This window comes from Aeromonas sp. TS_SC_11, assembly GCF_057318915.1.
The window spans coordinates 3398574-3456244 of sequence record NZ_CM170470.1; the positions used below are offsets into that span (position 1 = coordinate 3398574).

Sequence of the window (57671 nt, forward strand, 5' to 3'; positions counted from 1 at the left end):
CGACCTATACAGACACGCATCTCAAGGCTAGTTGCCAGCACCCGGATCCGCGGCGCCCAAGCGACACCTGTCCGCCATTTAATTTAACGGGTAAGCTTGGCGTGTTTCTCTTGCGAATGGGGTCGTGGCTCAGGTTTGCAAGAGGCTCTGTCTTGGGGCTGCGTAAATGGTCAAGCATGGGTGCTGACCTTTTCAGCATGAAAGCAGCCAGTATGACGTCGTCACTATGTAAACAAGCAGCATGAGAACAAGGAGTGATCATGAAGGAGCTAGCCTCCCCGTTGGAGCCCGAGTTGGTGCGTATCGCCGCCTTTTCTGATGGGCTGCAAGGGGGCAACCCTGCCGGTGTCTGGATTGGCGCCAGCTTGCCCGGCGCACACGAGATGCAGCATATTGCCGCCGAAGTGGGATTTTCGGAAACCGCTTTCGCCGCACCCATGTCAACGCCCTTGCCCCAAGGCGCACAGGCAGTTGAGCCAACCGCCGAGCTGCGGGAATGGCGGGTACGGTACTTTTCTCCCGAGGCTGAGGTGCCATTCTGTGGCCATGCCACCATAGCCCTCGGCGTGGCATTGGCGCGGCGCTTTGGGGAAGGGGAGTATGGACTGCACCTCAATCAGGCGGTGATCAAGGTATCGGGCTGGCTGGATGGGGAAGGGCACTGGCAGGCCGCCCTGCAATCGCCGCCTACTCACAGCAAACCGGCCACGGCCGAACTGGTGGCCGCCGCATTGGATCTCTTCGGTTACACGCCCGCGGATCTGGATCCCCGTATTCCCCCCGCGCTCATTCATGGCGGCGCCGATCATCTGGTGCTGGCCCTGAACAGCCGTGCCGCCCTTGCGGCCATGGAGTATGAGCTGGAGCAGGGGCGCACTTTGATGCGAAGGGAAGGGCTGGTGACCATACTGTTGGCCCATGCCGCCCGTGAGCAGCTGTTTCACACCCGTAATCCCTTTGCTTATGGCGGCGTCTACGAAGATCCAGCCACCGGCGCGGCGACGGCTGCCTTTGCCGGTTATCTGCGCGATATCCATTGGCCCCATGGCGGCATCATAGATCTCTTTCAGGGAGAGGATATGGGCATGGCGTCACACCTGCACGCCGAGATCCCGGCCGAACCCGGCAGTTCAATCAGGGTCTTCGGCCGTGCCCGCTTGATATGACCGACACGCAATGAAACATCCGCCAGCTGGCGGATTTTTCATTATGGGGGCGGATGTCAGCTTATTGAGCAAGGGGAACTGCTTGTGCATTTCCCTCTGACGGGCAGCCATCTTCTGCTTGTTGGTGAAGAGGCGTGAGCCAGTGCAGCAGTTGACGAGTCACCTGGGGGCTGCCGAGCAGGGCCATATGGCTGGTGCGATAGGCAATCCAGCAGTGGGATAGCGCAAATGCCAGCTGGTGGCGGGCTTCCTTGTGCTGCCCAAGGGCACTGCGCAGGGGGACCAGGCCATCGCCAATCAATCTATCTGCCAACAGATTGCGTTTGGCTGCCGTCGTGGCGGCTATTGCAAAGCAGGCGACGCCTGCCGGCAGGGGCAGAGGCGGGCGCGGATCCGTTGACGCCGTATCGCGGGTAGGGTCTTGGTCGTCGAGCAGGGTGCCGTGGCGCAGATCCTTGATACCCGCACTGCGCAGCCGTGCCAGTCTGACAAACGGCTCGGTGTAGGCGGTGGCAGGCAGCAGTTGTTCCAGCCAGTGACCTGCGTGTTCCAGGGGGGCCCCATGATGGGGGGTCCCCAGAAACACCAGATTTCTCAGGACGTTTGGCCAGCTCGCCTCGCTCTGACTGGCATAGTGACAGGCGCTGCGGATCACCAGCCCGCCCATGCTGTAGGCCAGCACGCTTATCTCGCTGATGTGGCTGGGCCAGTGAGTCACCAGCTGCGCCAGCTGGCTCGCCAGTTCCCGCCCGTTTTGCGAAATCGGCAGCCCTGAGTTGTAGCGCAGATAGACGGGCACATAACCCAGGGTGCTGGCCAGTATCTCCCCATGGTTGAGCGTCTGCTCTTTGTCCTTCCCCTTGGTTTGGGTTTGCCACTGCAGATCATTCATGCACAGGCCATGCACCATCAGCAGCACCCGGCTTTGACCAGCAAGTTCAGGGGGCATGGCGTGCCAGTTCAGGGGCGCCCCCTGATAGCGCAGTGTCATGGGAGTGGCGAGGGCATTGTGGCTGGCGACCAGCTTGTCTCCCATCACGCCGTTGAGGGTCGCGAGCAGGGAGGCGCGTTTGGGGGTTTCGGGGATGGCTTCCTGAGCGAGCGGCACCGGCACGCGGGCGAGCACGGCATTGATGCCACTGCCGAGCTGGTCGGCCGCCCTGTGGATCCCCCGGTAGACAAAACCTGTGATGCCCCGGGTTTCCCCCTCCCCCTTGCCCTTTATGCCCATGCCACTCAATACCGCCTGGTGGACAGCCTCCGTGATCTGTATGGCGGCGGGCAGGGCTTGTGTGAGCAATCTGGCCAGCTCGCGGATGTCCGACACATGCCAGGATGAAACCGGCTGCTTTTCTGTCGACTGGTTCATGGGGTGCCCTCGGGAATAGGGTGTCAGCAAGGCATGCATCCCCACAGAGGCACGCGTCTGGCCAACACAGACACATCCAGCTTGCCGTGTTTGCCTCGGGTTTGCCAGTTACTCTGTGGTCGCCTCTGGTCGACCAGGCCTGTCTTGCTGCCCAAGCCGGTGTGCAATACGGCGCCACTACCTATTGCTCATGACCATTGCTCATGCGCGAGACCGATCACGGTAATGGACGGTGAAATCACCTCTAATTATTCATATGACACCGTAACAAGGAGCCGTGATGTCACTGTTTGATGAGGGCCGGGTACAGGATCTTTGTGCCCGCTTGCTGGACAAGCAAAACGAGAGGGGGTGTTCGTTCGATAGCAAGCATGGCCAGCGGGTACGGCACAGCAATGACGCGGAAATAAAAAAACCGCCAGATAACAATCAGGCGGTTTTTTTATCGTGCCGACCCTTATTTCAGGGCTTTTTTCAGCTTCTTGATCTTGCCTTCGTGCTTGGCAATTTTCTCGAGGCGAGCGGCGATTTTCTTCTTGATATCTTTCTTGCTGGCTTTGGCCATCTGTGTTGCTCCTTTTGCAGTGGTGACACCCTAGGTGTCTGTGAGTCTGTCCGTTGACGTCCCAGAGTGCCACAAGGTTGCCGTCTGGGCCAAGCTATTGGCGAAGAAAAGCACAAATGTCGGCGATTGATTTGGCGCAAGCGGCACTTGCCTGCCAGTGTATTGCTGTCGAGGAGGGCCTATTTTCAAAGCGGTTTCTGGCACGTTCCCATGCTACCTGGCGTGCAAACTGGCAGCGAATCCAGTGATCCAAGGTGATCGTCATGGCCGATTTTTGATCCAAATGCCTGCTGCCGGAGCCCTTTTCCCCACTTTTCCTGCTCTGGTATGGGGGCGCACGCTGACAATGGATGGAATTGTGACCATATTTTCCTTGGGCAAGGGCTAAATAATTGATCCAGCGCAAACTTGCCCCCTATTTATTACTTTGGTGGCATAGGACTCAGGCAACCGTTGGGTTCAAATAGCATTATCAGGAACGGGGAGATAACTCCGTCACGAAAGGGACACCCATTTCACTGGATGAAGGACACACGATGAGTCTGCTTGAACAAACCATCTGGACTGTATTGGGATACGGGGCCATGCCCTTTATCTTCCTGAGCGGGTTTGTGGCAGTGGCAGTGACCTGCTGCTTGCTGCTCAATGCCTTCGGGGTCAAGTCCGCCGAGAAGTGATCCGCTTCTTTCGTTCATACCGCCAAATGCCAGTCTTCGGACTGGCATTTGTTTCTCAAGGGTTTCCCTTTACCAAGCGGCTCAGCCCGCCATCAGGCAAGGTTGTACGAATGCCATGGGCCGGTTGCTGTTTTTTAACGCTTTTTCGGCAGTGAACCGCGGAATATCGGCCAAATGCATGGCCAAGGTGGTCGAACCTGGCGTGGATTTTGATTACACTGGCGCGCAGTTTTTCCACTCTGGATTGATCCGGTCCGGATTGACCACTTCAAGGTATCCAAGATTTTCTATGGCTCTCAAGGCAACCGTATTCAAGGCTCAACTCAGCCTGTCCGACATGGACCGCCACCAGTATCAGGACGTCTCCCTGACACTGGCCCGTCACCCTTCCGAGACCGATGAGCGCATGATGATCCGGTTGGCGGCCTTCGCCTGGCATGCCGCCGAGCGTCTGGAGTTCACCAAGGGTCTCTCTGCCGATGACGAGCCCGAGCTGTGGCGCAAGAACTATTCCGATGAGATTGAGCTCTGGATTGAGCTGGGTCAGCCGGACGAGCGTCGCCTGAAAAAAGCATGCAACCGCTCCCGTCACGTCGTGCTCTATCTCTACGGTGGCCGTGGCACCAGCGTCTGGTGGAAGCAGAATCAGGGCAAGCTCAGCCAGCACGACAACCTCACAGTGATCGAGCTCTCCGACACCCAGACACTGCCGCTCACCGCCATGGTGGCGCGCACCATGCACCTCACCTGCACCATCTCCGACGGTCAGCTCTGGGTCAGCAACGGCGACTTGGAAGTGACGCTGGACCCCATCATGCTGATGGGGCCACCCGCCCGCGAATTGTAAACGGACCCGCTCATGTTCAGTGCGCTGCTCAATATTGTCATACCGGTGTTTGCCGTGGTGGGGCTCGGTGCCCTCTATGGTCGGTTGCGACCGGGCGGGGCCCTGGGTTACGTCAATCGGGCCAATATAGAGTTGTTCACACCGGCGCTGGTGTTTTCGGCGCTGGTCAAATATCCGCTGGCCTTGATGGCCCATCTGCCACTGATCGCGGCAGGGGTACTGGTGATCCTGTTGCCCGGACTCTTGCTCTCCCTGCTCAGGTTAAAGGAGATCAGCAGACCGGCACTGATCCTGCCCGCCATGTTTCGAAACACAGGCAACCTCGGTATCCCCTTGATGGTGCTGGCCTTTGGCGAGCAGCAGCTCGGCGCCATCATCATATTGTTCGTGCTCTCCAACCTGCTCCACTTCTCGGTGGGCATGTTTATCCTCTCGGCCAATACTTCCCGCTGGCTCTGGCTGAAAAGCCCCGTGCTGTGGGCCGCCTTCGCCGGTTTGCTGGTGGCCAACTTGCAGATACCGTTGCCGGAATACCTGGTGACAAGCGCGACTCTGCTAGGCCAGATCTCGGTGCCGCTGATGCTGTTTGCCTTAGGTGTTCGGCTGATGGAGGGGGAGCTGGGCCACCTAGGCTTGGCACTCAAATGCAACCTGCTTTACCTGCTGGCTGGCGGCTTGTCATTCGGGTTGGTGGTCTGGTTGTTGCCGCTACAGGCGGAGTGGTTACCCTTGCTGATGCTGTCGGTGGCGCTGCCCCCGGCGGTATTAAATTACATGCTCTGTGAGCAATACCAGTGCCAGCCTGAAAAAGTGGCCAGCATAGTACTTGGCGGCAATGCGCTCTCGGTGGTGGTGATCCCCCTGGCAGTCTGGCTGGCGCTGCATCTGAACAGTTGAACTCCTGTCGTTAACATGGCCCGCAGTATCTACCACCTCTGTCATTCGGGCAGAGGCGAGCTGCCATGCTTGCCGGATCGCAACTGAGAGTAGAGTCCGAATCCTGCCAGCACCCCCGTCAATGCCAGCAAGAGCCAGATGGCGGTGGCGGGACGGGTCCCCGCATCCCCCAGCATAAAACCGATCAGCAGGTTGCCAAAGAGCGCCATGCAGCCACCCGCACTGGCATAGAAGCCGTAGTAGCTGGCGAGCTGGTCAGGGGGCGCGTAGCGGGGCAACTGGGCGGCAAAGAGCGGGAAGCAGAGAATGGAGCCCAAGGAAAGCAGGGCCACCTGCGCCAATACCCCCACCGTCGGCCAGGGGGCCAGCAGAGGCAGGGCCAGATAGCTCAGCCCCATCAGTCCGATACCCAGCCCCATGGCCAGCGGCACACCAAGGTGGCGTTCCACCAGGCGTGAGGCCGGCAGTTGGAGCAGGACGCCGATCACCGCCGAGAGGGTGAAGACGCCGCCGAGCAGGTGAGTGGCGTCCGGCAGGCTCTGGATATGGGCGGGCAGGGCAAGATAGAGCTGATGGAACAGGATCTGATAGCTGCCCGCCAGCAGAGTGAACCGCATAAAGGGGCGCTGGCGCAGGATGTCCCGCCATTGGCTCAGAATGGCGCCGTGCGGGGTCTGGTTATTCACTGGGCGCTTGGGCAGCACCCGATACTGCAGCATCCCCAACAGAGCAAACAGGCTCGCCGCCAAGAGCCCGGTCAGGGCATAGCTCTGCTGGGTCAAGGTCAGGCCGACCAGGGGGCCGAGCAGCATGCCCGCCTGGCTGGCGAGATTGTGCAGGGCGAAGGCGCGCTGGCGCTGGCTCGGGGTGCTGCATTCGCTGGCCAGATAGGCCTGGGCGCAGGGGGTGAAGAGGGCCCCGGCAAAGCCGGTGAGGGCGGCCGCCAGCAGCAGTATGGACAGGGACTCGGCCCAGCCCAGCAGCACGAAGCCTAATGACCGCACCAGGCACCCCCAGACGATGGCGGTGTGATAGCCGATACGATCCCCCAGAGTCCCCCCCAGCAGAAACAGACCCTGCTGGCTGAATACCCGCATCCCCATGACCAGACCACAGGCCCAGCCAGCGAGGCCAAGCCCGCTGCCCATGTGCTGGGCCAGGAAGGGCATCATCATGTAGAAGCCGAGATTGAACGCCAGGCCATTGATGATGAGCAGGCGGGCGGCCGGGCTCATGCCCTGCCAGTCCCGCCAGTAGGAGGCGCGGCTCATGCGTTGTTCACCCGGGCGCCGGTTGCGGGCAGTTGCCAGCATGCCGCAGGCGGTATCATGGTCGATCGTGTCATGATTGCCTGCGCAGGGTACGAAGGAAGGGGATGCCGCTCTGATCGTGGCTTATCTGCACCGGCACCTGATAGAGCCGCTCAATCAAGGCCGCATCAAGCACCCGGGCCGGTGGGCCGAAGGCTTGCAAGTCGCCATCTGCCAGCACGATCAGCTGATCGGCAAACTGGGCCGCCAGGTTGAGATCGTGCAGCACTACCAGGGTGATCCACTGCTGCTCCCGGGTCTGCTGGCACAGGTGCTCCATCAGTTGCATCTGGTGGTGAAGGTCGAGGGCGCTGACCGGCTCGTCCAGCATCATGATGCGGGGATCCCGCAGCAGTACCTGGGCAAACAGCACCATCTGCCGCTGGCCGCCGCTTAGGGAGTAAAGGGGGCGATCCGCCAGATGGGCGATGCCAAGGGCCTGCAGGGCGCGGCCGGCCGCCAGTATGTCTTCGTCCGCCAGGCGCATGGAGAGGCTGTCGAGGCGCCCCAGTACCACCACCTCGATGACGCTCAAGTCCAGCTCCAGCTGGATGTTCTGGGGCATGTAACCAAATTGCTGGCGCCATTTGGCGACCATCATCTGGCGGGCGCTCTGGCCCCCCAGGCGGATGTCGCCGCCGGCTGGGGTCAGTTCCCCAAAGAGAGCGCGCATCAGGGAAGTCTTGCCGGTCCCGTTCGGACCGATGATCACATGGACCTGACCCGGGTGCAGAGTCAGGCTCAGATCCCGCAGTAGGGTCTGCTGTCCAAGGGAGAGGGATAGTCGGGATATTTCAAGCACGTTTACGCCCCTTGCCGAGGATCAGCCAGATGAAGAAGGGCACGCCAATCAGGGCGGTGACGATGCCGATGGGAAAGAGGGAGCCGGGTACGATGGATTTGGAGAGCACCGAGGCTGCCGACAGCATGCAGGCGCCGCACAGGGCCGATAGCGGGATCAGGAAGCGCTGATCTTCCCCCACCAGCATGCGGGCTATGTGGGGGGCCACCAGGCCGACGAAGCCGATGACGCCGACAAAGCTGGTGGCGGTGGCGGTGAGCAGGGCGACCAGGATCAGGGTCTTCATGCGCAGTCTGTCCACGTTGACCCCCAGGCTCCGTGCCCTGGCCTCCCCGAGGCGCAGGCTGGTGAGGGCCCAGGCATCCCGGTAGATGAGCAGGGTGCAGATCAGGGTAACGGCGGCAGTGATGATCAGGGCATCCCAGGTGGTGCGCATCAAGCTGCCAAACAGCCAGAACATGATTTGCTGGTTGAGCTCGGGGGAGGAGAGAAACTGCAGCAGGGAGAGCAGGGACTGGAACAGGAACAGCAGGGCTATGCCCGCCAGGATCAGGGTCTGGCTGCTGATGTTGCGTATCATGGCGAGGCCAAACAAGAGGCTGGCGGCAAACATGCACAGGATGAAGGCCCCGGCCGGAATGGCAATCAGGGGAGGGAGCCCGAGACCGCCGGTATAGAGCGCCAGTGCGGCGCCAAGCCCGGCTGCTGCCGCTAGCCCTAACGTGTAGGGGCTGGCCAGGGGGTTGTCCAGCAGGGTCTGCATCTGGACGCCGCCAAGCCCGAGCGAGGCGCCGACCACCAGGGCCATCAGGGCGATGGGCAGGCGCATATCAAAGACGATGGTGCGGGTCATGGAGTCCGCCTGGGCGGGAGAGAGCAGGGCATCGACCACCTCGCCAAGGGGCAGCAAGGAAGGGCCGGTGGCGATGTCGAGCACCAGCGTGATGCACAGCACCAGAGCGAGCAGCGCCAGCCAGTGCCAGCGACGGCGTTCTCGTTGCCGCTGACGGGTGAGGGTCTGCTGCAAGGCAGCCAAATCATTCATGATAACCATCCTGAGCGGGCGCTCTCAAGGAGCGCCCGCAAGGGTTAAAGAGGGATGACGAAGAGGAACTTCCCGACTCGGGTCGGGAAAGTCCGGCCCGTCAGGTTCAACCTGCCATTACTTGATACCCAGCATAAAGGTGCCCTGCGGGCGAATGGGCAGATAGGCGTGGTAGAAGCCCTGATAGGTGGCCAGGGGGTCGAGATCCTCGAACAAGTCGGGGTAGAACGCCTTGGCCATGAACTCGATGAGGGCGGTGTCCATGATGCTGCGGGTGGCGCCGTGATAGACCGCATAGAGGCGACCCTGCTGCACCGCAGGCAGATCGCGCCAGCCCGGGCGGGCGGCAAACCCCTGCAGGCGGGCATGCACCGTCTGGGCCGAAATATCCTGACCGACCTGCATGGCCTGCTCGCTGCTCACGCTCTCATAGCCCGCCATCAGAATGACCTCCGGCTTGCTCGCCAGCAGTTGCTCCGGGTGGATGGGGCCCCAGCGTTCTACGAAGGGGGCCGCGACGTTATCACCGCCCGCCAGCAGGGCCATGGCGCCCCACATGTCCTTGCCATAGGTGTAGCTGTACTCGGCCGGTCCTTTGTCCCCGAGCTCGATGTAGACGCGGGGCGGCTGGCGTTTCGCCTGAGCGATGCGCGACCGGATGGTCTCAATCTTGGCCATGTATTCGTCGGCCATCTTGCGGGCGCGGGCCTCCTGGCCGGTCACCTTGCCAAGCAGCAGGGTGCTTGCCATGTGGCGTGAAAGGGTCTGGGCGTTGTAGTCGACCACCACCACTGGGATGCCCGCCTGCTCGAGGCGCGGCAGATCAGGGGCCAGGGCCTCATATTGCCACTGGGCCAGGATCACCACATCAGGCCTGACGGCCAGGGTCTTCTCGATGGAAAAGCTCTGATCCTGAACGTTGCCAAGGTCGGGCACCTGGGCCAGTTGCGGCAGGCTGGCGACATAGAGGGACCAGATGGCGGGACGGGACTTGACGAACCAGCCACGGGAGATGCCCACCAGGCGATCGGCACCACCTTCTCCGGCCACGGCCAGGTAATCCTCGGGATAGAAACCAAGTACGATACGTTTGGCAGGCAGCGTCAATGAGACTTTGCGGCCCATCACATCTTCCACTTCAACGGGGGCGGTTGCTTGTACCATCCAGCTCATGAGCGTGAGCTGGCCAAGCAGAAGCAGCTTTGCCATGGGGTGACGAAACATCTTTGATAACCTCGGAGGGGGTGAACACCACAAAAAGAAGTGAGAACTATTGCTATTCACAATTCAAAAAGCAATGAGCTTTTGCATGGTCGGTCCTCTTTTTATGAGGGCTGTGTCCGCCAGGATAAAATACTGTTTCAATAGGCTCTCTTCTTCTCTGGTTAGATCATATCGTCAGCCATTTTCAGCTGGTTCGAACCAGCCCTTTTCCCGTTTTGGCGAGTGTTGATAAGGACGCAGCATGGTGGATCTTCCGTTCTGCAATCAAAGGAGGAGGGCATAGGTGTGGGTCGAGGAGGGGGGTATAAATCTTTTTGTCATTAATAGAGCGATGTTTTGCCTCGGCAAGCAGCCTATATATCAGATGCGGTCATGAGTCTCTGCATAGCCGTGTTTTTGTCATGGTTGTTGCTATTTCCTGCCAGATTTCCCTGTTCGCTCCCGGGTGATTTCTGGCGCGCTGGTATGAAAGCCGTGATGGCACCCTGTCTTCAAGCTGCTGTTTTTGCTTCTTATGTCAGCTTGTGTCGCCATGTTCTACGCCGCAACGAGATATTGACGGCAGCAAATGCCACACCTTGCGCGATGGCAGTCAGATGATCCGATTATCCTTTTTCTCCCATTATTTCCCGTCACCAGTTCGCAACAATTTTCTGTAATTGTTAGCCAGCTCGCGGCGGTGGTGCGGCCAAACGGGCAGAGTAGGCGCGATATTTGGCCAAGGGCCTATATCCGTTGTTTTTATACGTGCAATAAGGTGCTGCGGCCCGCATAACGCGGGGCGCCAATAACATATCTGCTAATAAGAAAAGGAACATTGGCTATGTCAGGAAGACACTCTCTGGTGGCGCTCGCGGTCGGGCTGGCGCTGTCAGGACAGGTACAGGCACAACTGCTGATCAGCGAATATCTGGAAGGATCCAGTAACAACAAGGCGGTGGAGCTGAGCAATCTGGGCGCGACGCCCGTCGACCTCTCTGAATACCGGCTGGCGCTCTATGCCAACGGCAAACCTCTCACCGATGCCCCCACCAACAGCCTGGCGCTGCAAGGCACCCTGGCCCCGGGCGCCAGCCTGGTGCTGGCCAATCCTTCCGCCAACGCCGAGATCCTGGCCAAGGCCAATCAGACCAGCGGCAACCTGGTGTTCAACGGTGACGATGCCCTGGTGCTCTATCGCGGCAGCGAGATAGTGGACAGCTTCGGCCAGGTGGGGGTGGATCCGGGCACGGCCTGGGTGTCCGGCAGCGTCTCGACCCTGGACATGACACTGCGCCGCAAAGCCACTGTCAATCAGGGCCGGACTGATGCTGCTGGCCCCTTCAATCCGGCGCTTGAATACGTGGCTGCCCCTAAGGATGACGCCAGTGGCCTGGGTTGCAGTGGCGATGGCCCCTGCGATGGCACTCTGCCCCCGGCTTTCGTCTGCCCGGTTGATCAGCTGATACCCGTGCCCGCCATTCAGGGCTCCGGCAGCAGCAGCCCTTTGGTGCCGGTCGGCAAGTTTGAATCCGAGCAGGCCCATGCCACCCGTGGTGTCGTCACCCAGGTGGTGAATGGCCTCTACAAGGGCTTCTTCATTCAGGATCCGCAAGGGGACGGGGATCCGGCCAGCTCTGACGGTCTCTTCGTCTACAGCACCCAGGCCAACAGCGCCATAGTGCCGGGGGCCGAGGTGTGCGTCTCGGGCAAGGTGAAGGAGTACTTCAACCAGACCCAGATCAATGCCGATGAACTGGTGGTGACCCAGCCCATGGTGGCCTTGCCCCCTGCGGTGGATCTGGTGCCGGTGGCGGGTGAGACCTTGAACCAGCTGCTGGAGCGCCACGAGGGGATGCAGGTGCGGCTGGTACCCGAGTCCAGCCTGGTGGTGACCCGCAACTTCAGTTTCGATTACGACGGCAAGCGCAACAACCTGGTGCTCTCTTATGGCGCCCCCCTCATCAAGTCGACCCAGAAGTTTGCCGCCCAAAGCGAGGAGGCGAGCCAGTGGGCCCTGCGCAACCAGCAAAACCAGCTGGTGGTGGAGACGGACGCCAAGGCGCCGGATGGGGTGCTGCCCTGGTATCCCGCCTTCAATGCCGAAGATGGCTACCTGCGCATTGGCGACAAACTCAACGGGCTGGAGGGGGCGCTGGGTTACTCCTACAACCTGTTCCGGCTGGTGGCGAGCAACCGCATCGACAGCAGTGACATAGACCACAGCGGCTGGGACAGGGTAGAGACCCCTGAGCTGGCCGAGGCGGGGGATCTGCGGGTAGCCAGCTTCAACGTGCTCAACTTCTTCACCACAGTGGTGGGCGGGGATGCCAACCCCACCGGCAGCAACCGTGGCGCCCTGACAGTGGCGGAGTTCGAGAAGCAGCGTACCAAAATCGTCAGCGCCATCACCCGCCTCAATGCCGATGTGGTGGGGCTGATGGAGATAGAGAACAACGGCTACGGCGACAACTCCGCCATCGCCAATCTGGTCGAGGCCCTCAACGCCGCCCAGCCGGATGAAGCGGATCACTACCGCTGGATTGCCTCGCCCGATGGCCAGCCCATAGGTACCGACGCCATTACGGTGGGCCTCATCTACCGGCCCGCCAGCGTGACGCCGCAAGGTGCCGCCAGCCTCATAGTGCTGCCGGTGCAGCAGGCCGAGGCGGTGGACGCCAGCGGCAAGCCGGTTGCCATCAACCAGGGCATGCGCGAGTCGCTGCTGCAGCGGTTCAGCTCGCCCAAGGGGGATGCGCCCCTGACGCTGGTGGTCAATCACCTCAAGTCCAAGGGCTCCGCCTGCTTTGAGGATTACCCCGACTATGCCAGCGCCGATCCGCTGGATGGCCAGGGTCACTGCAACGCGCTTCGGGTCTCCGCCGCCAAGGTGCTGGGGGAGCGTCTCAAGGACATGAGCGGGGATCTGCTGCTCATCGGCGACCTGAACGCCTATGGCATGGAGGACCCCATCCGGGTGCTGACCAGCTATGATCCGGCCGCGCAGCCGCGCCAGATCATGAGCGCCTCCTTCACCACACTGGCGGGCCAGCCTTTCGAGGAGAGCGGCAGTGCCCTTGGCAAGGGATATGGTTTTGTGAACCTCAATACCCGCTTCCATGGCACCGACACCTACTCCTACAGCTACGAGGGGGAGCTTGGCAATCTGGATCACGCCCTGGCCAACCCCAGCCTGGCGGCCAAGGTGATCGGCATCGAGGATTGGCACATCAACTCCGCCGAGAGCAACTTCTTTGAGTACGGCAGCAAGTACACGGGTCAGCTGGCCAAATCGGACGGCCCCTTCAGCGCCTCGGATCACGATCCCGTGCTGGTGGCGATCCAGTATCCGCTGCCGCCTGCCGGGGTGATCAGTCTGGACAGCGCGGCCGCCAGCGTGGAGGAGGGCAGCACCCTGAGCCTCACCGTCAGCCGCCGCGATGGCAGCCATGGCGAGGCCAGCGTCAGCTACCGCATCGCCTTTGGCAGCGCCGATGCCAATGATGTGGCGCCACTGACCGGCACCCTCAACTGGGCGGCCGGCCAGAGCGACAGCCAGACCATCACTATTCCGGTGAAGAGCGACACCCTGCGCGAGGGGGATGAGACCTTCACCCTGGAGCTGTTCGATGCGAGCGGCGCTGCGCTGGGTGAGCAGCGCCAGACCCTGGTGACCATCAAGGACAAGCTGGCGCCGTCCACCATTGCGCTGGCCCGCGCCAGCATGACGGTGAACGAGGGGCAGTGGTTTGCCGAGATCCCCGTGATACGCAGCGGCGATCTGAGCAAGCCGGCCCGTGCCCAGTTGGGCCTTGAGGGGATCACGGCGCGCTGGGGACTGGATTTCCTGCCCTGGTTCAGTCAGTCGGTGAGCTGGGCCGCCGGTGAGGGGGGCAGCAAGTCCATCAAGGTGCTGATCCTGGATGACTGGTTTGTCGAGTCCACCGAGCAGTTCAAGGTGAGTCTGCGTCAGCTGCAGGGGGGCAAACCGGGCGCAGTGCAGGAGACCCTGGTTGATATCAAGGACAACGACAAGTCCTGGTGGCCGTTTGGCCGTCACTGATAGGTGTCATGAACATGCGTGATACAAGGGGCCTGCGGGCCCCTTTTTGCTGGCCTTTTGACTGGCAATAATGTGTGCAAGACGATCCTTGCCGGCAGTTGCCACCCTCTGAATTCAGGCTGCTGGCGAGTCCAATGCCTTGCTGGTGAGCAGCGCAGGGGCGTGCGCAATAAAAAGGCCCATCGCTATGATGGGCCTTCGTTTGGCGCAGGAGCCTGACGGGTAAGGATCAGCCTTGAGTGCTGTCGATCACCAGCTTGCCATCCTTGACCGGTATGGTGGCGCCGGGGGCCTTGTCCATGCGAATGACTCCTTCCTGACCGGCGAGGCGGTAGGTGACATCATAACCCAGGGTACGGGTGCTGCTCTCCTGCACCGTCTTGCAGCGCTGCTGCGTGGTGGTGTAGGTATCACCTGCCTGCATATTGCCCTGCACCTGATTGCCTGCGTAACCACCGGCCACGGCCCCCGCGGCTGTGGCTACCTTCTTGCCACTGCCACCGCCAAACTGGTTGCCAAGCACGCCTCCGAGCGCGGCGCCAACCACTGTACCCAGGATCTTGTTCTCATCCTGCACGGGTTTGCGGTGGGTCACAGTGACGTTGTGGCACTCCTGACGGGGTGTCTTGATGGTCTCGGTCACCGGCTTGCTGGCCAGTACCTCGGCAAACTGGGGCTTGGATGAAAACAGGGATCCGCTGGCTGCGGCCGACAATGCCAGCGCAGAGGCCACACCGATCCCGACACCTGCCAACATGGATTTGTTCATTTTGCGTTCTCCTGAAATGCATCACCTGATGCGGCTGTTGCTTGCCGCGATCTTGGCACAACCCGGGGGATGAACAAGGCGCGCACCGCTCAGGCACGACAGCCTCTGACTGCACCGAAAAGTCCCTCGTCAAAAAGGTGTCTGGCTTTGGCGACAAAGGCCGTGGAGGTCTGGCTGGGACGTGGGCATGTTGCTTTGGGTCGGGTGGCGAAGTTGCATTTTGCGATTCATATGGGCTCTTTGTGCTCATTTTGCGTCAAGCCATCGCCGCTTGTGTCTCTGGCTGTAGGGGGATTGGCTGCGTTTGCCCCCTGAGACGGGTCCGGGCATCTTGCATGCTGGCAGCAACTGCTTGATAAATCGCTGTGATAAAGCGCTCCCATTGCCGATAAGAGATCACGGCAAGCATTATGCTTGGTCTTTTGGCAAGAGAGTGAAAGGACGGTGATGAAGTGACACCGTCGTCATCGCGTAGCGAATGAAAGAGACAATCGGCAAGGGGGACTTATGTCGATGTTGCCAAGATGGATACAGCCGGCCGTACAGGCCCGGATTATCACCCAGCAGCAGGCTCAATTGCTGTTGGCATCCCTTTATCAACCCCTCTCCGAAGTGGCGCAGGAGCTGCCCGCCGACATAGTCGACATCAGCCTCAAGCTCTACTGTTTTCGCCAACAGGGCAGGGTGCGCCATTGATGCACGAGTGAGAGGGCGTTTCTCCGAGCCGCTGAAGCCTGGCCGCATAGAGCGCGCCAAGCACTGTGGGACGGGCGCGCTCTGGTGAGGTCCGCCTCAGATCAACATCACTTGCACCACCAGCATCAGGGCGCCAAAGCCCAGCACGAAGCCCACCATGGGCAACACGAACTTGACCCACTGGTTGAACTGGATGCCGAGCATCTGCAAGGTGACCAGCACCAGCCCGGTGGGGGCCAGGAACAGCATGGCGTATTGCCCCCAGTTGTAGGCCGACACCACGATATAGCGGGGGATCATCACTGTATCCGCCAGCGGCGCCATGATGGGCATGGAGAGCACGGCGAGCCCGGAGGAAGAGGGCACCACCAGCCCCAGCAGGGTGAACACCAGCATCTGGGCCACTGCAAACACGGCGCCGTGCATGCCGGAGACCAGATCGGAGGCGTAAGCCAGTATGGTGTCCGAGATCATCCCCTGATCCAGCACCAGATTGACCCCGCGCGCCAGCCCGATGATCAGCGACACCGCCACCAGTTCGGAGGCGCCCTGGGTGAAGGACTCGACCGCCTCTTTTTCCTTCAGTCCCGAGATAAACATGATGATGATGGCGACGGCGAGGAAGGAGGCCGCCATCTGCGGGAACCACCAGCCGGCCATGGAGACGCCCCACACCATGAGCGGAAAGGCGAGGATGAACAGGGTCAGAATGATCTTGCGGCGCAGGGTGAAGGGGACCCCTTCATCCAGTGCGTCCTCTTTGAGGAAGCGGGCGCGGAAGCTGTATCTGTCCTCATAGGTGTAGGAGAAGGCCGGGTTGGCCTTGATCTTCTTGCAGTACCAGTGGAGATAGCCAATGACCACCAGGGTGCCCACCAGACAGCCGACGGCGCGAAAGATCAGCCCCTCGGTGAAGGGAATGCCGGCTGCGTTGGAGGCGATCACCACAGAGAAGGGGTTGATGGTGGAGAAAGTGGTGCCCATGGAGGCGGCGAGGAAGATGGCACCCACGCAGACGATGGCGTCATAGCCGAGCGCCAGAAATATGGGCACCAGTATGGGGTAGAAGGCGACTGCCTCTTCCTCCAGCCCGCAGGTGGTGCCCCCCAGCGCCATGACGACGCAAACCAGCGCCACGAACATGAATTCGTTGCCCCGGGTCTTGCGCGACAGCGCCACCAGCCCGGCGCTGAAGGCGCCGGTCTTGTTGATGACGCCGATGAGCCCGCCCAGCACCAGGATGAAGACGATGATGTCAGCCCCCTCTATGGTGCCCTTGACCATGCTGACCGCCACGTCGGCGAGTCCCTTGGGGGCCTGCGCCAGCCGCTCATAGGTGCCGGGAATGGCGATGGGCTTGCGGATGGTGCCGCTGGTGAACTGTACCACCCCGATATTGATATTGAGTTTTTCAAGCTCGCTCTGGGTGGCGGGCACCCGGCTTATTTCCCCCTGCGGGCTATTGATCATCAGGGTGTGGTTGGCCGGGTTATAGGAGAGCTTGGAATAGGCCCCTGCCGGAATGATCCAGGTCAGGGCAATAGCCAGCAACATAATAAGAAACAAAATGGTAAAGGCAGTGGGAAATTGTCTGCGTGGTTTGGTATTCGGCTCGGCACACATAAATGCTCCTCGATAAAGCAGGTTCGGGCTCGGCGGAATATCGGGTCGACAGGGTTCCTTCGTCATGAGGTATGAGTGCGCAGATCTACTGGTAATTGCGCACTCGTTGGCGAGAAGTCTGGCCTGATATTGGGCATGCGGTAGATTGTTTCACCATGTAACCATAACCTGCTGGTGTCGGGATGAATACGAAGCACGGCTCGCTTTATGGGCTGGCTCACAGAATATATTGGCTGATGAATTTGTCGTTAATTTCAATGCCATGCCCATACGGAGTTATTATATTCAATAATTATCTCGATTCATTTGGTGGATATAATTGGCAACAATGCCATGGACTGCAAATAAATATGTAAATAATGCATGGCAGCCCATACCGGTTTGATAATGGATTGATATTATTCAAGGCTGGCAATGCCCAGCATCGTGACCGGCCTGACAGGGTGAAAACTCAGGCAGCGCCATCGCCTAAGACGTTTTGCTAATACCTGCCGCCATGGCCCTGCTGCTAGGCTGTCAGCCCCATAAGAGATCCGTGCAGTGCATGATGCCGGCGAGATCTCCCGCCCAATTCGATCCAGCCGCTTTGTGCCACCTGCGAGGAAGGAACCCGATGACAGAGCAGAACATCTACGAGGCCGGCCTTGATAAAAGTCCCGCCAATTTCGAGGCGCTGACCCCCATCAGCTTCCTGGCCCGGGTGGCGCGGGTTTATCCCGACTATCTGGCGCTGATCCATGGGGCCTTGCGTCAAAACTGGGCCCAGACCGAGCGGCGCTGCCGCCAGCTCGCCTCGGCCCTGCATCGGCATGGTATAAGCGAGGGAGATACCGTCTCCATCGTCGCCCCCAATACCCCGGCGATGTTCGAAGCCCACTTCGGGGTGCCCATGAGCGGCGCCGTGCTCAACACGCTCAATACCCGACTCGATGCCGAGTCCATGGCCTTCATCTTCCAGCATGCCCAGAGCAGGGTGGTGCTGGTGGACAGGGAGTTCGGCGCCGTGGTGCGCAAGGCGCTGGCCCTTGTCAAGACGCAGCCGCTGCTCATCGCCATCGACGATCCCCTCTATCGGGAGGGAGAGCTGATAAGCGAGCTCGACTATGAACAGTTTCTTGCCCAAGGGAACGGGGATGATCCCGGCTGGCTGCCGGATGACGAGTGGCAGGCGATTTCCCTGAACTACACCTCGGGCACCACGGGCAACCCCAAGGGGGTGGTCTATCACCACCGTGGTGCCCACCTCAATGCGGTCAACAACGTGCTCTCCTGGGAGCTGCCCAAGCACTCCATCTATCTCTGGACCCTGCCGATGTTTCACTGCAACGGCTGGTGCTTCCCCTGGACCCTGGCGGCCACCGCCGGGGTGAGTGTCTGCCTGCGCCATGTGCAGGCGGGGGCCATCTTTGATGCCCTGCGCGAGCACAAGGCGAGCCACTTCTGCGCCGCGCCCATCGTCCTCAACATGCTCAACAACGCCGACCCTGCGCTTAAATATGGGCTCAATCACCCCATCAAGGTGATGACGGCGGGGGCGGCGCCGCCAGCGACCGTGATCGCCGGCATGGAGGCGATGGGGATAGCCGTGACCCATGTCTATGGCCTCACCGAAACCTATGGTCCCTGCGTGCTGTGTGAACCCCAGCGAAGCTGGCAGGGGCAGGACGCAACTGCGCTCTCCCGCCTCAAGGCGCGCCAGGGGGTGGCATCCCCGCTGCAGGGGGAGATGCGGGTCATCAACCCGGTTAGCGGCGAGCCTGTGCCCCGGGATGGCAAGACCCTGGGTGAGATAGTGCTGCGCGGCAATGTGGTGATGAAGGGCTATCTCATGAACCCGGATGCCAGCGCCGAGGCGATGGCGGAGGGCTGGTTTCGCAGCGGCGATCTGGCGGTGTGGCACCCGGACGGTTATGTGGAGATCAAGGACAGATCCAAGGACATCATCATTTCGGGCGGGGAGAATATCTCCAGCCTGGAGGTGGAGGACGTGCTCTATCGCCATCCCGACGTGGACGAGGTGGCGGTGATCGCCATGCCGGACGAGAAGTGGGGGGAGGTACCCTGCGCCTTCGTGAAACTCAAGGAGGGGCGCGAGCTCACCCAGGCCGAGCTGATTGCCTTCTGCCGCGAGCAGATGGCACACTTCAAGGCCCCCAAGCGGATCATCTTCACCCCCTTGCCCAAGACCTCCACCGGCAAGGTGCAAAAATACATGCTGCGCCAGCAGTTGGGGTAATGGGGATACAGCGCTATTTAAGAAATGCAGTGGGCCCTGATGGGCCCGTTTTGCGTGCCGACCCGGCGATGACCGGCAATGCTTGAGGCCTTAGCTTGTCATCGTGTTGAGGGCCCATGAGAGGCGCTCGAACTACAAAGGCGTGTCAAGGTGTCTCCTCCCGGATTACCATGCCAGCCTGGTTCGGCAAGCAAGAGGTTGCCAGTGAGCAAATCGGATCGACTGTTTCAATTGACCAATCTGTTGCGGGCTCATCAGCCCCTGACCGCCCGCGAACTGGCTGAGCGTCTCTGCGTATCGGAGCGCACCATCTATCGCTACATGGACGATCTCTCCCTGGCGGGTATCCCCGTCTATGGGGAGGCAGGACTGGGCTATCGGCTAAGCGAGGGTTTTGAGCTGGCTCCCCTGCAGTTGAGCAACGCCGAACTGGAAGCGCTGATCATAGGAGTGAACCTGGTGGCTGTGCTGACCGGCAAGGGGCTGGCGGATCCGGCTAGGGCACTGCTCGCCAAGATAGAGGCCGCCTTGCCAGAAAGGGGGCCTGGCCGCGGGCAAACTCCCGTGGTGCGAGTACCCGACTACCGGACTGCGCGTCCTGAGTACGCCCGTTGGGATAAACTGCACGACGCCATCACCGCGGGTCACTGGCTGGAGACGACGCCATCACCGCGGGTCACTGGCTGGAGATCGACTACGATGATGCCTTGGCCCGACAGACCCGGCGCCGCATCTATCCTCTGGGGCTCTTCTACTGGGGTGGATGCTGGACATTGGGTGCTTGGTGCGCACTGCGCCTAGCATACCGGGACTTTAGAGTGGATCGAATCGGCAGCCTAGAACTGTGCTTCAAAGAGGACTCCGTGCCCACAGGTGTGACGCTGGCGAACTACCTGGCCGTGCGCCAGGCGGAAAATCCCCTGCTTGATGGCGCCTCTGGAGGTTAAAAAATAGCGCCGGCTACTGACACAAGGCTGTCAGTGGCTCCCTTCTATGCTGGCTTCTCCAAACACACGGATATCAATGGAGAGTGCGAGATGATAATCAATGGCAGCATGCAAGGGGTTGGGGGGCTGGAGTTTGCCACCTTCAGGCTCAAGGAGGGTGTGACTGAGCAGGATCTGCTCGTTTTGTCACAGTGGGTGGAGGCCGAGTTTCTTGCCAAGCAGTCCGAACTCATCATTCACTGCCTGCTGCGCGGTGCTGATGGCGTTTATGCCGATCTGGTGATGGCTCCCAGCCAGTCGTTGGCCGAGGCGTATTGCCAGCAGTGGCTGCACGATGAGGTCGCAGGGGAGTATCTGACCCTGCTGGAGATGGACTCGGTGAATATGAGTTTCTGGACTCGCATAGGTTAAATAAGAAAACTACCCATGCAGGCTTCTGGTACAGGAGCCCATGACTGAATGTCATAAGGAGAAACGGGCCCATCAGGGCCCGTTTTTCAAATCGGTTTTACGATCACTTGTTATGGCGCTCATAAAGCCGCTGCACCACATCCTTCAATCCCAGCCCCTCGTTTTGCAGCAGGACTGTGAGGTGGTAGAGCAGGTCGGCGGATTCGTTGATGAGCTCTTCCCGATCCTTGGCCATGGCGGCCAGTGCCACTTCAACACCTTCTTCACCCACCTTCTGGGCGATGCGCTTGGTGCCTTTGGCGTACAGGCTGGCGGTGTAGCTGGTGGCGGGGTCTGCGCCCTTGCGCGATGCCAGGATCTGCTCAAGCTCTGCCAGGAAGCCGAGCGGCGGCACAGGGTGGCCGTCGAAGCAGGATGGCGTGCCCAGATGACAGGTGGGGCCGACCGGATTGGCTGCGATCAGCAGAGCGTCCTGATCGCAGTCGGTGCTGATGGTGACCAGCTTGAGCACATGGCCCGAGCTTTCGCCCTTGGTCCAGAGACGCTGCTTGCTGCGGCTGAAGAAGGTAACCTGACCTGTGGTTTGGGTTTTTTCCAGCGCTTCGCGGGTCATGAAGCCCTGCATCAACACCTCGCCGCTGGCGGCATGCTGGACTATGGCGGGGATCATGCCATCACACTTTGCCCAGTCCAGGCGCTCAATCAGCGGTGTCTGGTTTACAACATCTTGATTACTCACGGATGGCGACTCCTTCATTTTTCAGCCAGCGTTTCAATTCGGGAATGGGGATAAGGCCCTTGTGGAACACGGAGGCGGCCAGGGCCCCGTCCACGTCGGCGAGGGTGAAGGCATCGCGAAAGTGTTCCATGGCACCCGCGCCGCCGGAGGCGATGAGGGGCACCTTGCAGACGGCGCGGACCAGCTTGAGCTGCTCGAGGTCGTAGCCCTGACGCATGCCATCCTGGTTCATCACGTTCAGTACGATTTCACCGGCGCCGCGTTTTTGCGCCTCCTGCACCCAATCCAGGGTATGCCAGGCCGTGGTGCGGGTGCGGCTCTCGTCACCGGTAAACTGCTTGACCTGATAGTGACCTGTGTCGGCATCGAAGTAGGAGTCGATCCCTACCACCACACACTGCACGCCAAAGCGCTCCGCCAGACGGGTGATGAGGCTTGGATCCGCCAGGGCCGGTGAGTTGATGGAGACCTTGTCGGCGCCAAATTCCAGGATCTGGCGGGCATCCTCAACGCTTTTGATGCCACCGGCGACGCAGAAGGGGATGTCGATGACTTCCGCCACCCGGCTCACCCAGCTCTTGTCAACGACCCGGGCATCGCTTGAGGCGGTGATGTCATAGAACACCAGCTCGTCGGCCCCTTCTTCTGCGTAGCGGCGGGCGAGCTCGACGATACCGCCCATCACTTCATGATTTCGAAATTGCACTCCCTTGACCACGACGCCATCTTTGACGTCCAGACAGGGGATAATACGCTTTGACAACATGCTCGTTGCTCCATGTAACGCACGGTTAAAAACATCGTTATTGCCGGATGACGCTGGCGTCAGACGGCCAATGAGTGAAGATCGTCGGCATGCTTCAACAGGTGGTGCCCAGCCGGGCGAAAACGTGGCCGCAAGGGAACGTGTTCGACAGGGGAACCAACACTATATGCATGACTTTATTCAGTGATTCAACCCTTTATCTTGATTCGTCGCCCCCTGATGCCGGCTTGATGCATCGGGAGCTACCGGTGAGTGCCCCTCTTCTGCTTGCAGGCTGCGGATGGTGATGAGGGCGCCGTCAAAATCGAACATTTTCAGCTGCCGCGCCAGTGTGTCCCCTTTGGGCCCAAGACTGATGAGCAGGGGGCCGGCATATTGTTCGAACAGGGGGATGGCGGCGGTGTCGCTTTGCAGCAGCAGGCCCTCAATCTGGCGCAGCAACTGCTGCTGCCAATGGCTGGTGAGGGGGGCTGGCATGGCTGCGGGGGCCGGATCTTCCTCCCCCAGTTGTTCGAGCAGGGTGGCAAGCATCTCGGTAATGGCGGACATCTGGTCGGTCAGTTCACTGCCATCCCCAGAGAGCGTTTGCTCCAGTTGCAGGCTCTGCTCTGCCAGACTCACCAATCCCAGTGTGCTGGCGACACCCCGCAGTGTGTGAGCCAGTCGGGTGGCACTGGTCTGATCGCCTGCTTGCAGATGGCTGGTCAGCAGTGCCATGTCCTGGCTGTGTTCGCTGGCGAAATGGCGCAACAGGGCGACGTATTTGGTCTGGTTGCCCTGCAGCGTGGCCAACCCCTGTTGCAGATCCAGTCCCGGCAGGTTTTGCAACCGGACTAGGGGGGCGATCAGGGTGTCACTGGCCCGGCGCTGGTATTTTGGCTGTACGGGTGTGCTGGTGGGCAACCACTGTTGCAGCGCCTCGAACAGCTTGGCCGGGGTGACGGGTTTGGCGATGAAGTCGTTCATGCCCGCAGCCTTGCACGCCTTTCTGTCCTCTTCAAAGGCGCTGGCCGTCAGCGCCAGGATAGGCGTCTGCTCCCAACCCGGCAGGGTGCGGATGGCGCGAGTGGCAGTGTAGCCATCCATCAGCGGCATCTGTATGTCCATCAGGATGAGATCGAAGGGATGCTGACTGACCCTCTCCAGCGCTTCCTGACCATTGACGGCAGTTTCGATGATGAGGCCGCTGTTGTTGAGCAGCTCCAGTACCACCTCGCGGTTGATGGCATTGTCCTCCACCAGCAGCACCCTGGCATGGTTGGAGAAAAAGAGCGCCTGTTGCACTGCCTGTTCGAGCTGTCCTGCTTGCTGCGGTTCGCCCTGGCCCAGTGAAAGCAGGGCGGTGAACCAGAAGCAGCTGCCTTTGCCCTGGGTGCTCTCCACGCCGACCTCCCCCCCCATCAGGGTGGCAAGCCGACTGGTGATTGCGAGGCCCAACCCGGTGCCACCGTATTTTCGGGTGGTAGAGGCGTCGGCCTGCTCAAAGGCCTGGAACAGTTTCTCGCGCTGCTCCGGGCTGATGCCGATGCCCGTGTCTTCCACCTCGAAGCGCAGCAGATACCCGTTGGATAGCGGCCGTTCGACACGTACCCGCAAGGTGACTGAGCCCTGCTCGGTGAACTTGATGGCGTTGGCCGCATAGTTGAGCAATGCCTGACGCAATCGGGTGATGTCGCCATGGACCCAGGCGGGGGAATCCCCGATATCGACAATGATGGTGAGCCCCTTGGCGCGGGCCTGTTCGCTCATCAGGGCACTGACATTGTCCAGCATGGCGGTGAGGGAGAAGTCGCCCTGCTCCAGTACCATCTTGCCCGCATCGATTTTGGAAAGGTCCAGAATGTCGTTGATGATGGTGAGCAGATGCTGGGCGGCATTGTCGATCTTTTCCAACCTATCGTGCTGGGTGTGATCCGGTGTATCGCGCTTGAGCAGATAGGTCAGCCCCAGAATGGCATTCATGGGGGTGCGGATCTCGTGGCTCATGTTGGCGAGGAAGGCACTCTTGGCCCGGTTTGCGCTCTCCGCCCTTTGGTGGGCCTGGGCCAGTTGCAGGGTGCGCTCGTTGACCATCTCCTCCAGGTGGTAGCGGTATTGATCCAGCTCCTCGCCGAGCTGCTTCTTCTCCGTGATGTCGGCTTGTACCGTCACATAGTGGGTGACCTCGCCGTTCTCCTGACGGATGGGGGAGACGGTGGCCAGCACCTGGTAGTGTGAGCCATCCTTGCGCCGGTTGATGAACTCCCCATGCCAGCGCTGTCCCTGATGAATCGCATCCCACAGCGTGATGTAGGTGGCCTTGGGGGTGAGGCCTGAACGCAACAGGGTGGGGGTCTGGCCAATCACCTCGTGTTGCTGATACCCGCTGGCGGCGAGGAAGGCGACGTTGACGTATTCAATGCGCCCCTGGATATCGGTGATGAAGACGCCGTCCGGGCTCTGTTCCAGTGCCAGTGACAGCTGGCGCAACTGCTGCTCTGCCTGCTTGCGCTCCGTGATGTCCAGATTGATGCCGAGCAGACGCACCGGGCGCTGCTGGGCATCCCGATAGACGCTGCCCTTGCTCACCAGCCAGCGTACCTCGCCAGTGGGCAGCAAGATGCGAAACTCGATATCGAGCGGTGTGCCTGTGTGTGGCAGCTCGGACAGCAGCTGGTCGATGCGGGCCCTGTCGTCCGGGTGCAGGCAGCCTTGCCAGATGTGAAATTCGCAGAGTTGCTCCACGCTGCGGCCATAGAGGCGGGCACATTCGGGGGAGAAGAAGAGGCGGCCACTGAGTATGTCCCACTCCCAGATGCCGACGTGGGCTCCTTCCTGGGCCATCAACAGGCGCTGCTCGCTGTCGCGCAAGGCCGTGCTGGTGGTTTCGGCGCGAATACGGGCGCTGATGGCATCGTCCATCAGATTCAGTGCCGCCAGCCGGGCGCGGCGCTGGGTGTCGAGCGCCACCTGCTGGTTGTGCAGCAGTTGCTGTTCGGCCAGCTTGCGCTCGGTGATGTCCTGCACAGTGCCATAGAGCTCGACGATGGCCCCACTGCTGTCGCGCAAGGCGGCGCCACGGGCGATGACCCAGACAGGGTCACCCTGTTCGTGGATCACCTCCGCATCGCACTCGTAGGGCTGGCCGTTTTGCAGGCAGCGCTCGACGGACTGGGCGATGGCGCGCCACCCCTCCTGGGTAAAGTACTTTTTCACTTCGGGGTAGACGGCAGGGGGCAAGCCCGGGTCACGGCCATAGATGCGGTAGATCTCCGGCGACCAGAAATGGCTGTTGTTGGCAATGTGCCAGCGCCAGTTGCCGATCTTGGCCAGATGCTGGGATTCATGCAGTATCACCTCGTTGCGCCGCAGGGCTGCTTCTGTCTCCTTGCGTTGCTGATTGTCCTCGATGATCGAGATGAAATAGTCGGGTTTGCCCTGGTCATCCCTGACCAGTGCCACAGTGAGGGTGATCCAGAGCACATCACCATTCTTGCGCAGATAGCGTTTCTCCAGGGTGTAGTGAGGCCGCTCCCCTGCCAGCATTTGGGCGACGAAGGTTTGATCGATAAAGAGATCGTCCGGGTGCGTGATCTGCTGAAAGCTCATGCCCATCAACTCGTCAGCCTGATAACCGACCATGTCGCACAACCGCTGGTTGACCCTTAACCAGTTGCCGTCGGGGGCGACCAGCGCGATGCCGACAGCTGCCTGTTCAAAGGTGGCCTGGAAGCGGGTTTCGCTTCGTTGCAGGCGGGATTGAGTGCTCATCAATTCCTGCCAGCGTTGAACCTCCCGTGCGCGGGATTGGTGCATGGCAGCGCTGAGCAGGGTGATGAGGATACCGTTGGTAATCAGGATCCCCCATTGCACCAGATCCTGGCCGGCGGCAATGGTCAGCGAGTGGAGCGGGGGCAGTATGAAATAGGTGGTGACCAGTGCACTCACCAGGGTGCTGAGCATGCCGGGCAGCAAGCCACCGAGCAGGGCGCAGACGATGATGGGCAGCATGAAGAGCACCAGCAGCGGCCGTTCGCCAAAGGCGATGGGGAGCTGTACCCGGATCTGCAACATGAGGATGGGCAACAGAACGGCCAGCAGGCAAGCCCCCCACTGTTGCCACGGCTGGCGGACATGCAGCAGCTGAGACCAGCTCATCATAGGAGTTCCTCCGGCGGTGTGGGCGCCTGAGGATAAGGCGGCTGTTGTCCCAGCTGTATCGACAGCGTATTGATCTGATGCTTGAGGGCCAGCATGGCCAGCTCCCTGTCCACCATCACCTTGTTGAACCGTTCCAGCTCGTTGTTCTGCTGACGTAGCTCAGCGGCCTGACGGGTCAGGGCCTGTTCGACCTGTTCCCGCTCGGTGACGTCCAGCAACAGACCCAGTACCGCAGGCTTGCCGCGATAATCGACGCGTCGCCCGTACAGCTCTACCTCTATGTTCTGATGGTCATGGTGCAAGGCGGTGAAGCGGGTGTGTATCTCAGTGTCCTCCTGTTCGCTGCGCTGCAACTGTTCCGCGACCCTGGCGCTGTCTTTCGGGCTGGCCAGCGCATGCAGGGTGCCCATCTTCAGCAAGGTGGCGGTTGAGCTGTGACCGAACAGACGGGCGAAACCCGGGTTGATGTAACAGAGCTGACCCTGCTGGATGATGTAGATGCCGGCGAGGGATTGCTCGACCAGGGCGCGAAACAGCCCTTCCCGTTCCCGCAATCCGGCTTCGGCCCGCTTGAAGTCCGTGATATCGCGGGAGATCCCGAAGATGCCGATCACCTGGCCGTCGTTGTCCTGCAAGGGGCCTTTGGTGGCGAGAAACACCCGTTCACCGCAGGGCAGGGTCAGATGTTCTTCCTGGGTCTGTACCTTGTTATTGACAATGACTTGCTGGCCCAGCTCCATCAGCATGCGAGCCTGATCAGGGGGGAAAATGGCCTGATCATCCTGGCCCAGTATCTCTGCGGCTGACTTGCCGGCGAACTGGCTGGCGGCGCGGTTGAAGAGGATGTATTTGCCATCCATATCCTTGGCGAAGATGGCATCTTCCGAGCTGTCGGCAATGGCGGAGAGCAGTTGCAGCGCCTGCAGGCGGCCTGCCTGGGATAGCCGGATCTGCTCGGCCATATAGATCTGGGTATGCTGGCGCAGCAATATGATGCCCGTATTGGCAATGAACAGCACCAGCAGGCCGATGAGCCCGATCCAGACGCTCTCCCTGAAGGCGGCCTGGTTGAGCTCCGCCTTGTCTATCTTGGCGATCAGATACCAGTCGGTGCCCATGACGGAGTGGATGGTGCCAAAGACCTCGATACCACGGTAATCCTTGCCAAAAAGCACCTGTTTGTGGCCTTCACGGGCGCCGCCATTGAGAAACTGGGCTGCCAGCAAGGTGCCGTTGCTGATGGGGATCTGCAGGGTGAGGGCCGAGGCGGGGCGGTAGCGCACGTCATTGAGAAACTGCACCTGATCGCCATGTTTGCGAAACAGCAGGGCTTCACCACTGCTGTCCGGGATCGGCCACTGCTTGAGAATGTGGTTGAGCCAGTCGCTGGAGCTGATTTGCAGCACGACAAGAGGGGACTTGCTGCCAGGCATGGACAGCGGGGCGATGAAGTCGAGCCTGGGCTGACCCTGCTCATCGAGATAGGGGCCCACACGCATGACGCTGCCCGTTTCCACTTGAGCCAATGCTTCGCGCAGCTGTGTGCCAAGACCGCTGGCCCCGGGAGTCTGCCCCAGGGCAGTACCAGCAGGACTGAAGACGGTCGCTGCGCTGAATCCCCTGATGGAGATGAACTCGGCCAGCCGGGTCATTAGGGGGGCATGTGCCTGCGCCAGCTGTGTGACTTGTCCCTGGCGATAGAGGTCGGCATAGAGCGGGCTTTCGATCAGCTGGCGGGCGTCGCGCTCACGGGCATTGAGCCATTCGGTAATCTGCTTGCTTTTAAGATCGGCGATAGCCTCGATCCGGGCTATCTCCTTGTCCTGTGTATGACTCAGGCTCTGGGCGATGGCCATGCCGGTGAGCCCCAGGATCAGGCCGTTGATCAGAATAAGGGGCAAGAGCTGGCGGCGAGAGAATTGGCGGGTGACCACCGGCATGTCAATGCGGCGACGCAGCATGGTATAGAGCATGAGCGCCGTGATGAGGATAAACAGCCAGCCCTTGATGGTGCTGGCCAGCGCGAACTGGCTGGGTGTGCTGAACAGCCACTCCACCGCCTTGTCGGATAGCAGGATCCACAGGCTTGCCACTGCGGCATAAGTGAGGACGATATTGAGAACATGAGCTCGGGTGAGTGGTGGCTGATCAGCCATGTGGTGCCTCGTTTTCATCCGTGTAGCGCTCGGCGATGGCAACGAACTGGTCGAAATGGTTGTCAAACGCCGTCACCACGTCCGGATCGAAATGCTGGCCTGTGCCACTGAGGATCAGGGCTCTCGCCTCGTCATAGGGCATGGCGGCCTTGTAGACCCGTACATTGATGAGGGCATCAAACACATCGGCCAGTGCCATCAAGCGGGCCGAGAGAGGAATTTCATCGCCACGCAGGCCGTCAGGATAGCCACTGCCATCCCACTTTTCGTGGTGCCAGTGGGCAATCTCCTTGGCCAGAGTGAGAAACGCCAGTGGTTGTTCTATATCCCGTTCGGCCTCCTCGATGGCATCGCTACCGAGTTTGGCGTGGGTACGCATGACCTCCCACTCCTCTACTGTCAGCTTGGCGGGCTTGAGCAGCACATGGTCGGGAATACCTACCTTGCCGATGTCGTGCAAGGGGGCGGAGCGGCTCAGCAGATCGATGTAGCGGGGGGTCAGGGTATCGATAAAACGGGGGTGGCTGGCGAGGGCATTGGCCAGCAGTCGAACATAGCCCTGGGTGCGCAAGATGTGATTGCCGGTTTCGGGATCCCGAATCTCCGCCAGGTGAGCGAGGGCGCGGATGGAGACCTGCTGGATCAGATCGTTCTCTGTCATTCGACGCGCCACTTCGGCCTCCAGTGCCGTATTCTGGCTCTGCAGGCCGTCGCGGGCCTGTTTGGCCTCCAGCTGGGTGCGTACCCGTGCCTGAACAATGGCCGGCTTGATGGGCTTGGTAATGTAGTCGGCCGCTCCCAGCGACAGTCCGTACTCTTCACTCTGACTGTCGGCGAGGGCGGTGAGCAGCACCACAGGGATGCGGCTGGTCTCAGGGCTTGTACGCAGCTGTTTGAGCACTTCATAACCATCCATGCCCGGCATCATCACATCCAGCAAAATGAGATCCGGCAGTGTCTTGCCAGTGGCAATCCGCAGGCATTTCTCTCCGCTCTGGGCGGCCAGCACCCGGTAGGTAGGCGAGAGCAGGTCGGTCAGCACCATCAAATTCTCGGGCGAGTCATCGACGATCAGTATGGTGGCGGCGTGAGATGTGAACATAAGTCCTCCATGACTTGTTTCAATCAGTCGAGTATAGAGTCAATTGTTACCGAGTAATAAGGACTTACCTCGACCTACCCCTTGATGGAGAGACGTTTGTCCAACCTCTGTGCTGTCATGCCTGCTGGCCAGGCCGTCAGTCTTGCGTGCCATTGGCCCAGCAGGCGATGGCATCGCCCACCGAGAACTTGCCCTCCAGCAGGGCGCGACCGAGGATGATCCCCTTGACCCCTGTGCCCTTGAGCGCTTCTATATCCGCGATGCCACCGATACCGCCGGAGGCCTGGAAGCCCACGCTCGGGTAGCGGGCACAAAGATCCCGATAGAGCTCGACGTTGCTGCCGGAAAGGGTGCCGTCGCGGCTGATGTCGGTGCAGAGCACATGCTTGAGGCCGGCAGGGAGGAAACGCTCGATCAGCGCCTCTATGGTCACGCCGCTGTTCTCCTGCCAGCCTGCCACTGCGATATGGCGATTGCCTTGTGCATCGATATTGACGTCCAGCGCCAGCACTATCTGCTCGGGGCCATATTTTTCCATCCAGCTGGCCACCAGGTCCGGGGACTTGACGGCGGTGGAGCCTATCACCACCCGGCTGGCCCCGGCGGCCAAGAGGTCTGCCACATCCTGCTCGGTGCGTACGCCGCCACCGACCTGCACAGGCGCTTCAGTAGCCGACAGCAGCTGGGTCAGCAGGGGCAGCTGGCGGGCTTGTGTCTCTTTGGCGCCGTCCAGATCCACCAGATGCAGCTGCACCGCGCCCTGTGAGACATATTCATCAAAGCGGGCCTGGGGGCTGCTGCTGTATTCGGTCTTTTGGTCATAGTCCCCCTGATAGAGACGTACGACCTGACCATTTATCAAATCGATGGCGGGAATAATCATCCTTGTTACAGCTCCAGAAAGTTTTTCAGTAAACGGGCACCGGCTGCGCCTGAGCGCTCCGGGTGGAATTGGGCGCCAAAGAAGTTGTCCCGGCTCACGATGGCGGTAAAGGGCTGGCCATAATCGCAGGTGGCGAGTGTCGCCTCCGTCACCTCCAAAGCGTAGGAGTGGACGAAGTAGAAGTAGCTGCCGCTTGGAATGCCGCTCAGCAGCGGGTGCGTTTCGTCGTGCTCAATCTGGTTCCAGCCCATGTGGGGCAGGCGCAAATTGCCCACCTCCATCAGCCTGATCCTGCCAGGCACTATGCCAAGGCAGTCGATGAGCTGGCCTTCACTGCCATCAGCGATCATGTTCTCTTCGGAGGCTTCCGCCAGCATCTGCATGCCGAGGCAAAAGCCCAGCAGCGGCTGTTTGGCGGCGCTAATAAGGGGCACCAGCCCCCGTTCGTTGAGGTTCTTCATGGCGGCCACCGCCGTGCCGACGCCGGGCAGGATCAGCTTGTCAGCCTGCTCGATATCGGCCGCCTTGCTGGAAACCAGCGGCTGCACGCCGAGGCGCTCGAACGCCATTCTGACCGAGGCCAGATTCGCGCAGCCGGTGTCGATGATGACCAGTTTTTGATTGTTCATCGTGCCTTACCTATGTCGATTGGCGAGATTTTCACCATCACGGCTGTGCCGATAATGACCCGCTTCTGTTTGCTCATATCCATCACAATACCCCTTTGCTGGAGGGGAGCTCGCTCCCTTCCACCCGGATGGCCTGACGCAGGGCGCGGCCAAAGCCCTTGAACAGTGCCTCCACCTGGTGGTGGGTGTTACCGCTGCCCACCTTCATCTGCAGGGTGATGGCCATGGCATCCGACAAGGAGCGGAAGAAGTGGGGCACCATTTCGGTGGCCATTTCGCCCACGCTGTCGCGGCCAAAGCCGCTCGGGCAGTCAAACACGAAGTAGGGACGACCGCTGAGATCCAGTGCCGTACTCACTTCCTGCTCGGTGAGGGGACGTGCGTCGATCACCGCCTGCACCTCGTCCATCGCCAGCACGAAGCCGAAACGGCCTATGCCGCGCTTGTTGCCAAGGGCCTGGCGCATGGCCTGACCCAGCGCCAGTCCCACATCTTCCACCGTGTGGTGATCGTCGATGTGCAGATCACCGCTGACGTTCAGCTTGAGCCTGAAACCGGCGTGGGTCGCTATCTGATCCAGCATGTGATCAAAAAAACCGATGCCGGTGGCGATCTGGTTGCCGCCACTTTTATCCAAATCAACGGCTACCTGGATGCGGGTCTCCTTGGTGTAGCGCTCCACTTCGGCCACGCGCCCCTTGGATAGCAGCTGATCACGAATGGTGAGCCAGTCGTGATCCTGCGGGTGGTAGCGAATGCCGCCAATGCCCATGTTCTCGGCAAGCTGCAGATCGGTCTGGCGATCGCCAATCACGAAGGAGTTGGCAAAGTCGATGCGACCCGAGGCGAGATACTCCTTCACCAGCCCGAGGTGGGGCTTGCGGCAGCTGCAGCCGTCAGTGGGGAAGTGCGGGCAGATCAGCACCTGCTCCCAGTTCACCCCTTGGGATTCAAAGAGATGCATCATCAGGTCGTGGGGCGGCTGGAAGTTCTCCAGCGGCAGGCTGGCGGTGCCCAGTCCATCCTGGTTGGTCACCATCACCAGCACGTAACCGGCAGCCTGCAACTCGCGCAGTACTGGTATCACCATGGGTTCGAAGCGCAGCTTGGCGAGGCTGTCCACCTGCTTGTCGGTCACCGGCTCCTCGATCAGGGTGCCGTCGCGGTCGATAAACAAAAACTGGGTCTTCATAAATTACATCCTTATAAACTGACTGGCTGATCACGCAGGACTGCAAGCACGGCATCCATTTCGTTCTGATAGCCGATGGTAATGCGAATGCTGTTTTCAAGGCCCGGTTTGGTGGAGAAATCCCGCAATATGATGCCGGCAGCTTTCATGGCGGCAAACACGGCCGCGCTGTCAACGAAGCGCACCAGAATGAAGTTGCCCTTGTCCTCGAATACTTCTCTCACACAAGGCAGCGCTGTCAGCGCTGTCTTGATAAGCGCCTTCTGCTTGTTGAGCTCGGCGACCCGCTCCTGCATCAGCTCCAGCCCCATGGGGGAGAGCGCCTGCGCCGCTATCTGGGCGATGGGATCCGGGATGGGATAGGGGGCAATCACCTTGGCCAGCATGGCGATGACCTCAGGGCTTGCCAGCGTAAAGCCGCAGCGGATCCCGGCCAGGGCAAAGGCCTTGGAGAGGGTGCGAGTCACCACCAGATTGGGGAAGCGGGCCAGCAGGTCCACCACGGACGCCTTGGGGCAAAATTCGATGTAGGCCTCATCCACCACGATAATGGCGCGATTGCGTGCTTTCTCCAGCAGCGCGATGAGGCCGTCTCGGCCCACCAGATCCCCTGTGGGGTTGTTGGGGGAGCATAGGAACACCAGCTTCACATCAGACAGGCGGTCAGCGATGGCTGGCCAGTCCGGCTGACGACAGGCAGTAAGCGGCTGTTCGACAATGCCAACGCCACAGGTCTCGGCACTGATGGCGTACATGCCGTAGGTAGGTGGGCAGATGAGGATCTGATCTTCCCCGGCTTCGCAGAAGGTGCGGATCAGAAGCTCGATTGCCTCGTCGGCGCCACGGCTGACCAGCACCTGGTCTGGGTTGACCCCCGCATAGGCGGCGTAGCCGTTCACCACCTCGGCTGGTTGGCACTCGGGATAGCGGTTGAGACGATTTCCCTCAATGGTGAAGGGATAGGCCTGCGGCGCCTCGTTGGCGTTGAGCCAGACATGGCCCTTGCCGCCGATGCGGCGAGCGGATTGATAGGGGGTGAGAGCCCGCACCACGCGGCGAGCCAGATTGGCGATGCTCATGACAAATCCTTCTGCTGTGCGTTTTGCTGTGACTCAATGGCTAGGGCGTTCAACCTGAGGGTGACGGCGTTATTGATGGAGGCATCGAGCCCCCTTGGTGCGGTGTTATTCATGTCCGCTCCTTTTGCAGTGCATTCAATCTCAGCGTCACGGCATTTTTGTGTCCATCGAGCCCCTCGGCCTGTGCGATGCGCTGGACTATGGGGCCAAGCCCCTGGATGCCCTCGACGCTGAGTTCCTGCACAGTGTAACGGCGCTGGTAATCGGCCAGCCCTAGGCTCGAGCAAGTACGGGCATAGCCGTAAGTGGGCAGGGTGTGGTTGGTGCCGCTGGCATAATCCCCCACCGACTCGGGCGTCCATTGGCCCAGAAAGATGGAACCGGCGTTCTCGAGCTGGTCCAGCAGCTCGCGGGGCGCTTGGGTCTGCACGATCAGGTGCTCCGGGGCGTAGGCATTGGAGATTGCGCAGGCCTCATCCAGCGTGTCGCAAAGGATCACCAGGCTTGAACCCAGCGCCTTGGCGGCGATCTCGCGGCGGCTGAGCTGGGCCAACTGGCGCTTGATCTCGCCCGCAATGGCATCGGCCAGCAGCGGCGATGTGGTGACCAGCACTACCTGGCTGTCGGGGCCGTGCTCGGCCTGAGAAAGTAAATCTGCCGCCACGAAGGCGGGATTGGCGCTCTCGTCGGCAATCACCAGCACCTCGGAGGGGCCGGCGGGCATATCGATGGCGGCGCCGCGCCAGTCGCGAGAAACCTGCCCCTTGGCCTCGGTCACGTAGGCGTTACCTGGGCCAAAGATCTTGTCCACCTTGGGGATCGTCTGCGTGCCATAAGCCATGGCGGCGATGGCCTGAGCACCGCCGATGGCGAATACCTTCTCGACCCCGCAGGCGCGGGCGGCAAACAGTATCTCGTCGCTGGCGGGGGACGGGGTGCAGAGCACTACTTCACGACAACCGGCTAGGCCTGCCGGAATGGCCAGCATCATGACGGTGGAGGGGAGCGGCGCGCTGCCCCCAGGCACATAGAGACCGACCCTGCTGATGGGTTGGGTGCGCAGCTCGCACACCACCCCGGGTTGGGTCTCTACCCGCACCACAGGTTGTGCTTGCGCCGCATGGAAGGTGCGAATATTGGAGATGGCAGCCTTGATGGCGTCTTTGATGTCGTCATCCAGACGCCCGCAGGCGGCCTCGATTTCGGTCTCGCTGACCCGCAGCTGTTCACGGGGGGCGCGCTCGAAGCGCAGGCTCAGCTCGCGCAGGGCCTCATCGCCACGGCTGCGGACGGCTGCGATGATCTCCTTTACCACTGCGCCGATATCGGCCTCGTCATTGAGGGCCGGGCGGGTCAGCACGTCGGCCTGCTGGGCAGGGGAGAGGGTTTTCCAGATCAGGGTCTGCATGATGTCCCTTCCTTATTCCATCATCTTTTCGATGGGCAGCACCAGAATGGAGCTGGCGCCGAGGGCCTTGAGCTGCTCCATGGTCTCCCAGAACAGGGTCTCGCTGGATACCACGTGCAGGGCCACCTGATTGGTGTCACCGGCCAGCTGCATGATGGTGGGGCGCTCGGCGCCCGGCAGCAGATCCGTGATGGCATCGAGCTTGTCTTTGGGGGCATGCAGCATGATGTACTTGCTCTCGCGGGCCTGCTGCATCCCTTGGATGCGGGGCAGCAACTTGTCGATGAGCTTCTGTTTGGCCTCATTCAAGGGGTTGGGGGCTTGCACCAGCACCGCCTTGGAGCGGTAGATCACTTCTACCTCTTTGAGACCGTTGGCTTCCAGGGTGGCACCGGTGGAGACCAGATCGCAGATGGCATCGGCCAGACCCGCGCGCGGCGCCACTTCCACCGAGCCGCCCAGCATGACGCTCTTGAAATTGAGCCCCTTCTCGTCGAAGAAGCGTTTGAGCAGACCCGGGTAAGAGGTGGCGATGCGCTTGCCTGCCAGACTTTCGGGCCCTGTGTAGGCCACATCGTCCGGTACTGCCAGCGAGAGGCGGCAACCCCCAAAATCCAGCTGTTTGAGGGTTTTCACTTGCGCAGGCAGCCCCTGGGAGGCGCGAATGAGCTGCGCTTCTTCCAGCACGTTCTCACCTATGATGCCAAGGTCGACCACCCCTTCCATCACCAGACCGGGGATGTCGTCATCACGCACCCGTAGTATGTCGATGGGCATGTTTTCCACATGGGCGATGAGACGCTGCTCCCGCAGGTTTATCTTGAGGCCGCAGCTCTTGAACAGGGCTTGGGAGTCCTGGCTCAGACGACCGGACTTTTGCATGGCGATACGCAGACGTTGTGTTTCCATTTGCTCGATTTCCTTCTAGTCAAAAACGAAAAAACCCTCGGAAGTATGTGCTTCCGAGGGTTTATGAATCTTGCGGTCCTTTTGGAAGTCACCAGTTAAGTGTCTTCCAGCAGTCAACCTCCTGAAAGACTAGTCGGGATGATGATGGTGGTGATGAGTCTTCAGCAGGGTGAACTTCATGTAATCAATCCTTTACAAAGAAGATGTCGTAGTTGACGCCCGATTTAAACTACCTTCCTTGACAGAAAAAGCAACCCGAAATTGTGATTTCATCGATTAAAGTGAAGAAAACGGTTTTCTGGTCGATAACTAGACAAGATGCCCCAGAGGAGTCGAGATCATGCCAAGCCAGGACCTGTTATTCCCCATTTTGCCCAGAGCGCCTGCTGCCCCGAATCCTGACGACATCAAGCGGGAAGTGACCCAGATCAGCAAGAAACACCAGTTGCGCAAGACCAGCACGGACAACGGCGAATCCCAGCAACGCCAGCAAGCCTATCCCGATGCCAAACGTGATCAGCCAAAGGTTGAAGAGGATGATCACAAGCCGGACCCCGACCATCAGATCGATCTCTTCGTCTGAACGCATTATCAGTCCCGCTTTCGCTACGCTTTTGGCATAATGCCCGCTTTTGCAGCGGGACGCCCCTTTGACCATCCAGACCCTGTTCAAGCCAGATGGCCCTCTGGCCAGCCACATCGACGGCTTTGTTGCCCGCGCCCCGCAGCTGGCCATGGCCGAGGCTGTTTCCAGCGCGATCAAGAGTGGTGGCCGCCTGCTGGTGGAGGCGGGCACGGGCACCGGCAAGACTTACGCCTATCTGGTGCCTGCGCTGGAATCCGGCAAGCGGGTGGTGATCAGCACCGGATCCAAAAACCTGCAAGAGCAACTCTTCTACCGGGATCTCCCGACCATCACAGGCGCGCTCAGTTACACACCACCAGTAGCCCTGCTCAAGGGGCGAAGCAACTATCTGTGCATAGAGCGGATGAATCGGCTGCTTAGTGAATCCCATCTGCAAAAGCCCGACATCCTCAACGATCTGGTCAAGGTCAAATCCTGGTCTACCGCCACCGACAATGGTGATGTGGGGGATATTCCGGGATTGCAGGAGAACGCCGAGATCCTCGCCCACGTCACCAGCACCAACGACAACTGCCTCGGTCGCGACTGCCCCTATTACGACGACTGCCATCTGGTAGTGGCGCGCCGCCGCGCCATGGATGCCCAGGTAGTGGTGATCAATCATCACCTCTTCTTCGCCGATATGGCGGTGAAAGACACTGGATTTGGCGAGTTGGTGCCCGAAGCACAGGTGTATGTATTCGACGAGGCGCACCAGTTGCCGGAGATCGCCACCAACTACTTCGGCAAGTCTGTGGGCAGTCGCACCATCCAGGATCTGGCGCAGGATATCCAGCTGGCCTATCGGGCCGAGGCGCACGACATGGGGCAGCTTGGCAAGGCGGCGGACCGGCTCTCCATCGCCAGTCAGGATTTGCGTCTTGCCTTCGGGGTAGATGGCGGGCGCGGCAATACCCGCGACATGTTGCGCCATCCGCTCTGGGCCCAGGCGCTGGCCCGCCTCAATGATGCCCTCGGGCTCTGTTACGAGGTGCTTAAACTGGCGCTGGGGCGTGGTGAGCAGCTGGATCATGCCTTCGAGCGGATCTGTGAACTGCGCACCCGCTTGGGGGAGGTGCTGGCTATCAACCAGACCGGTTTCTCCTACTGGTATGACTGCTCGCGGCTTCACTTTTCCCTCAATATCACCCCACTGTCGGTGGCAGAGCGGTTTGGCGCCGAGGTGCTGCGTCCCGAGGTGGCCTGGATCTTTACCTCTGCCACCTTGACGGTGGATATGCGCTTTGATCACTTCAAAGCCGAGCTGGGACTGGCCGGCAGCGCCGAGCTTATTCTCGACAGCCCGTTTGACTACGCCGAGCAGGCGCGGCTGTGTGTGCCCCGTTTTCTGCCCGAGCCCAATGCCTTCGGGCGGGGCGAACAGCTGGCCCAGTTGATGATCCCCCTTATCAACAAGACGCCGGGGGGCTGTTTTTTCCTTTGCACCAGCCATCAGGTGATGCGTCAGGTGGCCGAGGTGCTGCGCCGTGAAATTGGCCGCACCGTCTTGCTGCAGGGGGAGGATAACAAGCAGCGACTGCTCAAGGAGTTTGTGGAGAATGGCCGCGCTGTGCTGGTGGCCACCAGCAGTTTCTGGGAAGGGATAGACGTGCGGGGGGCTGCGTTGTCGTGTGTTATCATCGACAAGCTGCCATTTGCCAGCCCCGATGACCCGTTGCTCAAGGCGCGGGTCGATGACTGCAAGCTCAAAGGGGGCGATCCCTTCGCCGATATACAGTTGCCCAAGGCGGTGATTGCCTTGAAACAGGGGGTCGGGCGGCTCATTCGTGATCGCAGTGATCACGGTGTACTGGTCATCTGTGATCCACGCATGGTCAACAAACCCTACGGCGCCACCTTTATCAAGAGTTTGCCAGCAATTCCCCGTACGCGGGCGTTGGGGACGCTGGGTAACTTCTTCGATCGCTGTGAGTGAGCCTGCCGGTGCACCTTCTTCAGCCTGCCCTGAATGGATTGCGCTGAAAAAATACCTTGATTTGAACAGCCAGTGAGTTCGTCCTGGACTTGCCGGTTATGTAATTGACTGATGTTATAGAGATTGGAAAGCATGAACGAGTTGAAGATCCTGGCCGTTGATACCGCCACCGAAGCCTGCTCCGCCGCCTTGCTGGTGGGCGACACGCTGTTCTCCCGCTGGGAAGAGGCGCCGCGGGATCACACCCGTAAAATTTTGCCCATGGTTCAGGCTGTGTTGGACGATGCCGGGATAACCCTGGGCGAGCTTGATGCCATCGCCTTCGGCCGTGGCCCGGGTTCTTTTACCGGCGTGCGGATCGGGATCAGTGTGGCCCAGGGGCTGGCCTTCGGCGTTGGCGTGCCGCTCATCGGCATCTCAACACTGGCTGCCATGGCGCAGGGTGCTCACCGGCTGGAGGGGGGCGAGCGGGTGTTGACCGCCATCGATGCGCGCATGGGGGAGGTTTACTTCGGTCAGTACGAGCTGAAGGATGGCCGTATGCAACTGGTAGGTGACGAAGTGGTGAGCGATCCGGTCACTCTGGTGGCTGACCGTACGCTGGCACACGGCAAGCTGACTGGCAGCTGGAGCTGCGTTGGCACAGGTTTTGAAACTTATGGCGAAGCCCTTGCTGATCTTGCTGCAGAGCTGGCGGTGAGCCAGGTGCGCTTCCCGGCCGCGGTTGACATGCTGCCGCTGGCACGCGCCGCCTGGCTGGCGGGGGAGGCGGTGCCGGTGGAGCAGGCCACGCCTGTCTATTTGCGAGACAAGGTGACCTGGAAAAAACTGCCGGGCCGCGAATAACGGCGAAGAGCCGTGGCATTGATGGTGCTCTTGCTGCATACCAACAGGGCTGGTAACGCGCCCGGTATCTGTATCCCAAAAAGGAGAGTGACATGATCAAGCGTGCGATGGTGATAGGGTTGGCCGGCTTGCTGCTCGGTGCGTGCAGCTCGGTACCCAAGGAGCTGGCGTATGAGCCGGCAAACCAGCTGGTGGCTTATCAGCCTGGCTTGGTTGGTCAGGAAGGCAAGCCTGCCCGCTGGAGCGGGGTCATTTCTGCGGTACACAACAAGGCGAATCAGAGCGTCGTCGAGGTGGTCTATCTGCCGCTCAAGTCCAACGGCGTGCCGGAGCAGACCGAGCAGAGCCCGGGCCGATTTCTGGCCATCATGAAGGGATTTGTCGATCCGACCCTCTACGCCAAGGGACGCAGCCTGACGGTGCTGGGTACCATAGACAAACCGGTAGACAGCCAGATTGGCGAGCACAAGTATCGCTTCTCCGTGCTCAATGCCAACTCCAGCAAGCTGTGGCCGCCGGTGAAGGAGGTGGAGATCCGCTACATGGACCCTTACTTCTACGACCCCTTCTATGATCCCTTCTGGCCAAGACGCCACTACTCCCGCTGGTGATGATGGAAGAGCGCTTCCTCACCCTGGCCGATGGACGGCGCATCGCTCTGCTGGATAACGGCCGGCAGGGCAAACCCCTGGTCATTGCCCTGCACGGCTGGCTCGACAACGGCGCCAGCTTTCTGCCTCTGGCACCCTATCTGGCAGATTTTCACCTGGTCTGTGTCGATCTGCCGGGTCATGGTCATTCAGATCACAAGGCTACCCCTTATGTTTTTGTCGACTGGCTCGATGATCTCTACCAGATCGTTCAGGCGGCAGGCTGGTCCCGTTTTATCCTGCTCGGTCACTCCCTCGGTGCCCTGATCGCCTCTGCTTATGCCGGTGTCTTTCCCGAGCAGGTTGAGCGACTCATCATGCTGGAGGGGCTGGGGCCACTGACCCAGCCCGATGACACTGTGCCGGAGCAACTGCGTAAAGCGATCTTGAATCGCAGCCGCACTCGCGAGCGAGCCCCCAATGGATTCGCCTCCATCGACGAAGCGGTAATGGCCCGTTGCAAGGTGGCGGATATAGCCCCATCGGCCGCCCGCCTTATCTGCGAACGGCAGCTGGTTGAACGGGCAGGGCGCTGGTATTGGCGCAGCGATCCCCGCCTGCGGGATCTCTCGCCGATGCGCATGAGCGAAGGCCAGGCCCAGGCGCTGATCCGTGCCATCCGTTGTCCTGTGCTCTTTATCCGGGGTGAGCAGGGCTTTGCCAGTCTGCTGGCGCAGTGGCAGCTGCGTCATGGTGCATTCGAGCGGATAGAAAGGGTCGTTTTGGCGGGAAACCACCACTTTCATATGGAAAATTCGGCCGATACCGCCGTTTGTATCGAAAAATTTTGTCAAATTCGTTAGAATCACCGGCTTTGAATCATTCCAGGTTTGTCTTCCTCCTCACATTTTCTGTTGTTAATTTGCTGTTAATTGATGTTGCCCTATGTAAGTATGTGCGGCATTAGAGCATGAGCTTAAAACAACCAATTGAAATGGATGTGAACAGGGACGGAGGCAACACAGTGAGCGCACAGGTGCTAGTTATGCAGGAGAAGTTCGTGGAAAAAGTCTGGCTGAAGCGTTATCCGGAAGGGGTCCCCGCCGAGATCAATCCAGACCAATACAGCTCCCTGGTCGAGATGTTTGAAGAGTCGGTAACCCAGTTTGCCGATCAACCTGCCTTCGTCAACATGGGGCAGACCATCACCTACCGCCGGCTGGAAGAGCAGTCCCGCGCCTTTGCCGCCTACCTGCAAAATGACCTCAAGCTCAGTCAGGGTGATCGGGTAGCGGTCATGATGCCTAACCTGCTGCAATATCCCATTGCCGTGTTCGGCATACTGCGCGCTGGCATGATAGTGGTGAACGTCAACCCCCTCTATACCCCCCGTGAGCTGGAACATCAGCTCAAGGACTCGGGTGCCAAGGCCATCGTCATCGTCTCCAACTTTGCCCATACATTGGAAAAAGTGGTCTACGACACCCCGATCAAGCACGTCATCCTGACCCGCATGGGTGACAACCTGGGGCTGGCCAAGGGCACGCTCGTCAACTTCGTGGTGAAATACGTCAAGAAGCTGGTGCCAAAATACAACCTGCCCCATGCCAGCACCATGCGCCAGGCCCTCGCCAAGGGTCGCTATCTGCAATACATCAAGCCCGAGATCACCAACGACGATCTCGCCTTCCTGCAGTACACAGGCGGCACCACGGGTCTCTCCAAGGGCGCCATGCTGACCCACCGCAACATGATTGCCAACGTCGAGCAGTGTCTTGGCGTCTACGGCCCCATGCTGGAGCGTGGCAAGGAGTTCGTGGTCACGGCACTGCCGCTCTACCACGTCTTCGCCCTCACAGTGAACTGTCTGCTGTTCATGCGCATGGGCGGGTACAACCTGCTTATCAGCAACCCGCGCGATATACCGGGCTTTGTCAAAGAGATCAGAAAATACCCCTTCACCTGCATCACGGGGGTCAACACTCTGTTCAATGCCCTGGTCAACAACGGCGAGTTCCAGTCGATGGATTTCAGCAAGCTCAAGTTGACCATAGGGGGTGGCATGGCGGTGCAACGGGCGGTCGCCGAACAGTGGAAGGGGCTGACCGACACCCCGCTGCTGGAAGGTTATGGGCTGACCGAGTGCTCCCCTCTGGTGAGCGTCTGCCCCTACGACCTGCTCGATTACAACGGCTCCATCGGTCTGCCGGTCTGCTCTACCGATATCCGGTTGGTGGATGACGCAGGTCAGGTGATCACCGAGCTCGGCAAGCCGGGCGAGATGCAGGTGCGCGGCCCGCAAGTGATGGTGGGTTACTGGCAGCGACCGGAAGCCACCGCCGAGGTGATGCAGGATGGCTGGCTCTGTACCGGTGATATCGCCGTGTGCGACGAGCAGGGTTTTTTCAAGATTGTTGATCGCAAGAAGGACATGATCCTGGTCTCGGGTTTCAACGTCTATCCGAACGAGATCGAGGACGTGGTGGCGCTCCATCCCAAGGTGCTGGAAGTGGCCGCCGTCGGCGTGCCGCACAAGGTATCCGGCGAGCTGGTGAAGATCTTCGTGGTCAAGAAAGATGCAAAGTTGCAGGAGGACGAGATAATTGCCCACTGCCGTACACATCTCACTGCCTATAAGGTGCCGAAACTGGTAGAATTTCGCGACGAACTTCCCAAGACCAATGTGGGCAAGATCCTGCGGCGCGTGCTGCGCGACGAGGAAATTGCCAAGCAATAACGGGCGATCCGCCGCTGTCATGCAAAACCGTGGGTCATTCCACGGTTTTTTCTTTTGGCCCTGATCAACGCGCAGGCAACGATGCACTATCAACTTATCACTCAGCAAGCCGAACTGGAGCAGTATCTCGCCTCCCTGGCCGACGTTCCCCTGGCCATCGATACTGAATTCGTTCGCACCCGCACCTATTACCCCCAGCTGGGTCTGTTCCAGATCTATGATGGTGAGCATCTGGCGTTGCTGGATCCACTCGCTCTGGATCTCGCCCCCCTTTGGCAACGGCTCGGTCGGGCAGGGCAGATCGCCATACTGCACGCCTCCGGCGAAGACCTTGAGCTGATCCAGCATGAAGCCGGTCACCTGCCCAATCAGATGCACGACACCCAGCTGGCAACGGCCTTCCTGGGCTATGGTGTCTCTGTGGGTTTTGGTGCTCTTGCCAAGGAGTTTCTCGGGGTGGATCTGGTCAAGGATCAGGCGCGTACCGACTGGCTCGCCCGCCCGCTCACCGAACGTCAACTCGAATATGCAGCCGCCGATGTGCTCTACCTGATGCCCCTCTACGAGAAGGTGATGGCCAAACTGCACGAAAGCGGCAAATTCGCCTGGTTCGAGCAGGAGTGCCAGAACCACTCGGCTCGCAAGACCCAGGGCAGTGATCCCTATCAAGCCTATCTCGATATTATCAACGCCTGGCAACTGGGCCGCCGCGAACTGGCCATACTGCGCGAGCTGGCTGCCTGGCGTCAGCAGGAAGCGGTGCGTCGTGATCTGGCTCTCAATTTCGTGGTCAAGGAGCTGCACCTGTTCAAGGTGGCCGAGCGTCGTCCGGCCTCCCTGCGCGACCTCAACGAATTGGGTCTGGCTCCCATCGAAATCAAGATCCATGGCAAGCGGATGCTGGACATAGTGGCCCAGGCCCAGCGCAGCGAGCCGGATAGCTGGCCCGAGCCGATCCGCCGACTGGTGGATTATCCCCAGTACAAGGCTGAACTCAAGCGCATCAAGGGGATGGTGGAAGAGAAGGCCAAGGCCTGCAATATTCCGCCTGAGCTGGTGGCGAGCAAGAAGATCATTCACCAGTACTTCACCTGGAGCTGGCGCATGAGCGATGAAGAGCGCGCCCGCAGCGACAAGCCCATGTTGCTGCAAGGGTGGCGTCATGAGCTGGTGGGTCATTTGCTGGCCCAATAACAGACACCAAAAGAGAGATGGGCCGCTGGGCCCATTTTTTATATCTGCCTCAGCGTAGCGGGTAGTGATAACGGGCGAGGATTTGGGCGTATTGCGGGCTTTGCATCAGCGCCCGTATGGCCTCATCGAGGCGCTGCAACTGCGGCTCTGTGGTAGTGCGGCGATTTAGCATCAAATGCACGGGGTTTTGCTGGATATCGAGCAAGGTGGTCAGTTTATCGAGGGATATGCCCGCGAGGGCCAGCTCCTGCATGCCCATGGGATCCATGACCACCCCCTGAATGCGCCCCGCCAGTAGCAGTTTGATCAATTGATCCATCCGCAACCTGACGATCAGGCGATCCGTCACCTGGGGGGACTGCATAAAGGTGCGAAAATCCGCCCCATAATCAAAATCGCGCAGCACGCCTATGGTGAATTGGGTGAGGGGCAGCAGCTCGGATAGCTGGTCGACCCCTTGCCAGCGTGCTTTGTCCTGGCGTCGGATGATCAGCACTGTGCTTTCATGGCGATAGGGGATGGAGAAGCGGGCAAACTGTTCCCGCTGAACTGTCTTGTTGGCCGTCATCGTCATCTGGAGGGAGCCGAACTCGAGCTCGCGCAGGGTCCGGGCCCAGGGCATTTCGATGTAGCGGGCTTCGAAGTCAGCTTGGTTGAAGATGGCCTCCAGCAGTTCTATGTCCAGCCCCTGCAACTGCTGTTGTTCATCGCGAAAGCTGAACGGGTGCCAGCTTGACCAGCCCACGCTCAGTGACTCCTGTGCCCAGGCGGTGAAACACAAACACCATAACAACAAGACTCTGTACACGGAAACATCCCTGTTCAGCACGGTTGTTGTTGATTATTGGATAGAAGCGACAGCCTGACCAGCCGGGAAGAGAGGATGCACGAATGTGCATCCCTTAGAGTTCGTGGGCGTGGAACCCCTTGTCATAACGGGTTTCGCAGCGCGGACAGCGTTGCAGGGTCGGATCCTGCTCGAGTTGCTCGATGGAGAGCGGCTCCTCGCAATCGGAGCAAAGACCATAAAGGCCCAGATCCATTTGACAGAGAGCAGCATCGATCCGCTTGAGGCTCGCCACACTCTGCTCCACCTTGGGCAAATCGAGACGACTGGTCAGATCAACCAGCTGATCCCGCTCGCAGTGATCCACTTTTTCCGCCCACTCGTCACGCCGGCAGGCTTTGAGCTGATCGATCAGCTCTCCTCTTACTTGCGCCCAGTCAGCCAGCAGGCGTTCACGCCACACGGCCAACCGGGCTTGCGTCATTTCACACACACTAGCCCCCAACAGACGAATTACAAATCCAAGGCAGTATAGGGAAGCGACAGGATTATCAAGATGATATGCGTCAAGTAAAGGACGGTTAGATCACAGTTTTCGTGGCTTGCAACAGGGCCTCGCGAATGGGATCCGTCTCCTTGAACAGGCGGATATCACGAAACAACAGGTCGGCTTGCGGGTATTCCCGCTTGAGGTAACTGAACCACTGTTTGATGCGGCTGGGATAGTAATCCGCCTTCTCGCTCGCCAGATCCTGCTCCGTGTAACTCACCATCAGCTGCAACACTGCTGCCCAGCTCATGTGAGCACAGCCGGTCTTCATCACGTTGGCCAGATTGGGGAGGGAGATGGCGCCACGGCCCACCATAAGGGCGTCGCAACCGGAGACACTGGCGCAGGTCAGGGCATCCTGGCGATCCCAGATCTCGCCATTGGCGGTGACGGGGATGGGCAGGGCGCGGCGGATGGCGTCCACATACTCCCAATGAGCTGGCGCCTTGTAGCCTTCGCGCTTGGTGCGGGCATGTACCGCCAGCTCGTTGGCGCCGGCCTGATAGACAGCCTGAGCATTCTCCAGGTAGAGATCCTTGTCATCGTAACCGAGGCGGATCTTGGCGCTGACCGGCAGATGGGCGGGCACCGCCTCACGTACTGCTTTGACGATGCGGTAGACGGCCTCGGGCTCCTTGAGCAAGACGGCGCCCCCCTTGCTCTTGTTCACTGTGGGGGCAGGGCAGCCAAAGTTGAGATCGACCCCCGGTGAGCCGAGCTCGATGGCACGCACAGCATTTTCTGCCAGCCATTCAGGGTGCTGCCCCAGCAGTTGTACTCGCACAGGTGTGCCAGCGCGGGTCTTGCCGCCCTGCTTGAGTTCGGGCGCGATCCGATAAAACACCTTGGCAGGCAGCAGCTGATCGACCACACGGATAAATTCGCTCACGCAGAGGTCGTAATCGTTGACGGAGGTGAGGACCTCCCGCATCAGGTGATCCAGCACCCCCTGCATGGGGGCCAAAATAACGCGCATAGCTGCTTCCGAAGACAAGGGGAGAAAAAAGAGCGAAGATTGTAGTGGCAATGGCCAGTGTTGTCAGCCGTCGTCCCACAAGTCGGGATGAATCAGCCACCTAGCGCAAGGGGATGAACATGATAACGCGCATAGCAGCTTCCGAAGACAAGGGGAGAAAAAAGAGCGCAGATTGTAGTGGCAATGGCCGGTGTTGTCAGCCGTCAGCCTACACGTCGGGATGAATCAGCCACCTAACGCAAGGGGATTAACATCATAACGCGCATAACCGGTTCCGAAGGCAAGGGATTGCAGAGACGATAGCCGTTGGCAGCTTCATTGAATCTGATGAGCCGCAGATTCATGCGGAGATAGCCGACGTTGTCGGCTTTTGGGCCAATTCTGTTAGGCTAAGCAGAGGTGCATTGTAAAGGAGCAGCCATGAAACGTTGGTGTCTGATGGGGTTGGGCTGGCTGGCCTTCGTGACCGGCATTGTCGGGATAGTGCTGCCACTGCTGCCAACCACTCCCTTCATGTTGCTGGCGGCGGCGCTGTTTGCCCGTTCTTCTCCCCGCTTTCACCGCTGGTTGCTGGCTCACCCCTGGTTCGGGCCGCCCATCGTCGACTGGCAGCTGCACCGCGGCATTCGCCGTCATGCCCGTCGCCGCGCTGTCGTCTTTATCCTGCTCTCTTTCTCTGTGTCCCTGGCGGTGGTGCCTCTGCTGTGGGTCAGATTGCTGCTCATTGCCATAATGGTGATCCTGCTCACCTGGTTAATACGTTTGCCAGTACTGGAGCCAGTTGCAATGGAGAAGTGAAGTCCCTAAGCTATTGCGGCAATAATGCTATGGAGTCGGCCTGTCATGTTGCGTGATGGGCCTTTTTATTTCCCGCTGGCGGGAAGATGAGATAAACGGCCATCTGGGTCGAAAAACAAACGGTCAAACCATGAATCCGGAAACCCTGAAATTTATCGAAGCGAGCATCAAGACCATTCCCGACTATCCGAAGCCGGGCATTCTGTTTCGTGACATCACCAGCCTGATAGAGAATGCGGAGGCCTTCAAGGCCACCATCGATCTGCTGGCCGAGCATTATCGTGATCAAGGGATCACCAAGATCGTCGGTACGGAAGCCCGCGGCTTCATCTTCGGTGCGCCGGTCGCCTTCGCCATGGGCCTGGGGTTTGTGCCTGTGCGCAAGCCTGGCAAACTGCCCCGCGCCGTGATTGAAGAGTCCTATGCCCTCGAGTACGGCACCGACACCCTGCAACTGCACACCGATGCCATAGTGCCGGGTGACAAGGTGCTGGTGGTTGACGATCTGCTGGCGACCGGCGGTACCGTCGATGCGACCGTCAAGCTTATCCGCCGTGCCGGTGGTGAGGTGGCCGATGCGGCCTTCATCATCTCACTGCCGTCCCTGGGTGGTGATGCCCGCCTGACTGCCGCCGGCATCAAGGTCGTCTCACTGGTCGAACTGGCCGGCGAATAATCCCCCAGTATGCAAAGCAGGCCTCGTCAGCCTGTTGCGCGTCTTGAAACCGGTGCCCGTCCGGGCATCGGTTTGAAATTCAAGCGATCCCTCCCGACCCCGCCGATAGCCGATACAGCCCAACATCCATTTGTGTTAGCATTCTGCCTCAATGCCTTGTTATCCCTGCATCGAGATTTATGAGCTATCAGGTTCTGGCGCGTAAATGGCGCCCCCATACGTTTGAACAAGTGGTAGGCCAGCATCATGTGCTGACCGCCTTGACCAACGCCCTGGATCAGGGGAGGTTGCATCATGCCTATCTGCTCAGCGGTACCCGAGGGGTCGGCAAGACCACCATAGCCCGCATTCTGGCCAAGAGTCTCAATTGCGAGCAGGGGATCAGTAGTCACCCGTGCGGCGTATGCGACACCTGCCGCGAGATCGATCAGGGCAACTTTGTCGATCTGCTGGAGATTGACGCCGCCTCCCGCACCAAGGTGGAAGATACCCGCGAGCTGCTCGATAACGTGCAGTACCGCCCGGCCCGCGGACGCTTCAAGGTGTATCTCATCGATGAGGTGCACATGTTGTCGCGTCACAGCTTCAACGCTCTGCTCAAAACCCTGGAAGAGCCGCCCCCCTATGTGAAGTTTCTGCTGGCCACCACGGATCCGCAGAAGCTGCCCATTACCATTCTCTCCCGTTGCTTGCAGTTTCATCTCAAGAGTCTGGATCAGACCCAGATTGCCAAGCAGCTGGAGTGGGTGCTGGATCAGGAAGCTCAACCGTTCGAACCGCGTGCCCTGCTGGCCCTGGCCAAGGCGGCCGATGGCAGCATGCGCGATGCCCTGAGTCTGACCGATCAGGCGCTGGCCCATGGCAATGGCAGCGTGCGCCTTGAAAGCGTGCTGGCCATGTTGGGCACCCTGGACCATCGTCACCTGCACCAGTTGCTGGAGGCGATCCTGCGCCAGGATGCCGCGGCCACCATGGCCAAGATCACTGAAATCGCTACCCTGGGCCCCGATTTTGATCAGCTCCATGCCGAGCTGGAAGGTCTGCTGCACCGCATTGCCATGGCACAGCTGTTGCCTGCCACAGTGCAGGAGCAGGGGGCCGATGCCGAGTCTCTGCTGCAACTTGCCCAGGCCATGAGCCCGGAAGAGGTGCAGCTTTGTTACCAAATTGTGCTGGGGGGACGAAAAGATCTGCCCTGGGCACCGGACGGTCGCACCTCGCTGGAGATGACGTGCTTGCGCATGCTGGCTTTCTCCCCGCGTCGTGAGGCCGTGCATCCTGCCAATCTCACGGCTCTGCCACCCTCCATGGCGGGAGGGATGGGAGCCGTGCCGGCCCAGCTGGGAAAGTCCCGCGGGGCTGACTCCGCCCCGACGCTGGCCACTGCGATTGTGGCTCCCCCTGCTGCCCCCGGATCCGTGTCGGCAGAACATACCGCCACCCAGATGGTGCCCGTTGTTGCGCATGCCGTGCTCGAGACGGATGAGCAGGAGACGGCCAGCGATGCGCTGAGCGCGCCGCTCTTTGCAGAACAGGACGAGTTGCTGCGCGAAGCGCAGCAGATGGGCTACGAGGCGCAGCCTGCCATGGATGCGCCGAGCACCCCGATCAGCACCGTTGTGGTTGCCGATGAGGCGATGCAGCACCTTCCTTCAGACATGGCAGTGGCAGCTGAGCAACCCATCGAGGTGCCGGTTGAGATAATCGCCGAGTCGGTGGTTGAGCCTGAAGCCGCGCCGTCTGCCGCGTCCAGCATGCAGAGCCTGCTTGGCAAGCGCAATCTGCTGCGCAGCCGATTGCGCAGCGAGCCTGCGACAGCCCAGGCCCCGCGTGTTGCACCCATCAAACCGGTGGCTGCGCCCGAGGGGCGCCCTGTCGCGCAACCAGCCGTCACGCCACCATCAGCTCCCTGGCAAGCAGAGGCTGTGGCGCCTGTCCATCATTCAGCCTCTGTGACGGCATATGACGAATTGCCGCCGCTGGATGCATACGATGAGGGGGGCAGCGACTATGAAGAGTATCTGAATCAAGGCTTTGGCGAGTCTGCTGCCAGTGCGTCAATGGCGAATCTGGCACAGACGGCGGCTTCGGGAGCCAGTGCCATGCCTGCCTATGGTCAGGTTGCCCCGGCTCAGGCGCCCACCAGGGTTCGCCCCAACCCCGATGATCTGCCGCCCTGGGATCTGGACGGTACGCCGGCCGCGAGGGCGCAGGTAGCGCCTGCCGTGTCCAGTGCCGCACCCGTGATGCCCCAAGCAGTTGCTACCAGCGAGCCAGCGCCCATGGTTGCCTCCGTGATGGAGACCATAGACTGGGATGAGCTGGAGAGCGACAACCAACCCGAGGAGGGGGAAGAGGTCGCCAGACTGATCCCGTCTTCCTTGCTGGTCAATTGCGGCGATCCCTGGGCTGAGTTGATTGCCCGTACCGGCGTAGGTGGCCGGCTGCGTCAGCTTGCGATCAACTCTGTTATGACCCGGCAGGGAGACAAGGTGTTGTTGACCCTGAAACCCGAACAGCGTCATCTGGTCAGCGACAGGGCCCGTGTCGATCTGGCCGAGATCATAGGCCCCGAGCTTGGCCAAGCCGTGCAGGTGGAGGTGACACTGGGGACTGTGCCGGATCAGGAAACCCCCCTTGAGATCGAGCATCGCCTCTATCTGGGGGTGCGCGAGCAGGTGAGCCGGGATCTGGAGCAGGATCCCAATGTGCAATTTCTCAGACAAAGGTTTGGCGCCGTGCTCCATCAGGAGAGCATAGAGCCGCTGAGCAGTTGAATACGATTCGTTAAAACCCATGCCGGGCCCAGTGCCCGGTTGAAAAGGGGTTTGCCTGTCCCCATTTAGGACAGAACAAGCCCACAGCCCGGCGCTGGATGCCGGATTTCAAGACGAGAGACGACATATGTTTGGTAAAGGTGGAATGGGGAACCTGATGAAACAGGCCCAACAGATGCAAGAGCGCATGCAAAAGATGCAAGAGCAGCTTGCCGAGATGGAAGTAGTCGGCGAAGCCGGTGCTGGTATGGTCAAGGTCACCATGGCTGGCAGTCACAGCGTACGTCGCATCGAGATCGATCAGAGCCTGATGGAAGATGACAAAGAGATGATCGAAGATCTGGTTGCTGCCGCCGTCAACGATGCCGTACGTCGTGTGGAAGAGCAGAGCAAGAGCAAGATGGGCGAGCTGACCGGTGGCATGCAACTGCCCCCAGGTATGAAGCTGCCCTTCTAAGGATGCTGACGTAAATCCAATGCGTCGATAGGGGCGTGAGCTCAGGGCCAGATCGGTCTGATGCTCCTTGTGATGTGGCGCAGGATGGGTGTTTCATTCGTTCCTCATCTGGCATCGCAAACCCTATCAAGCGTGACCAGGACGCAGCTGATACAGGAATCTGTGTCAGCTGCGTTTTTTATGGCGCTTTTTCCGATGAAGCGCCCCGGTGCCGGGCTGGTGTAATGGCTGTCCCTAAGCCAAAAGAAGGCGCCCTCGGGCGCCTTCTTGGTTTGTGCTCGCGCTTGTGCTTCATCACTAGGGTGTTGCCACCTCGCTTAACTCAGCCAGCCTGCTGCCATGGCAAGCTTGCCGCACAGTGCGGCAAGCACTATGCCAAGCAGGGTGCGCAGCAGCCAGATCACCACCAGCTGGCCCACACTCACCGGGATCCGGGTGGCCAGGATGCAGGGTATGGAAGCGGAGAAGAAGAGAACCGAGCTGACCGATACCACTGCGGCGACATAGCGCACCAGCAGGTCGGCATCTTTGAGCAAAATGGCGGGCAAGAACATCTCTGCCAGCCCGGCTGAAAGTGCCCTGGCAGTTTCCAGCGGTTCGCCCAGTTCCAGCAGCCAGGTGAGCGGCCACAGCAGCCAGCCCAGCAGGTCGAACAGCGGTGTGTGCTGCGCCAGCAACAGACCGAGCAGACCAACCGACAATATGGTGGGCACCACGGCAGCCGCCATCAGCAGGCCATCCTTGAGGTTGTCCTGCAACTGGCGCAGTACGGGTTGCGCCATGCTGGATTGGGTCAACCCGGATGCCAGTGCGGCTTGCCAGCGGTTCTTGCCGGCGGGCAATGGTTCGTCGGTTTCCCCATGATGGGCCATGTTGGAGATGGGGGGCACGCGCGCCAGGATGGCGGTGATGACAAAGGTGATCACCAGGGTGGACCAGAAATAGAAGTTCCAGTGTTCCATCAGGTTGAGGGTCTTGGCCACTATGATCATGAACGCGGCCGATACGGTGGAGAACCCGGTCGCAATGATGACGGCTTCGCGCACAGTGTATTTACCCGCGAGAAAGACCCGGTTGGTGATGAGCAGTCCCACCGAATAGCTGCCGACGAAAGAGGCGACCGCATCAATGGCAGAGTGCCCCGGCGTGCGCCACAGTGGCCGCATAACGGGCTGCATCAGTACGCCTATCAGCTCCAGCAGACCGAAGCCGAGCAAGAAAGTAAGGGCCATGGCACCAATGGGCACGATAAGACCGACCGACATGGCCAGCTTGTCAAACAGAAAGGGCAGACGATCCGGCGTCATCAGCCAGGCCGGCCCCAGATTAGCAACATACATGAGTGCCAGTACCAGGCCGATCAGCTTGAACAGGCTCAGAAGCCGGTCGATGGGACGGGCGCGCCAGCGACCATCCAGCAAGGGTGTGATGGCACCATAGCCAATCAGCAACAGGATCAACCCCACCGCCAGTGGGCGCTGCGCTATCAGAAAACCGGCCAGGTGGTCCACCATGATGGTGCTGCGGCCTGCCAGTTCAAAGGGGATGAAGAAGATGGCGATACCAAACAGGCTGGCTAGCAGCAGCTTGATCCCCGCCGCTGATCTGGTGGGCGCTATCAATGCATTTTCCGGTTCCATACACTCTCCTTGTTGTTGATACCTGTCCGATATCCATCTAACGAATTGTATATACAATACCCGTCCGCGTTCACAAATAAAACACAAAATTAACCGCCTGGAAACAAGCTCAACTTGAGTCTTTTATGAGGGGACCCAGACAACTAACGGCTTGCCCGGCTCTTTGGGATGAGGGTTTTTGGTTCAGGCGCCAGCACGATGGAATAGATAACCTGTGGCTTGTCTGCGTAGACCCGGTCTCGCAGCGCCGCGGGGTTGCAGGGGGGCGCGCTTTTATCCGGGCTGGACCCGCTGTCATGGCAAAAGGGATAAAATGTGAGGCCTGTCGGGTAATCAGGATGTCACAGAGACAGGAATCTTTAGACCGACAAAAAAATCCATAGCGACAAAAAGCATAAAAAACATTAACTTGGATTTTAAATTTTCGCTTTCGCTCACCCTTATGTCGTTTCATCATTACTATTTACGTAACAGTTATAAAACCTTTGTTCATTTGACTACTTTTCGCGTTTCTCATTGCAGAGTAAGATGCCTCCTCAATAAAAATAAGAATTAGGAGTTCGGGTGTGAAGGCATTAGTAAAGGAAAGGGTATCGCCCTATATAAGCCAGTTATATGAGTGCGGTATTAATGATTCTGACATTAAGTTGGTGGTGGATCAGTTCCGCACCGATGTGTCGGGGAGTTCCTCGCTATTTTTGTTACGGGATGATGACAAAAGCGACGGGATAAAACTCTTCTCAAGCGGCCTGACCGAGGCTCAGCAGCAGTTCTATGTGCAACACCATCGCCAGGATGTGTGGTTCAATCATTATCTGGACAAGGGCTGCCAGGGCATAGTCAATGCCACCACCCTGTCCAATTCGGCAGGATTGCTGGCCAGCTTCGGCGCCCAGTTTGCGGCGGGCGGCGTCTGCCGGGTGAAGGGGCGGGGCCTTAGCAGCCTGTGTACCTATCGTGGTGCCAGCCAGGATGATTTCAGCGCTCAGGATATCTCCTCACTGGGAGAGGTTTATTCCGGCCTGGCTGCCTGGAGCCACCATTATTGGAATCTGCTGGCCCTGGAGACCCAGAACTACCAGCTGCAGCAGCTGGTTAAAAATCATAATAAGCCCAGTGCCATCGTCGATGACAAAGGCCATATCCATTATTCCAATGTGGCCTTCAACCGTATCTCAGATGAAAATGTGGAGCTGCGGGCCATCAATGGTATCTTCTCGCTGCAAAATAAGGAGCAGCAACGCCAGTTCAAAGAGATATTGAATGGCTTTGCTTACCTGTTGCCGGGGGCGAGCGCTTATATGTCCATTCCCCGTCAGGCCAATTTAAGGCCCTTGCTGATCCAGTGCACCCTGATGAGCGGCCTCAGCCGGTTTGAGCGTTATGTGGAAGTGGTGCTGCGGGATCCCGAACACTCATTCAATCCCGATATCGAGGCACTGGCGAGCCTTTACCCCCTCACCATCGGCGAGAAAGAGTTGTTGGTGCTGATGAGCAAGGGTTATAGCAGCAACGACATCGCCGAGCTGCGTGGTGTCAAGGTGGAAACAGTCCGCTCGACCCTCAAAGGGGTCTTCAAGAAAACCGACTGCCACAGCCAGAACGAGTTGCTGTTGCTGCTGCAATCCATCTCCTGATATTGGGCGAGCTATGCTTGGTGTGGGTCGGACATAGTGTCTGACTTGCGCCTCCCGCCCGGGAGGCTGGTTGGGGGAAGCACAATGGAATCACTAAAAGCAAAGGATTACATGCAGCACCGGCCCATCACGTTCAGCGCTGACATGATGGTGCAATCTGCGGTGGAAAAGTTTCTCAATAGCCGCCAGCTCGGTGGCCCGGTAGTGGATGCACTGGGTCATCTCATTGGTTGGGTGTCCGAGCAGGACTGTATCGCCGTCATGCTCAAAGAGGCCTATCACTGCGAGCAGGTGGCTCAGGTCAAGAATGTGATGCGCAATGAAGTGCTGGCCGTCGGGCCTGATACCAGCATTCTGGAATTGGCCGAGATGATGATGGGGCAAAAGCCCAAGATCTATCCGGTGGTGGAGGAGGGTCGCCTGCTCGGGGTGATCAGCCGTCACGATGTGATGCAGGCGATCCATGCCCAGCTGGGTACCTGCTTCGTGCACAAGGCCCGGGTCTGATCAGGTCGAGTGGAAGGCGTCATCAGGAGCAGGCCGGGTGCCTGCTCTTTTTATTCAGGCATTCTCTTCATACCGGATCTATTCCGGCTTTCATCGCTACCTCAATCGCTTTAAGGCTTGCACCGCTCCCGCCCGCTCTTTAGGATCTGCCGAAGCTTGTCGATATGGCCCCATGCCGGGCTCTCTATTAAGGAATTTGTACCTTGTCTCTCTCTATCGAGGCGCTGCGCCGCCGTCTATCAGCCTGCATGAACCTTGATGCCCGTCGTCTTTCCAGCCGTCTGAACGGGATCAAGAAGCTGCCCGAAGGCAAGCAGATCACAGTGCTGGAGACCATTGCCGCCGATCTGGACGCAGCGCAGGCGCGTTATCAGTCCCGTCTGGCCGGTGTCCCCAAGGTCACGTACCCGGACAACTTGCCTGTCAGCCAGAAGCAGGCAGAGATCGCCAAGGCGATCAGTGAGCATCAGGTGGTGATCATCGCCGGTGAAACCGGCTCGGGCAAAACGACCCAGATCCCCAAGATCTGCCTGGCGCTGGGGCGCGGGGTGAAGGGCTTCATCGGCCACACCCAGCCGCGCCGTCTGGCTGCCCGTACTGTGGCTGCCCGTATCGCAGAGGAGATGGAGTCAGAACTCGGCCAGTACGTGGGTTACAAGGTGCGCTTTACCGATCAGGTGAGCGAGCAGACCCACATCAAGCTGATGACAGACGGTATTTTGCTGGCGGAGATCCAGAATGACCGTATGTTGACCCAGTACGACACCATCATCATCGATGAGGCCCATGAGCGCAGCCTCAACATCGACTTCATTCTGGGTTATCTCAAGCAGCTGCTGCCAAGGCGCCCCGACCTCAAGGTGATCATCACCTCGGCCACCATAGATCCCCAGCGCTTCTCCCGCCATTTCAACAAGGCGCCGGTGATCGAGGTCTCCGGCCGCACTTATCCCGTCGATGTGCGCTATCGGCCGCTGCTGGAGGGGAGTGACGATCGCGACCAGTTGCAGGGTATCTTCGATGCGGTGCAGGAGCTGGCCGAGGAAGGACTGGGGGACATTCTCATCTTCATGAACGGCGAGCGGGAGATCCGCGATACCGCCGATGCCTTGAACAAACTGGGCCTGCGAGATACCGAAGTGCTGCCGCTCTATGCGCGCCTCTCCAATACAGAGCAGAACCGGGTGTTCCAGCAACACGCCGGGCGGCGCATAGTGCTTGCCACCAACGTGGCGGAAACCTCCCTCACAGTGCCGGGCATCCGTTATGTGATAGACCCGGGCACTGCCCGCATCAGTCGCTACTCCTGGCGTACCAAGGTGCAGCGCCTGCCCATAGAGCCGGTCTCCCAGGCCAGTGCCAACCAGCGCAAAGGGCGTTGTGGCCGGGTGGCGGACGGTATCTGTATCCGCCTCTACTCCGAGGAGGATTTCAACAATCGTCCGGCTTTTACCGATCCCGAGATCCTGCGTACCAACCTGGCCTCCGTCATTTTGCAGATGCTGGCGTTGGGGCTTGGCAACATGGAGGCCTTCCCCTTCGTCGAGCCGCCCGAGTCGCGCCACATCAAGGATGGCCTGAGCCTGCTCAAGGAGCTGGAGGCAGTAAGAGAGCTGCCTGGCACCCGGGATCAGGAGCCCAAACTGCAGTTGACCGAGACCGGTCGTCAGCTGTCGCGCATTCCGCTTGATCCCCGTTTGGCGAAGATGGTGATCACAGCGGCGCAAACCGGTTGCCTGAGCGAGGTCATGGTGATCACCGCAGGCCTCAGCATCCAGGATCCCCGTGAGCGGCCCATGGAGAAGAAGCAGGCCGCCGACGAGCAACACAAGCGCTTTGAAGACAAGGACTCTGACTTCCTTGCCTTCGTCAATCTGTGGAATTACCTCAAAGAGCAGCAGGATGTACTGGGCAGCAACCCGTTCCGCCGCATGTGCCAGAAGGAGTTCCTCTCCTACCTGCGGGTGCGCGAATGGCAGGATATTCACTTCCAGTTGCGCCAGACGGTGAAAGAGCTGGGCTTTAAAGCCAATCATGAACCGGCGGATTTCAAGACGGTTCATTGCGCCTTGCTGACCGGCCTCCTGAGCCATATCGGCAACAAGGATCTGGAGAAGCCCGAGTTTCTCGGCGCCCGCAACGGCCGCTTCCACATTTTCCCGGCCTCGGGTCTGTTCAAGAAACCGCCCAAGTGGGTGATGGCCGCCGAACTGGTGGAAACCTCCCGCCTCTACGCCCGGGTCAATGCCAAGATTGAGCCGGAGTGGGTGGAGCCGCTTGCGGCTCACCTCATCAAGCTGCACCACAGCGATCCCCACTGGTCGAAGAAGAATGGCGCCGTCATGGCCAAGGAGAAAGTGACCCTGTTTGGTCTGACGCTGGTCAATGAGCGCACCATCAACTTCAGCCGCCTCGATCCTGTGCTGTGTCGAGAGCTCTTTATCCGTCGTGCCCTGGTGGAGGGGGATTTCGAGACCCGTCACCGCTTCTTTGGCGACAACCGCAAGCTTTTGGCCGAAGTGGAGGAGCTGGAGCACAAGTCCCGCCGTCGCGACATTCTGGTGGAGGATGAGGACTTGTTCCGCTTCTACGACGCCCGTTTGCCGGAAGAGGTGATATCAAGTCGCCACTTCGACAACTGGTGGAAAGAGGCGCAAAAGCAGGATCCAGAGCTGCTCAACTTCGAGCGGGAGATGCTGATGAAGGGGGATGCGGCCCACATCAGTGATCTCGACTATCCCAACTTCTGGCAGCAGGGACGACTCAAACTTAAATTGAGCTACCAGTTTGAACCGGGGGAGGCGGCCGATGGCGTCACCCTGCATATTCCGCTGCCACTGCTCAATCAGGTGGAGGTAAAGGGATTCGAGTGGCTGATCCCCGGGCTGCGTCATGAGTTGCTGGTGGCGCTGATAAAATCCATGCCAAAGCCGATGCGCAAAAATTTCGTACCGGCCCCCAACTACGCCGATGCGCTGCTCGCCAGCCTCAACCCCGAGCAGGGACCACTGCTGGACGAGATGGAGCGTCAACTGCGGCGCATGACGGGGGTGACTGTGCCCCGCGAGGCGTGGGACTGGTCTGCGGTGCCCGATCACCTGAAACTCACCTTCCGGGTGGTGGACGATAGGCACAAGCTTATTGCGGAAGGCAAGGATCTGGAGGCACTGAAAGAATCCTTGCGTGGGCGTGTGCAGGAGACGCTGTCCCAGGTGGCGGACGACGACATAGAGCAGTCAGGCCTGACGCTGTGGAGCTTTGGCGAATTGCCGCAGGAATACAGCCAGAAGCGCGGCGGCTTCGAGGTGA

At 59.8% G+C, this 57671-nt stretch carries 44 protein-coding genes, 2 pseudogenes and 1 other annotated feature (1 of these 47 only partly in view); of the genes and pseudogenes, 24 read left to right on the forward strand and 22 right to left on the reverse strand.

Annotated elements, in window-relative coordinates:
- Positions 1–260 precede the first annotated feature (260 nt).
- On the forward strand, positions 261–1166 hold the full coding sequence (locus AC1P02_RS15790) for a PhzF family phenazine biosynthesis protein (RefSeq protein ID WP_277736342.1): 906 nt from the start codon (positions 261–263) through the stop codon (positions 1164–1166).
- 61 nt (positions 1167–1227) lie between these two features.
- Here AC1P02_RS15790 and AC1P02_RS15795 read toward each other — a convergent pair whose 3' ends face one another.
- Entirely contained in the window at positions 1228–2535 is a 1308-nt protein-coding gene (locus AC1P02_RS15795) for a lipase family alpha/beta hydrolase (protein WP_485182631.1), read from the reverse strand.
- Positions 2536–2815: 280 nt separating this feature from the next.
- Here AC1P02_RS15795 and AC1P02_RS15800 point away from each other — a divergent pair.
- From AC1P02_RS15800 to AC1P02_RS15815, 4 genes and pseudogenes are all read left to right on the forward strand, one after another.
- Positions 2816–2923, forward strand: a pseudogene (locus tag AC1P02_RS15800) (Wadjet anti-phage system protein JetD domain-containing protein); the annotation flags it as partial.
- A 713-nt stretch (positions 2924–3636) separates the two neighbouring features.
- Positions 3637–3777, forward strand: a complete 141-nt coding sequence (locus tag AC1P02_RS15805; protein WP_005301193.1) for a TIGR02808 family protein — start codon at positions 3637–3639, stop codon at positions 3775–3777.
- Between the two features lie 289 nt (positions 3778–4066).
- A complete protein-coding gene (locus AC1P02_RS15810) occupies positions 4067–4624 on the forward strand; it encodes a YaeQ family protein (RefSeq protein WP_290046148.1) in 558 nt (185 codons plus the stop codon).
- Positions 4625–4636: 12 nt separating this feature from the next.
- Positions 4637–5521 (forward strand): AEC family transporter, encoded by an 885-nt coding sequence (locus AC1P02_RS15815; protein WP_099993128.1) that lies wholly within the window; start codon positions 4637–4639, stop codon positions 5519–5521.
- A 41-nt stretch (positions 5522–5562) separates the two neighbouring features.
- On the opposite strand, the gene AC1P02_RS15820 is transcribed toward AC1P02_RS15815, so the two are convergent.
- The 4 genes from AC1P02_RS15820 to AC1P02_RS15835 form a co-directional block, all read right to left on the reverse strand.
- Positions 5563–6834: an MFS transporter gene (locus tag AC1P02_RS15820; RefSeq protein ID WP_485182632.1), complete on the reverse strand. Its 1272-nt coding sequence runs from the start codon at positions 6832–6834 to the stop codon at positions 5563–5565.
- Positions 6835–6862: 28 nt separating this feature from the next.
- Positions 6863–7633 carry an ABC transporter ATP-binding protein gene (locus AC1P02_RS15825; protein WP_485182633.1) on the reverse strand — a complete coding sequence of 257 codons (771 nt, stop codon included), beginning with the start codon at positions 7631–7633 and terminating at the stop codon, positions 6863–6865.
- Positions 7626–8678: a FecCD family ABC transporter permease gene (locus tag AC1P02_RS15830; RefSeq protein WP_485182634.1), complete on the reverse strand. Its 1053-nt coding sequence runs from the start codon at positions 8676–8678 to the stop codon at positions 7626–7628. Before AC1P02_RS15830 ends, AC1P02_RS15825 begins: the two co-directional genes overlap by 8 nt.
- A 117-nt stretch (positions 8679–8795) precedes the next feature.
- The gene (locus AC1P02_RS15835; protein ID WP_485182635.1) at positions 8796–9887 is read right to left on the reverse strand and encodes an ABC transporter substrate-binding protein; all 1092 of its coding nucleotides are present in this window, start codon (positions 9885–9887) and stop codon (positions 8796–8798) included.
- A gap of 838 nt (positions 9888–10725) precedes the next feature.
- Between AC1P02_RS15835 and AC1P02_RS15840 the strand changes: the two genes are divergently transcribed.
- A complete protein-coding gene (locus tag AC1P02_RS15840) occupies positions 10726–13944 on the forward strand; it encodes an ExeM/NucH family extracellular endonuclease (RefSeq protein WP_485182636.1) in 3219 nt (1072 codons plus the stop codon).
- 229 nt (positions 13945–14173) lie between these two features.
- Here the strand turns inward: AC1P02_RS15840 and AC1P02_RS15845 are convergent, their stop codons facing one another.
- Positions 14174–14713 carry a glycine zipper 2TM domain-containing protein gene (locus AC1P02_RS15845; protein WP_169046156.1) on the reverse strand — a complete coding sequence of 180 codons (540 nt, stop codon included), beginning with the start codon at positions 14711–14713 and terminating at the stop codon, positions 14174–14176.
- 507 nt (positions 14714–15220) lie between these two features.
- Here AC1P02_RS15845 and AC1P02_RS15850 point away from each other — a divergent pair.
- On the forward strand, positions 15221–15409 hold the full coding sequence (locus AC1P02_RS15850) for a hypothetical protein (protein ID WP_034523758.1): 189 nt from the start codon (positions 15221–15223) through the stop codon (positions 15407–15409).
- Positions 15410–15505: 96 nt separating this feature from the next.
- Here the strand turns inward: AC1P02_RS15850 and AC1P02_RS15855 are convergent, their stop codons facing one another.
- Positions 15506–17032, reverse strand: a complete 1527-nt coding sequence (locus AC1P02_RS15855) for a YfcC family protein (protein WP_485182637.1) — start codon at positions 17030–17032, stop codon at positions 15506–15508.
- 613 nt (positions 17033–17645) lie between these two features.
- Between AC1P02_RS15855 and AC1P02_RS15860 the strand changes: the two genes are divergently transcribed.
- From AC1P02_RS15860 to AC1P02_RS15870, 3 genes and pseudogenes are all read left to right on the forward strand, one after another.
- Positions 17646–19268, forward strand: a complete 1623-nt coding sequence (locus tag AC1P02_RS15860) for an acyl-CoA synthetase (RefSeq protein ID WP_485182638.1) — start codon at positions 17646–17648, stop codon at positions 19266–19268.
- A 231-nt stretch (positions 19269–19499) separates the two neighbouring features.
- Positions 19500–20215, forward strand: a pseudogene (locus tag AC1P02_RS15865) (helix-turn-helix transcriptional regulator).
- A 90-nt stretch (positions 20216–20305) separates the two neighbouring features.
- Positions 20306–20626, forward strand: coding sequence for a hypothetical protein (locus tag AC1P02_RS15870; protein WP_339020341.1), 321 nt, complete (start codon positions 20306–20308; stop codon positions 20624–20626).
- 103 nt (positions 20627–20729) lie between these two features.
- On the opposite strand, the gene hisIE is transcribed toward AC1P02_RS15870, so the two are convergent.
- The 11 genes from hisIE to hisG form a co-directional block, all read right to left on the reverse strand.
- Positions 20730–21365 (reverse strand): bifunctional phosphoribosyl-AMP cyclohydrolase/phosphoribosyl-ATP diphosphatase HisIE, encoded by a 636-nt coding sequence (gene hisIE / locus AC1P02_RS15875; protein WP_413165611.1) that lies wholly within the window; start codon positions 21363–21365, stop codon positions 20730–20732.
- The gene (gene hisF, locus AC1P02_RS15880) at positions 21358–22131 is read right to left on the reverse strand and encodes an imidazole glycerol phosphate synthase subunit HisF (RefSeq protein WP_096119542.1); all 774 of its coding nucleotides are present in this window, start codon (positions 22129–22131) and stop codon (positions 21358–21360) included. Before hisF ends, hisIE begins: the two co-directional genes overlap by 8 nt.
- A gap of 180 nt (positions 22132–22311) precedes the next feature.
- Positions 22312–26271 (reverse strand): PAS domain S-box protein, encoded by a 3960-nt coding sequence (locus AC1P02_RS15885; RefSeq protein ID WP_485182639.1) that lies wholly within the window; start codon positions 26269–26271, stop codon positions 22312–22314.
- Positions 26268–28427: a PAS domain-containing protein gene (locus AC1P02_RS15890; RefSeq protein WP_485182640.1), complete on the reverse strand. Its 2160-nt coding sequence runs from the start codon at positions 28425–28427 to the stop codon at positions 26268–26270. The genes AC1P02_RS15885 and AC1P02_RS15890 overlap by 4 nt, the downstream gene beginning before the upstream one ends.
- Positions 28420–29529: a response regulator gene (locus AC1P02_RS15895; RefSeq protein ID WP_058394391.1), complete on the reverse strand. Its 1110-nt coding sequence runs from the start codon at positions 29527–29529 to the stop codon at positions 28420–28422. Before AC1P02_RS15895 ends, AC1P02_RS15890 begins: the two co-directional genes overlap by 8 nt.
- 136 nt (positions 29530–29665) lie before the next feature.
- A complete protein-coding gene (hisA, locus tag AC1P02_RS15900) occupies positions 29666–30412 on the reverse strand; it encodes a 1-(5-phosphoribosyl)-5-[(5-phosphoribosylamino)methylideneamino]imidazole-4-carboxamide isomerase (protein WP_447824926.1) in 747 nt (248 codons plus the stop codon).
- Between the two features lie 5 nt (positions 30413–30417).
- A complete protein-coding gene (gene hisH, locus AC1P02_RS15905; RefSeq protein WP_096119538.1) occupies positions 30418–31041 on the reverse strand; it encodes an imidazole glycerol phosphate synthase subunit HisH in 624 nt (207 codons plus the stop codon).
- Positions 31042–31123: 82 nt separating this feature from the next.
- A complete protein-coding gene (gene hisB / locus AC1P02_RS15910; RefSeq protein WP_485182641.1) occupies positions 31124–32233 on the reverse strand; it encodes a bifunctional histidinol-phosphatase/imidazoleglycerol-phosphate dehydratase HisB in 1110 nt (369 codons plus the stop codon).
- 11 nt (positions 32234–32244) lie between these two features.
- Complete coding sequence (gene hisC / locus AC1P02_RS15915; RefSeq protein WP_087755743.1) at positions 32245–33312, reverse strand: histidinol-phosphate transaminase; 1068 nt, start codon at positions 33310–33312, stop codon at positions 32245–32247.
- A gap of 109 nt (positions 33313–33421) precedes the next feature.
- On the reverse strand, positions 33422–34720 hold the full coding sequence (gene hisD, locus AC1P02_RS15920) for a histidinol dehydrogenase (protein ID WP_290045518.1): 1299 nt from the start codon (positions 34718–34720) through the stop codon (positions 33422–33424).
- Positions 34721–34732: 12 nt separating this feature from the next.
- On the reverse strand, positions 34733–35629 hold the full coding sequence (gene hisG, locus AC1P02_RS15925) for an ATP phosphoribosyltransferase (RefSeq protein WP_005311391.1): 897 nt from the start codon (positions 35627–35629) through the stop codon (positions 34733–34735).
- A 25-nt stretch (positions 35630–35654) separates the two neighbouring features.
- Positions 35655–35783: a sequence feature (His leader region), on the reverse strand.
- Positions 35784–35969: 186 nt separating this feature from the next.
- Here hisG and AC1P02_RS15930 point away from each other — a divergent pair.
- From AC1P02_RS15930 to rnd, 7 genes are all read left to right on the forward strand, one after another.
- Positions 35970–36212, forward strand: a complete 243-nt coding sequence (locus tag AC1P02_RS15930) for a hypothetical protein (protein ID WP_017412649.1) — start codon at positions 35970–35972, stop codon at positions 36210–36212.
- A 67-nt stretch (positions 36213–36279) separates the two neighbouring features.
- Positions 36280–38190 carry a DNA repair helicase YoaA gene (gene yoaA / locus AC1P02_RS15935; RefSeq protein ID WP_005311395.1) on the forward strand — a complete coding sequence of 637 codons (1911 nt, stop codon included), beginning with the start codon at positions 36280–36282 and terminating at the stop codon, positions 38188–38190.
- A 132-nt stretch (positions 38191–38322) separates the two neighbouring features.
- On the forward strand, positions 38323–39036 hold the full coding sequence (gene tsaB, locus AC1P02_RS15940) for a tRNA (adenosine(37)-N6)-threonylcarbamoyltransferase complex dimerization subunit type 1 TsaB (RefSeq protein ID WP_021139337.1): 714 nt from the start codon (positions 38323–38325) through the stop codon (positions 39034–39036).
- 92 nt (positions 39037–39128) lie between these two features.
- Positions 39129–39647 carry a Slp family lipoprotein gene (locus tag AC1P02_RS15945; RefSeq protein WP_021139338.1) on the forward strand — a complete coding sequence of 173 codons (519 nt, stop codon included), beginning with the start codon at positions 39129–39131 and terminating at the stop codon, positions 39645–39647.
- Positions 39647–40489 (forward strand): alpha/beta fold hydrolase, encoded by an 843-nt coding sequence (locus AC1P02_RS15950; RefSeq protein WP_021139339.1) that lies wholly within the window; start codon positions 39647–39649, stop codon positions 40487–40489. Before AC1P02_RS15945 ends, AC1P02_RS15950 begins: the two co-directional genes overlap by 1 nt.
- 197 nt (positions 40490–40686) lie before the next feature.
- The gene (gene fadD / locus AC1P02_RS15955; RefSeq protein ID WP_271788280.1) at positions 40687–42363 is read left to right on the forward strand and encodes a long-chain-fatty-acid--CoA ligase FadD; all 1677 of its coding nucleotides are present in this window, start codon (positions 40687–40689) and stop codon (positions 42361–42363) included.
- A gap of 81 nt (positions 42364–42444) precedes the next feature.
- On the forward strand, positions 42445–43557 hold the full coding sequence (gene rnd, locus AC1P02_RS15960) for a ribonuclease D (protein ID WP_034523764.1): 1113 nt from the start codon (positions 42445–42447) through the stop codon (positions 43555–43557).
- 49 nt (positions 43558–43606) lie between these two features.
- Here rnd and AC1P02_RS15965 read toward each other — a convergent pair whose 3' ends face one another.
- The 3 genes from AC1P02_RS15965 to dusC form a co-directional block, all read right to left on the reverse strand.
- Positions 43607–44365 (reverse strand): substrate-binding periplasmic protein, encoded by a 759-nt coding sequence (locus AC1P02_RS15965; protein WP_485182642.1) that lies wholly within the window; start codon positions 44363–44365, stop codon positions 43607–43609.
- 94 nt (positions 44366–44459) lie between these two features.
- Positions 44460–44828, reverse strand: a complete 369-nt coding sequence (locus tag AC1P02_RS15970; RefSeq protein WP_021139343.1) for a TraR/DksA family transcriptional regulator — start codon at positions 44826–44828, stop codon at positions 44460–44462.
- A 97-nt stretch (positions 44829–44925) separates the two neighbouring features.
- Positions 44926–45870 carry a tRNA dihydrouridine(16) synthase DusC gene (gene dusC, locus AC1P02_RS15975; RefSeq protein ID WP_058394377.1) on the reverse strand — a complete coding sequence of 315 codons (945 nt, stop codon included), beginning with the start codon at positions 45868–45870 and terminating at the stop codon, positions 44926–44928.
- Positions 45871–46290: 420 nt separating this feature from the next.
- On the opposite strand from dusC, the gene AC1P02_RS15980 reads away from it, so the two are divergent.
- From AC1P02_RS15980 to AC1P02_RS15995, 4 genes are all read left to right on the forward strand, one after another.
- Positions 46291–46668, forward strand: coding sequence for a YbaN family protein (locus AC1P02_RS15980; protein ID WP_005311418.1), 378 nt, complete (start codon positions 46291–46293; stop codon positions 46666–46668).
- Between the two features lie 130 nt (positions 46669–46798).
- On the forward strand, positions 46799–47344 hold the full coding sequence (gene apt, locus AC1P02_RS15985) for an adenine phosphoribosyltransferase (RefSeq protein WP_005311419.1): 546 nt from the start codon (positions 46799–46801) through the stop codon (positions 47342–47344).
- 179 nt (positions 47345–47523) lie between these two features.
- A complete protein-coding gene (dnaX, locus tag AC1P02_RS15990; RefSeq protein WP_485182643.1) occupies positions 47524–50121 on the forward strand; it encodes a DNA polymerase III subunit gamma/tau in 2598 nt (865 codons plus the stop codon).
- A gap of 127 nt (positions 50122–50248) precedes the next feature.
- On the forward strand, positions 50249–50578 hold the full coding sequence (locus AC1P02_RS15995; protein ID WP_011898717.1) for a YbaB/EbfC family nucleoid-associated protein: 330 nt from the start codon (positions 50249–50251) through the stop codon (positions 50576–50578).
- Positions 50579–50895: 317 nt separating this feature from the next.
- Here the strand turns inward: AC1P02_RS15995 and AC1P02_RS16000 are convergent, their stop codons facing one another.
- Positions 50896–52218 carry a YjiH family protein gene (locus AC1P02_RS16000; protein WP_485182644.1) on the reverse strand — a complete coding sequence of 441 codons (1323 nt, stop codon included), beginning with the start codon at positions 52216–52218 and terminating at the stop codon, positions 50896–50898.
- A gap of 566 nt (positions 52219–52784) precedes the next feature.
- Here AC1P02_RS16000 and AC1P02_RS16005 point away from each other — a divergent pair.
- From AC1P02_RS16005 to hrpA, 3 genes are all read left to right on the forward strand, one after another.
- Positions 52785–53855, forward strand: coding sequence for a helix-turn-helix transcriptional regulator (locus AC1P02_RS16005; RefSeq protein ID WP_034523647.1), 1071 nt, complete (start codon positions 52785–52787; stop codon positions 53853–53855).
- 84 nt (positions 53856–53939) lie between these two features.
- Entirely contained in the window at positions 53940–54362 is a 423-nt protein-coding gene (locus AC1P02_RS16010) for a CBS domain-containing protein (RefSeq protein WP_005311439.1), read from the forward strand.
- 203 nt (positions 54363–54565) lie between these two features.
- A protein-coding gene (hrpA, locus tag AC1P02_RS16015) for an ATP-dependent RNA helicase HrpA (RefSeq protein WP_485182645.1) crosses the window boundary here: on the forward strand, positions 54566–57671 show its 5' portion. Its footprint extends 782 nt past the window's final position; only the first 3106 of its 3888 coding nucleotides appear in the window; the start codon lies at positions 54566–54568; its stop codon lies beyond the right edge, outside the window.

What these genes read in the sequence shown, in the direction of transcription:
- AC1P02_RS15820 (WP_485182632.1), bottom strand. Translation starts at nt 6,834, where the DNA reads ATGCTGGCAACTGCCCGCAACCGGCGCCCGGGTGAACAACGCATGAGC.
- dusC (WP_058394377.1), bottom strand. Translation starts at nt 45,870, where the DNA reads ATGCGCGTTATTTTGGCCCCCATGCAGGGGGTGCTGGATCACCTGATG.
- hisA (WP_447824926.1), bottom strand. Translation starts at nt 30,412, where the DNA reads ATGATTATTCCCGCCATCGATTTGATAAATGGTCAGGTCGTACGTCTC.
- AC1P02_RS15795 (WP_485182631.1), bottom strand. Translation starts at nt 2,535, where the DNA reads ATGAACCAGTCGACAGAAAAGCAGCCGGTTTCATCCTGGCATGTGTCG.
- AC1P02_RS15895 (WP_058394391.1), bottom strand. Translation starts at nt 29,529, where the DNA reads ATGTTCACATCTCACGCCGCCACCATACTGATCGTCGATGACTCGCCC.
- AC1P02_RS15945 (WP_021139338.1), top strand. Translation starts at nt 39,129, where the DNA reads ATGATCAAGCGTGCGATGGTGATAGGGTTGGCCGGCTTGCTGCTCGGT.
- AC1P02_RS15870 (WP_339020341.1), top strand. Translation starts at nt 20,306, where the DNA reads ATGATAATCAATGGCAGCATGCAAGGGGTTGGGGGGCTGGAGTTTGCC.
- AC1P02_RS15855 (WP_485182637.1), bottom strand. Translation starts at nt 17,032, where the DNA reads ATGTGTGCCGAGCCGAATACCAAACCACGCAGACAATTTCCCACTGCC.
- AC1P02_RS15790 (WP_277736342.1), top strand. Translation starts at nt 261, where the DNA reads ATGAAGGAGCTAGCCTCCCCGTTGGAGCCCGAGTTGGTGCGTATCGCC.
- AC1P02_RS15845 (WP_169046156.1), bottom strand. Translation starts at nt 14,713, where the DNA reads ATGAACAAATCCATGTTGGCAGGTGTCGGGATCGGTGTGGCCTCTGCG.
- AC1P02_RS15840 (WP_485182636.1), top strand. Translation starts at nt 10,726, where the DNA reads ATGTCAGGAAGACACTCTCTGGTGGCGCTCGCGGTCGGGCTGGCGCTG.
- AC1P02_RS15805 (WP_005301193.1), top strand. Translation starts at nt 3,637, where the DNA reads ATGAGTCTGCTTGAACAAACCATCTGGACTGTATTGGGATACGGGGCC.
- AC1P02_RS15930 (WP_017412649.1), top strand. Translation starts at nt 35,970, where the DNA reads ATGCCAAGCCAGGACCTGTTATTCCCCATTTTGCCCAGAGCGCCTGCT.
- AC1P02_RS15815 (WP_099993128.1), top strand. Translation starts at nt 4,637, where the DNA reads ATGTTCAGTGCGCTGCTCAATATTGTCATACCGGTGTTTGCCGTGGTG.
- AC1P02_RS15860 (WP_485182638.1), top strand. Translation starts at nt 17,646, where the DNA reads ATGACAGAGCAGAACATCTACGAGGCCGGCCTTGATAAAAGTCCCGCC.
- hisH (WP_096119538.1), bottom strand. Translation starts at nt 31,041, where the DNA reads ATGAACAATCAAAAACTGGTCATCATCGACACCGGCTGCGCGAATCTG.
- hisC (WP_087755743.1), bottom strand. Translation starts at nt 33,312, where the DNA reads ATGAGCATCGCCAATCTGGCTCGCCGCGTGGTGCGGGCTCTCACCCCC.
- AC1P02_RS15830 (WP_485182634.1), bottom strand. Translation starts at nt 8,678, where the DNA reads ATGAATGATTTGGCTGCCTTGCAGCAGACCCTCACCCGTCAGCGGCAA.
- hisB (WP_485182641.1), bottom strand. Translation starts at nt 32,233, where the DNA reads ATGAAGACCCAGTTTTTGTTTATCGACCGCGACGGCACCCTGATCGAG.
- AC1P02_RS15835 (WP_485182635.1), bottom strand. Translation starts at nt 9,887, where the DNA reads ATGGCAAAGCTGCTTCTGCTTGGCCAGCTCACGCTCATGAGCTGGATG.
- AC1P02_RS16000 (WP_485182644.1), bottom strand. Translation starts at nt 52,218, where the DNA reads ATGGAACCGGAAAATGCATTGATAGCGCCCACCAGATCAGCGGCGGGG.
- rnd (WP_034523764.1), top strand. Translation starts at nt 42,445, where the DNA reads ATGCACTATCAACTTATCACTCAGCAAGCCGAACTGGAGCAGTATCTC.
- AC1P02_RS16010 (WP_005311439.1), top strand. Translation starts at nt 53,940, where the DNA reads ATGGAATCACTAAAAGCAAAGGATTACATGCAGCACCGGCCCATCACG.
- AC1P02_RS15995 (WP_011898717.1), top strand. Translation starts at nt 50,249, where the DNA reads ATGTTTGGTAAAGGTGGAATGGGGAACCTGATGAAACAGGCCCAACAG.
- AC1P02_RS15885 (WP_485182639.1), bottom strand. Translation starts at nt 26,271, where the DNA reads ATGATGAGCTGGTCTCAGCTGCTGCATGTCCGCCAGCCGTGGCAACAG.
- hisG (WP_005311391.1), bottom strand. Translation starts at nt 35,629, where the DNA reads ATGGAAACACAACGTCTGCGTATCGCCATGCAAAAGTCCGGTCGTCTG.
- AC1P02_RS15980 (WP_005311418.1), top strand. Translation starts at nt 46,291, where the DNA reads ATGAAACGTTGGTGTCTGATGGGGTTGGGCTGGCTGGCCTTCGTGACC.
- AC1P02_RS15950 (WP_021139339.1), top strand. Translation starts at nt 39,647, where the DNA reads ATGATGGAAGAGCGCTTCCTCACCCTGGCCGATGGACGGCGCATCGCT.
- AC1P02_RS15890 (WP_485182640.1), bottom strand. Translation starts at nt 28,427, where the DNA reads ATGGCTGATCAGCCACCACTCACCCGAGCTCATGTTCTCAATATCGTC.
- AC1P02_RS15850 (WP_034523758.1), top strand. Translation starts at nt 15,221, where the DNA reads ATGTCGATGTTGCCAAGATGGATACAGCCGGCCGTACAGGCCCGGATT.
- AC1P02_RS15810 (WP_290046148.1), top strand. Translation starts at nt 4,067, where the DNA reads ATGGCTCTCAAGGCAACCGTATTCAAGGCTCAACTCAGCCTGTCCGAC.
- AC1P02_RS15970 (WP_021139343.1), bottom strand. Translation starts at nt 44,828, where the DNA reads ATGACGCAAGCCCGGTTGGCCGTGTGGCGTGAACGCCTGCTGGCTGAC.
- tsaB (WP_021139337.1), top strand. Translation starts at nt 38,323, where the DNA reads ATGAACGAGTTGAAGATCCTGGCCGTTGATACCGCCACCGAAGCCTGC.
- apt (WP_005311419.1), top strand. Translation starts at nt 46,799, where the DNA reads ATGAATCCGGAAACCCTGAAATTTATCGAAGCGAGCATCAAGACCATT.
- dnaX (WP_485182643.1), top strand. Translation starts at nt 47,524, where the DNA reads ATGAGCTATCAGGTTCTGGCGCGTAAATGGCGCCCCCATACGTTTGAA.
- hisD (WP_290045518.1), bottom strand. Translation starts at nt 34,720, where the DNA reads ATGCAGACCCTGATCTGGAAAACCCTCTCCCCTGCCCAGCAGGCCGAC.
- hisF (WP_096119542.1), bottom strand. Translation starts at nt 22,131, where the DNA reads ATGTTGTCAAAGCGTATTATCCCCTGTCTGGACGTCAAAGATGGCGTC.